The following is a 57,671-nucleotide window of genomic DNA, read 5'->3' as shown; positions in this document are numbered from 1 at the left end:
AGATCGACTGCCGCGTTCCGCTCGCTCTCACGGCTCAGCAGGACTGCCACGGTGACGGCGTCGACGCCCGGGGCGCCGGCAGGCGCGTTCTCCAGAACCGGCGTCCCGAAGCGGTGCCAGCCCGTCGCCGACCAGTGGGCGACCGGGACGGTCAGAGCGGTGGCACTCGCGGGGAGCGGGATACGCAGCGTGTTTCCCTGCGGGCGGGTCAGATCGTTCTCCCTGGCCCAGCAGCGCAGCAGATTTTCGGTACCGGCCGAGTCGGCCGCCCGGAGCGGGTCCGGATGGTCCAGCGGATCCCACTCCGCAGGTCCGGGGCTTTCCGCGGGAAGGGAGCCCGTGCGGGGGTCCGCCCCGGCACGCGGGGTTCCGTGCGGGCCGGCCTTCTGACGCGGCACGGTCGTCGACTCGACGGCGAGGGGGCCCTCCGGCACCTCTTGTCCTCGCTGCTGGCTGGTGAGAGGGCCGTCGGCCTCGGGCGCAGGGGTGGGGTTCACGGCGGTCCTTCTTGTGAGGGGTCCGGGATCAACGGGTGGTCGGCCCGGCAGCGGCCCGGCGGTACGGAGAGCGCTCGGCCGCTCTCAGCGCGTCGGCGAGACGGTCGACGACCGCCGTCGCCTGTTCGTCGGTGAGAGTGAGTGGGGGCAGCAGTCGGACCACGGCGCTGTGGCGGCCGCCGAGTTCGACGATGAGGCCACGGCGCAGGCACTCCTGCTGCACCGCGGCGGCGAGGGTGGGATCGGGCGGTGGGGCCGAGCCGTTCTCGACGGTGACGGTGAGCGGTTGGGCCTCGGGGTCGACCAACTCGATGCCGATCATCAGACCGCGGCCCCGGACGTCGCCGATGCTCGGATGCTCCGCGCTCAGCGCCTGGAGCCTGGCGAGCATGCGCGCACCCAGCGTCCCCGCACGTTCGGCGAGCCGGTTCTCCCGTACGTACGCGAGAGTCGCGGCTCCGGCCGCCATGGCGAGCTGGTTGCCCCGGAAGGTGCCCGCGTGGGCACCCGGCTGCCAGAGGTCGAGCTCGGAGCGGTAGACGATCACCGCGAGCGGCAGCGAGCCGCCGATGGCTTTCGAGAGCACCATCACGTCGGGCACGACACCGCTGTGCTCGACCGCCCAGAACGTGCCGGTCCTGCCGACTCCCGTCTGTACCTCGTCCGCGATGAGGGCGACGGAACGCTGCTGGGTGATCTCCCGCATCCGGCGCATCCAGCCGTCCGGGGCTGGATTCACGCCGCCCTCGCCCTGGACCGGTTCCAGGATCATGGCCGCCGGGGCGGGTACCCCGCCCTTGGGGTCGTCCAGGAGGTGCTCCGTCCAGCGCGCGGCGATGTCCGCGCCCCGCTCGCCACCGATCCCGAAGGGGCAGCGGTAGTTGTGCGGGAAGGGCAGCCGTGTCACCCGTACGTCCGTGGCGCCGCCCGAAGCGGCCAGGGAACCGGCGGTCATCCCGTGGTACGCGCCGGTGAAGGCGAGGATTTCACTGCGCCCGCTCGCCGCCCTGGCCAGCTTGAACGCCGCCTCGACGGCGTCCGTGCCCGCCGGACCGCAGAACTGGATCCTGGCGTCGTCGGCAAGCTCCCGGGGCAGGGTGGCGAACAACTCCGTCGTGAAGGCGTCCTTGACGGGGGTGGCGAGGTCGAGCACGTGCAACGGTGCTCCGGAGTCGATGACCTTTCGGATGGCCTCGAGCACCACAGGGTGGTTGTGGCCGAGTGCCAGCGTGCCCGCCCCTGACAGGCAGTCCAGATAACGCCGGCCGTCCGCACCCTCGATGGTCATGCCCCGTGCGCGGACCGGCACGATCGGCAGGGACCGCGCATAGGTGCGGGCCGCCGACTCACGTAGTGCCTGCCGCCGCAGGATCCCTTCGTGCGCAGGGGAGGGTGCCACCGGAGCGGGTTCGGTCACGGCCACGGCTGTTCGGTCCTCCTGCGGTAACAGTTGCGTTGCGCCTCGGTACGGTCCCTGGGGGCGGACTGCGCCGATGAACGCTGTCAGGGTGCCCCCCGTACGTACCAACGACGCCGAACGCGGGAGATCACGGGTAAATCGGAAGATCCTTGTGCGCGCGGAACCGTGGCCCGCCGCGGGCCGTCCCCATCGGCACCGGCATAGTAGGGGCCGCACTCGGGACGGAGCCGTCGGCCCGGGGCGTGTGGCGTGGTCCACAGGCCCGTGCCACGCGCCCCAAGTCCGCAGTGCAGTACCGAAGTCAGTGACGAAGTCCCAGGGGGATCACCAGATGCGACCCATACGCCCGCTCGATACCGCACACCGCGGGGGGAGTGTCCGTCGCACCCCTCGGGTGTTCGCCGCAGCCGCCCTCGCCACTGTCCTGACGCTCACCGCCGCCGCCTGCGGTCCCGAGGAGGACGGGGCGATCAGCGAGCCGAGCAGTTCCACCGGCCAGTCCTCCGACGGGAAGGTCGTGATCCCGGACGATCTCAAGGACCGGCTCAAGGAGCACGGGATCGACCTCGACAAGTGGAGGAACGGCGAGTGGAAGAACTGGGACAAGGACAAGTGGCTGCGTGAGGCCAAGGACTACGTCAACCCCATCATCGAGGACCTCTGGGACCCTGACCGGATGCGGGAGGCCGACAAGCCCCCGGAGAACCCGGTCGACAACGACATCTCCGGCGACGAGGGCGTGACGGACCCGACCCCCGCGCCGGTCGAGGCGGCGAACCTGCAGACGCCCTACCACGACGGCGCACCGGAGTCCGGCAAGCTCCTGTTCGACGGCCCCGAGGGTTCGATGGTCTGCTCGGCGACCGTGGTCCAGGACCCGGCCCACCCGGGCAAGTCCAACATGGTCTGGACGGCCGGGCATTGTGTGCACGCGGGCAGGAGCGGCGGCTGGTACCGCAACATCGCCTTCGTCCCCTCGTACAACGACAGCGGTATGTCGGCCGCCGAGCTGGAGAACGCGTCCAAGGAGGAGATCGCTCCGTACGGCGTGTGGTGGGGCCAGTGGGCACAGACTTCCGAGCAGTGGATCAGCCAGGGCGCCGCGACCGGCGGGCAGGGTGCTCCGTACGACTTCGCGGTGCTGCAGGTCGCTCCGGAGAAGGGATCGACCGGCAAGTCCCTCGAGGAGACCGTCGGGTCGGCACTTCCGGTCGAATTCGACGCCCCGGCCGTCCCGGAGATCGACAGCATGACGGCGACCGGCTATCCCGCGGCCCCGCCCTTCGACGGCCAGAAGGCGCTGCAGTGTTCCGACAGGCCCGGCCGCCTCGCCGTCTTCGAGCAGCAGCCGACGATGTATCGCATCGGCTGCACGATGACCGGTGGTTCGTCCGGCGGCGGCTGGGTCGCCGAGGGCCAGGACGGTAAGCCGGCCCTGGTCTCCAACACCTCCATCGGCCCGGTGACGGCCGGCTGGCTGGCCGGCCCCCGCCTGGGCCAGGAGGCCAAGGGCATCTACGAGGCCGTCAGCAAGAAGTACGCGGGTCAGTAGGACCGCACGCTCCGGACGCGGTACGGCGCCCGGAGCGACAAGGAGGCCGGGCTCCCCCTCCATGAAGGGGGAGCCCGGCCTCCTGCGTGTCCACCGCGTCAGTGACTCACCGGGACGAAGACCGCGAGTTCCGCTCCGAGCTCCTCGTGGACCCGCGCCTTGAGCAGGGTGCCCTCCGGCGTGTGCTCCTCGGAGATCACCTCGCCCTCGGCATGCACCCGGGAGACGAGTCCGCCCTGGATGTAGGGCACGAGTGCCTCGATCTCCACCGAGGGCCGCGGCAGCTCGGAGTCGATGAGCGCGAGCAGCTCGTCGATACCGGCGCCGGTCCGCGCCGACACCGCGATCGCGTGCTTCTCGGTGCGCAGCAGGCGCTGCAGCACGAGCGGATCCGCCGCGTCCGCCTTGTTGATCACGACGATCTCCGGGACGTCGACCGCGCCGACCTCCCGGATCACCTGACGCACTGCGGCGAGCTGCTCCTCCGGCACCGGGTGGGAGCCGTCCACCACATGCAGGATCAGGTCGGATTCGCCGACCTCCTCCATGGTGGAGCGGAACGCCTCGACCAGGTGGTGGGGAAGGTGACGCACGAACCCGACGGTGTCGGCCAGCGTGTAGATCCGCCCGCTCGGCGTCTCGGCCCGGCGCACGGTCGGGTCGAGGGTCGCGAACAGGGCGTTCTCCACGAGGACACCCGCGCCGGTGAGCCGGTTGAGCAGCGAGGACTTACCGGCGTTGGTGTATCCGGCGATCGCCACCGAGGGCACCTTGTTGCGCTTGCGTTCCTGGCGCTTGATCTCACGGCCGGTCTTCATCTCCGCGATCTCCCGGCGCATCTTCGCCATCTTCTCGCGGATCCGTCGCCGGTCCGTCTCGATCTTCGTCTCACCGGGGCCACGGGTGGCCATACCGCCACCACCGCTGGAACCGCCACCGCCCATCTGCCGGGACAGCGACTGACCCCAGCCACGCAGGCGCGGGAGCATGTACTGCATCTGTGCCAGCGACACCTGTGCCTTGCCCTCACGGGACTTGGCGTGCTGGGCGAAGATGTCGAGGATCAGGGCCGTCCTGTCGACCACCTTGACCTTGACGACGTCTTCCAGGTGGATCAGCTGGCCGGGGCTGAGCTCACCGTCACACACGACGGTGTCGGCCCCGGATTCAAGAACGATGTCGCGCAGTTCCAGCGCCTTGCCCGAGCCGATGTAGGTGGCCGGGTCCGGCTTGTCGCGCCGCTGGAACACGGCGTCGAGCACCTGGGCACCCGCCGTCTCTGCCAGGGCCGCGAGCTCCGCGAGGGAGATCTCCGCGTCGTGGACGGTCCCCGATGTCCAGACACCGACGAGCACCACGCGCTCCAGGCGCAGCTGCCGGTACTCGACCTCGGTGACGTCCTCGAGCTCGGTGGAGAGACCTGCCACACGACGGAGTGCCGCACGCTCGGAGCGGTCCAGCTGGTCGCCGTCACGCTCTCCGTCGATCTCGTGGCTCCAGGCGACGTCCTCTTCCATCAGGGCGTCGGCCCGAAGGCTCTCGTTGAGGCTCTCGGAGTTGGCTTCCGTGGCGCTCTGCGCGTCCTGCGCGTCCTGGGGAAGGGAAGAAGAGGAGGTCATTGGATCCTTACGTCGAAAGAAGTCCGTTACGTCAGTCACAACGCGTGACCCAGCCGGAAGATTCCCGGGAAGGGGACCCGCCGACCGGCCGCTGTGCCGACGCGTCGATAGTGGCATGCGCCCGCCCGGCTCGTCACTCGGGTTTCGGCGCCCGCGCGGGGCCGTGACCGGCTACGGCGCCACGGGGTGCCTCGCTGCGCCAGTCCGGGTGTCCCGGCATCGGCGGAGTCTTCTTCGCGTACAGCCACCCGTCGAAGAACTCCGTCAGGTCCCTGCCCGCGATCCTCGACGCCAGGGCCGTGAACTGCCGGGTGGTCGCCGACCCGTCCCGGTGGGCGTGTACCCAGGTCCGCTCCAGGCGGTCGAAGGCGGCCTCGCCGATCTCCTCGCGCAGCGCGTACAGGATCAGCGCGCTCCCGTCGTACACGACCGGCCTGAACAAGCTGATCTTGTGGTCGGGGGTGGGGACGTCCGGGCGGGCGGGCGGGCCGCCCGCGGCACGCCAGGTGTCGGAGCGGGCGTAGGCCTCACGCATCCGCCGCTCCATCGGCTTCTGCGCGTGTTCCTCTGCGTAACGGGCCTCGTACCAGGTGGCGTGCCCCTCGTTGAGCCAGAGATCTGACCAGGTCCGCGGGGAGACGCTGTTGCCGAACCACTGATGGGCGAGCTCGTGCACCATGACCGATTCGACGTACCACTCGGGATGTCCCCTTCCGGTGAACAGGGACCGTTCGAAGAGGGAGAGCGTCTGTGTCTCCAGCTCGAAGCCCATCTCGGTGTCCGCGACCAGCAGCCCGTACGTCTCGAAGGGGTACGAACCGACCTGCTTCTCCATCCAGGCGACGTGCGCCGGGGTCTTGTCGAGCCAGGGTTCCAGCTTCTCGCGGTCGGCCTCCGGCACCACGTCGCGCACCGGCAGTCCACCCGGTCCGGTACGGCGCAGGACGGCGGAGCGGCCGATGGACACCTGGGCCAGTTCCGTCGCCATCGGGTGCTCGGTGCGGTAGGTCCAGGTGGTCGTGCCCGCGTTGTCCCGCTTACCGGCGGGTAGGCCACCCGCCACGACGGTGAGGTCCTTCGGCGCGGTCACCCGGAAGGTGAAGTACGCCTTGTCGGCGGGGTGGTCGTTGCTCGGGAAGACCCGGTGTGCGGCGTCGGCCTGGTTGGCCATCGCCAGACCGTCGGCGGTCGGGACCCAGCCTCCGTTGGCCGGGTCACCCTTGGGATCGCTCGTGTGCCGGACGGTGACCCGCACGGGAACACCGGCCGGGAGCCGGGCCGGAGCGTCGACGATCAGGTCTTCACCGGCGGTGGCGAACTCCGAGTCCGTCCCGTTCACCTCGACGGAACGGACGTCGCCCCGGGTGAAATCGAGGTTGATCCGCTCCAGCGGCGCGGTGGTCCGCGCGTCGATCGTGGTGACGGCGTCGAGCGGCTTCGTGTTGCTGCCTCGGTAGGTGAGCGAGATGTCGTACGAGAGGACGTCGTACCCCGGGTTGCCGAGGTGCGGGAACAGACGGTCGCCGATGCCGAGCGGTGCGGGTGCGGGCAGGGTGGCGGCGACGAGGGTGACCGAGGCGGTGGCCAGCAGTGCGGCACGCAGTCGGCGGGAGGTGAGCGGCATGGACTACCGCTACCAGCGCGCGCCGCCCGCGCGGGAGTGGCGCGCGCCGCACCACCCGAACGGGGTCGCCGGGAAGCGGCAAGGAGCGGCGGCCGGTGGTCAGCCGGCGGCGGCCGGCTGCTGGGCGCGGCTCACGTCGTACACACCGGGTACGTCGCGCATCGCCCGCATGAGGCCCGGCAACCCCGCCGCGTCCGGCAGCTGCAGGGTGTAGGTGTGCCGCACCCGCTGTTCGCTGGGCGGCTCGACGGTCGCCGAGACGATGGCCGCGTCCGCCGTCGCGATGGCCTCGGTGAGGTCGGCGAGGAGCCTGGGGCGTCCGAAGGACTCGGCGACGAGGGTGACCCGGTAGTCGGCGGTGCCGCTCCAGTCGCCCGGGTCGTTCCAGCGGGCCTCGACGGCCGCCCGGCCGACCTCCCGCATACGGGCCACCGCAGGGCACTCCTCACGGTGCACGGCGACGGCCCCGCCCCGCACGGTGAACCCGATGATGCCGTCGGGCGGGACGGGGGTGCAGCAGCCCGCGAGGCGGACCTGCGCGCCCGGCGCGCCGACGGCCACGCTCGGAGCCCCGCCACCGGCCCTGCCCCGGCCGGCCGGCGGGTCGTCTGCGGGCCGGTCCTGCGGCCTCGGCGCCTCGGGCCTGCTTCTGTGCGGCCCAGGCATGCCGTCCGGATGCGCGTCGAGCCACGTCGTGATCGCGATGCGGGCGCCAGGGGTGCGCGCGTGGTCGAGCCACTCCGGGGAGGGACCGGACGAGGCGTCGTGGATGAGCAGCAGCTGCACGGTGTCGCCGTCGTTCAGTACGGTGCTGAGCGTGGCGAGCCTGCCGTTGACGCGAGCTCCTATGCAGCCGTGCGCCTCGTCGCCGTACTGCGCGTAGGCGGCGTCGACGCAGCTGGCGCCCGCGGGTAGCCCGAGCGTCCCGCCGTCGGTGCGGAAGACCGTGATCTCCCGGTCCTGGGCGAGGTCGGCGCGCAGCGTGGCCCAGAACGTGTCGGAGTCGGTCGCCGCTTCCTGCCAGTCCAGGAGGCGGGAGAGCCAGCCGGGCCTGGTCGGGTCGGCGCGCTCGCCGTCGGCGGGCTCGGGCTGGTGCGCGGTGGTGGTGCCGTCCTGGGTGTACGGGTTGCCGAGCGCGACGACTCCTGCCTCGGCGACCTTGTGCATCCGGTGGGTGCGGATGAGCACTTCGGCGACCGCGCCGTCGGGGCCGACGACCGCCGTGTGCAGCGACTGGTACAGGTTGAACTTGGGAGCCGCGATGAAGTCCTTGAACTCGGAGATCACCGGGGTGAAACAGGTGTGCAGCTCACCCAGGACCGCGTAACAGTCGGCGTCCTCCCCGACGAGCACCAGCAGCCGTCCGAAGTCGGTGCCCCGCATCTCGCCGCGTTTGCTCCTCACCCGGTGCACCGAGACGACATGGCGCGGTCTGATGCGCACCGTGGCGTTGATGCCGGCCTCCCGCAGGGTCGAGGTGACGCTGTCCGCGATCTCGGTGAGCGGATCCTGCGCGCCGCTCCAGGCGGCGAGCAGGGCCTGGGTGCGCTCGTACTCCTCCGGATGCAGGATGGCGAAGACGAGGTCCTCGAGCTCCGTCTTGAGCGCCTGCACACCCAGGCGTTCGGCGAGCGGGATGAGTACGTCCCGGGTGACCTTGGCGATCCTGGCCTGCTTCTCGGGACGCATGACGCCGAGGGTCCGCATGTTGTGGAGCCGGTCGGCCAGTTTGATCGACATGACCCGGACGTCGTTGCCGGTGGCGACGAGCATCTTGCGGAAGGTCTCGGGCTCGGCAGCGGCTCCGTAGTCGACCTTCTCGAGTTTGGTGACGCCGTCGACCAGGTAACAGACCTCGTCGCCGAACTCCTCCCGCACCTGATCGAGGGTCACCTCTGTGTCCTCGACCGTGTCGTGGAGGAGGGACGCCGTCAACGTCGTGGTCTCCGCGCCGAGTTCGGCGAGGATCAGGGTCACGGCCAGCGGATGGGTGATGTACGGCTCGCCGCTCTTGCGCATCTGACCGCGGTGGGAGGACTCCGCGAGGACGTAGGCCTCGCGGAGAATGGCGAGGTCGGCGTCCGGATAGTGCGCCCGATGGGCCTCCGCGACATGCCCGATGGCGTCGGGCAGCCGGTCACGGGGCACCGGCCCGAGCAGGGCGACACGGCCCAGCCTGCGCAGATCGATCCGTGAACGACCGCGCTTGCGAAGGGGAGCACCTGGATCGGTGGCCTCTGCGCTCATGGGGCACGCACCTCCGGCAACGTCGACCGGCGGTGGAAAGGTGCGGATACACCTCCGGGCCGGTGCTTGATGCTATCGACCCCACCACGTGGCGCAGTCCAGCTCTCGCCCAGCGTGAAACGGATCACCCATTCGAGCGAGGTTCTAACCGATCATCGTTTCGAGCCAGGTGGGGTCGATCACGCCTTCCGCGACGATCACGGCGGGTCCCGTCATGTCGATCCCGCCGTCGGGGTACTCGGTGATCACCAGCGTGCCCCCGGGCAGGTCCACGGTGTACGTGGCCGGGGATCCGGTCCGCGCCGGGTCCACGCCGTCCCTGCGGGCGGCGGCGACGGCCACCGCGCAGGCGCCGGTCCCGCAGGACCGGGTCTCGCCGGAGCCCCGCTCGTGAACGCGCATCGCGACGTGCCGGGGCCCGCGGTCCGCGACGAACTCGATGTTGACCCCGTCCGGGTACACCGACTGCGGGCTGAACGGCGGAACGGCGTGGAGCTCTCCGGCGTGGGCCAGGTCCTCGACGAACGCGACGGCGTGCGGATTGCCCATGTTGACGTTGCGGGCGTCCCAGCTGCGGCCGCCCACGGTGACCGTGACACCGTCCTCGGGCAGCACCGCCCGGCCCATGGACACCGTGATGTCGTCGTCCTTGGCGATGTGCACCCGCTTGACCCCGCCCCGGGTCGCGACGGCCAGATCACCCTTCTCGACGAGTCCGGCACGCTGCAGGTAGCGGGCGAACACGCGCACCCCGTTGCCGCACATCTCGGCCACCGAACCGTCGGCGTTGCGGTAGTCCATGAACCACTCGGCCTGCGCGGCCATGCCTCGCGCCTCGGGGTGCGCCGCGGACCGCACGACATGCAGGAGTCCGTCGCCGCCGACGCCCGCCCGGCGGTCGCACAGTCGGGCGACGAGGGTGACCGGCAGGTCGAGGGCGTTGTCCGGATCGGGAACGATGACGAAGTCGTTCTCGGTGCCGTGGCCCTTGAGGAAGGTGATCTGCGAAGTGCTCACGGTCCAACTGTACGAGGCCGCACCGACAGCCCGCGATCCCCGCCGCCCCCGGCTCCGGCCTCAGGAACGGAGGCGGGCCACACGCCAGACGGCCAGGGCCACCAGCGCGGCGCACACGGCGACGTACAGGGCGATCACGCGCCAGTCGGGGCGTGCGTCCGATCCCCTGGCGGGCAGGCCGGGCCAGGTGTGGCCCACGCGTCGCGCGGCCATCATGCCCCAGCCCGCGGCGCAGCCACTGATCAGCAGCCCGAGCATCGCCACGACGGCACCACCGCCGCCGAACTCGAAGGCGAGCGGGAAGGCGAACATCAGGGAGCCCACGGCCGCCAGCCCCACGATCGGGGCGAGCTGCCAGATCCGCAGCCGGCGGGCGGGGCGGAGTTCGACCTCGACCTCGGGGGTCACCTCGGTCTCGTCCGGCCCGTCAGGGCTCAGGCGTCCTGCCTCGTGCTGCGGATCCGCTGCTTCTCGGTCTGTGTCGCGAGGGCCGGCCTCCATCGCCACGCGCCCTCCCCACTCGGACTCCACTGGTCGATCGATGCTCGATGATGGCACGGCCCCGGCCGCCGAAATGACGGGCGGAGCTTCCCGATGCCATCACGTGATCAGGCTGTGACCGCTCGTTCGACCAACGCCAGCGCGCGGTGCGGAAGCTCTTCGCGCTGTTCCTCGGCGCCACTCAACCACCGGACGCGCGGATCGCGCCGGAACCATGAGTCCTGACGCCGCGCGAAGCGTTTGGTGGCGCGTACGGTCTCGGTGCGCGCTTCGCTCTCGGTGCACTCCCCCGCGAGCGCCGCGAGCACTTGCTGGTAGCCGAGCGCACGCGAGGCCGTGCGCCCCTCGCGCAGCCCACGGGCCTCCAGGTCGCGCACCTCGTCCACGAGGCCGGCCTCCCACATCCGGTCCACCCGGGTACGGATCCGTTCGTCGAGTTCGGGGCGTGCGACGTCCACACCGATCTGCAGGGCGTCGTACACCGCTTCCTCGCCCGGGAGGTTGGCGGTGAAGGGTTTGCCCGTGATCTCGATGACCTCCAGTGCGCGGACGATACGGCGCCCGTTGCCCGCCAGGATGGCGCGGGCGGCAGCGGGGTCCGCGGCCGCGAGCCGGGCGTGCAGGGCGCCGGAGCCGTGCTCCGTGAGCTCCTGTTCGAGCCTGGCGCGTACGCCGGGGTCCGTTCCGGGGAATTCGAGGGCGTCGATCGCGCCCTTCACATAGAGACCTGAACCGCCCACCAGGACGGGAGTCCGCCCTTCGGCCAGCAGCCGGTCGATCTCGGCGCGGGCGAGCCGCTGGTATTCGGCGACGCTCGCGGCCTCGGTCACGTCCCAGATGTCCAGCAGGTGGTGCGGGACGCCGGCCCGCTCGGGAACAGTCAGCTTCGCGGTGCCGATGTCCATGCCCCGGTAGAGCTGCATGGAGTCCGCGTTGACCACTTCCCCGCCGAGCTGCTGGGCGAGAAACACTCCCAGATCGGACTTTCCGGCCGCCGTGGGACCGACGACGGTGATGACGCGGGGGGTGGGAGCTGGTCTTCTCACCGGGACAGTCTCCCAAACTTCGAGACGCGTCCCGACCGCCTGCTGTGCCCCGCCCGGTCGGGCTCAGGCGCACCGGCCCACCGGTGCGGACGCCGCGCTCCACGGGTACGGGTGGACACGGCGAGTCACGCGCGTTCGCCCACGGACGGGTAAAATGTGACCACAGTCCCCCAGCACGGAAGGTGACCCATGGGTTTCCTGGACAACCTGAAGGCCAAGCTGGCCCCGGCCAAGGAAAAGGTCGGCGACCTCGCGCAGCAGCACGGGGGCAAGATCGACCAAGGCCTCGACAAGGCCGCCCGCACGGTCGACCAAAGGACCAAGGGCAAGTACAGCGACAAGATCGTGACCGGCACGCAGAAGGCGAAGGAGGCGGTCGACCGCCTCGGCCACAAGAACGAGGGCGGTACACCGCCGCCGCCGCCCGCACCCTGACCCGGGTGCCGACGGAGTCGAGGGCCGCGGAGCGATGTCGTTCCGCGGCCCTCATCCGTGCCGGTGCGGGCCGGGGTCGGGGGTCACGACCAGGCGGCGACGAAGTACCCCACGCCGTACGGGGCGTCCTCGTACAGCAGCTGTCCGCCGAGTCCCGCGTCCCGGGCCGCGCCCGCGAGCACCTGCCAGGGTGCCCGGCCCGCCGCCTTCAGTTCGTACGCGAGGGACTCGTCCAGAGCGCTCAGCGCGTCCAGGTCGGCACCGGCCAGCGCACGGGTCACCGCGGCGTCGAAGACCGCCGCCCTCTCGTCCAGGTAGCCGGGCGCCTTGACCGTACGGCAGGCGCTGCCGTCGCCCATGACCAGCAGGGCCACCCGCTCGGCCCTGGCCGCCAGGTCCGCACCGGCCCGCAGGCAGTGGTCGGCTGCGAGTGACTCCGCCACACCGAACCCCTCGACCGGGGCGCCGTCCCACCGGGCGTGACCCAGTAGCCAGGCACCGACGGCGAGGGATCCCGGGAGCGGGCGTCGCGGAGCAGGGGCTCCGGAGGGCGCCTCACCCAGCCGCACGGTCCGATCGACGCCGAATCCTGCGAAGGAACCGGCCGAACCGGCAGGGAACGACCCGCACCCGTCCGGTCCGGCGGGCCCGGCCACGACCAGAAGATCGGGGCGCGCGGCGGCGAGGAGGCCCAGCGCGTCGAGGCTCGCGTCCCTCGCGGCGTCGAGCTCGGGCCCGGCCCCCGCAGCCACCTCGGGCACCAGGAGCGGTGGGCTGGGACAGACTGCGGCGGCGACAAGCATGCCGGTCAGCGTACTCAGTCGCAGCCGCACCCCGGGGTGGCGGCCGCGGCCAGCGGGGCGGGCGCGCCGATGCCGGGCAGGCCCAGCATGACCCCGGCGGGCCGGTCGGCAGGGGTCGCGGTGCGCTTCTCCCAGGCGTCTCCCGACCGGGTGCGCCGGACGCCCAGGGGCGCCCCTTCGGCGAGCAGGTGGTGCGGGGCGGCGTAGGTGACCTCGACGGTCACCACGTCGCCGGGCCGTACGTCCTGGGAAGGCTTGGTGAAGTGGACCAGGCGGTTGTCGGGCGCGCGCCCGGACAGCCGGTGCGTGGCGCCGTCCTTGCGGCCCTCGCCCTCCGCGACCATGACCTCCAGGATGCGGCCCACCTGCTTCTTGTTCTCCTCCCAGGAGATCTCCTCCTGGAGGGCGGACAGGCGCATGTAGCGCTCCTGGACGACCTCCTTGGGGATCTGCCCCTCCATGTCGGCGGCCGGGGTCCCAGGGCGTTTGGAGTACTGGAAGGTGAAGGCGTTCGTGAAGCGGGCCTCGCGTACGGCGTGCATGGTCTGTTCGAAGTCCTCCTCGGTCTCCCCGGGGAAGCCGACGATGATGTCGGTGGAGATGGCGGCGTCCGGCATGGCGGCGCGCACCTTCTCGATGATTCCGAGGAAGCGCTCCTGGCGGTACGAGCGGCGCATGGCCTTGAGGATCGTGTCCGAGCCCGACTGCATCGGCATGTGCAGCTGGGGCATCACGTTCGGGGTCTCGGCCATCGCCGCGATCACGTCGTCGGTGAAGTCACGCGGGTGCGGAGAGGTGAAGCGGACGCGCTCCAGGCCCTCGATCGTGCCGCAGGCCCGCAGCAGCTTGGAGAAGGCCTCACGGTCACCGATGTCGGAGCCGTAGGCGTTCACGTTCTGGCCGAGCAGCGTGATCTCGCTGACGCCTTCGGCGACGAGGGCCTCGATCTCGGCCAGGATGTCACCGGTGCGACGGTCCTTCTCCTTGCCCCTCAGCGCGGGGACGATGCAGAAGGTGCAGGTGTTGTTGCAGCCCACGGAGATCGACACCCACGCGGCGTACGCGGATTCGCGGCGGGTGGGCAGCGTCGACGGGAAGGCCTCCAGGGACTCGGCGATCTCTACCTGCGCCTCCTCCTGCACCCGGGCGCGCTCGAGCAGCACCGGCAGCTTGCCGATGTTGTGCGTGCCGAAGACGACGTCCACCCAGGGAGCCCGCCGGACGATGGTGTCGCGGTCCTTCTGCGCCAGACAGCCGCCCACGGCGATCTGCATCCCAGGGCGCTTCGTCTTCATCGGGGCGAGGCGGCCCAGATTGCCGTAGAGCTTGTTGTCGGCGTTCTCACGCACCGCGCAGGTGTTGAAGACGACGACGTCGGCGTCGCCGTCGGACCCCTCGGGGGCGCGGACATACCCGGCGCCCTCCAGCAGACCCGACAAGCGTTCGGAGTCATGGACGTTCATCTGGCACCCGTAAGTGCGTACCTCGTAGCTCTTCTGGACGCCCACTGCTTCGCTCCGGTTGCCGCTGGTCATGGGACAAGGGTAGGCGGTGACCGGGGCGTGGCCGCACGCCGGAGCAGAAGCAGGTGGCAGGCGGGAGCCCTCCGGGGTGGACGGAGGACCCAGGGGCCGTTGAACGACTCGCTCCGGTTGGTTCCTATGCTGGTCCTTCCCTACCCGAAAGGTGCATGACATGGCCCTCTCTCTCCTCCGCGGCAGGCGATCCAGGACGGCCTCCGGCGGTGGTGCGAGATTCACCTACCCCGTGCCCGCGGGAGCCGGGACCGTCACCTGTGAGGTCGTCGACCCCATGGGACAGCCGCTCGGCGGCGCTGAGATCACCGTCACCTCCCAGGCGTCGGCCCGGACCGCCGCCAAGGGGACCACCGACCTGTTCGGCATGTTCGTCGCGGCTCTGGCCCCGGGTGACTACCGCCTGCTCATGACGGCCGAAGGCATGCAGCCGGCCAGCTGGACCTTCGAGATCACCGCGGGCGAGACCCTGTCGATGGGCCGCGTACAACTGGACGTCGCCCGGCAGCTCGAGCCTCCGGCCCCCGGCACCTGGCTCTTCGATCCGCCGCACACCGCGATCCGCTTCATCGCCAAGCACGTCGGCATGGCCAATGTGCACGGCCGCTTCACCACCTTCGAGGGCGGAGTCCGGATCGCACCCTCCATGGAGGACTCCCAGGTCGAGATACGCATCGACGCTGCGAGCATCACCACGGGCAACAAGACCAGGGACAACCATCTGCGGTCGGCCGACTTCCTCGACGTGGAGAACTACCCGTACCTCCATTTCGCCAGCACTCGGTTCGTCTACCGAGGCGGGAACCACTGGACCGTCCAAGGAGGGCTGACGATGCACGGGGTCAGCCGCTCCGTTTCGCTGGACACGCAGTACCTCGGAGCCGTCAACGGCGGTTACGGCGAGGAACTGCGCTGTGCGGCTCGCGCCACCGCCGAGCTGCACCGCGAGGACTACACCCTGAACTGGCGCAACATGCTCGCCCGCGGCATCGCCATCGTCGGACCCACGATTCAACTGGAGCTGGACATCCAGACCATGTTCCAGGGCCCCGACACCCCGACGCCGCCGGAGTGACGATCCGGGACAGGAGCGTGCGGCCCTCGCCGCCCTGGCCGTCACGGGCAGGGAAATGGCAGGATCGCGCCATGCTGCACGCACTGTCCCGTTTCGGCCGGCGACGCACCCTGCAAGGCGGTGCCGCCGCGGTGGTCGCGCTCGGCCTGCTGCTGTGGTGGATCCTCCCGCTCGGGGAGGAGGAGCCGAGCGGTTCGCTCACCTTCTCCACCGGCGTACGGAGCGGGGTCTACCAGCGCTACGGGCAGCGGCTGGAGGGTGCGCTTGCCAAGGACATGCCCAAGGTGTCGATACAGCTGCAGACCAGCGAGGGCTCGCAGCAGAACATCGAACGGGTCGCGACGGGGAAGGCCGACTTCACGATCGCCACCGCCGACGCCGTCGCCACCTACCTCCAGAGCGGTAAACCGGGCGGTGAGCGGCTGCGCGGCTGCGTCCGTCTCTACGACGACTACATCCAGCTGATCGTGCCCCGGGATTCGGACATCCGTGAGGTTGCCGATCTACGGGGCAAGAGAGTCGGGGTGGGGCAGAAGGGGTCGGGCGTGCTGCTCGTCGCGGACCGGCTGATGAACGCGGCGGGCGTCGATCCGGCCGATGACATCGCCCCGGTCCACGCCGGGATCGACACGATGCCCGCGAGGCTGGCGGACAACCGGCTGGACGCCTTCTTCTGGTCCGGCGGGCTGCCGACCGGCGCGGTGCAGGACCTCTCCGAGGAGTTCGCGATCCGGCTGATCCCGCTGGACGACGCGCTGGTCACCGAGCTCCAGTCGACCGGCGGATCCACGCGCTACTACCGCTCGGCCGTGATGCCGGCCGACGCCTATCTGCACGCGCAACAGGGTCAGGCCGTGCGGACGGTGGCGGTCTCCAACCTGCTGATCACCACGGACCGAATGGATCCGCTGACGACCGAGGCGTTCACCCGGACCGTGATCGACAGCCGGGACCGGATCGGCCGCGAGGTGCACTCGGCGCAGCTGGTGGATCTGCGGACCGCGATCTACACCGATCCGCTGCCGCTGCACGAAGGAGCGAAGCGCTATTACCGCTCCGCCAAACCCTGACGGTCCGGTGCGTGGCTCACGCGTGCGGAAGGTCGCGCGGCACCGCGACCGTGACCCGCAGGCCGTTCGGCTCGTGCTTCTCGTAGCGGATCGATCCGCCGCCCGCCGCGAGCAGAGCGCGCGCGATGGAGAGGCCGAGGCCGGATCCCTTGATGTTCGTGTGCCGCCCGCTGCGCCAGAAGCGGTCGCCGACACGCTCCAGCTCCTGCTCGGTCAGGCCCGGCCCCTGGTCCGCGACGACGACCGTGGCGTCCCCACCGTCGGATCCCGCCGTGACCCGGACCTCCTGGCCCTCCGGGGTGAATTTCAGCGCGTTGTCGATGACGGCGTCCAGGGCGCTGGAAAGGGCGATCGGATCCGCCCAACCGGTCACCGCGGGCACCCCGTCGAGCGTCAGCCGCACGCCCTTCCCGTCGGCCAGCGGGCGCCACGAAGCGACCCGTTCACCGGCGAGCGCGGCGATGTCGGTCAACTGGAGGTCCGCCGTCGTGTGCTCGGCCAGCGCCAGGTCGAGCAGGTCGTCGAGCACCTGGGCGAGACGCTTGCCCTCCGTACGGACCGAGGCGATCTCCTCGTTGTCCTCGGGGAGTTCGAGCGCGAGGAGTTCGATGCGGAGCAGCAGCGCTGCCAGCGGGTTGCGCAACTGGTGCGAGGCGTCGGCGACGAAGGCGCGCTGCTGCTCCAGCACGTCCTCGACGTTGTCGGCCATCTCGTTGAACGAGCGGGCCAGGCGCCGGAGCTCAGGTGGCCCGCCCGAGGCGGCGACACGAGACCTCATCCGTCCGCTCGCGATGTCGTGGGCGGCCGCGTCCAGGACCCGTACGGGCAGGAGCACCCAGCCGGTGAGGCGGAACGCGGCGCCGAGTGCCACCAGCATGGCCGCGGCCTCGCCGAGGGCGATCAGCAGCCAGCCGTGCAGGGTGCGGGACCGCATGTCGCCGGTGGGCGAGTCGGTCACGACGACGGCGACCACGTCTCCGTCGCGTACGACCGGGGAGGCGACGACGATCCGGCCGTCCTGCCAGGGCCAGACCTGGGGCGGGTCATGGGAGCGGCGGCCGAGGAGGGCCTCCGCGAAGGCCTCTCGCCCCTCTCCCTCGGTGGGAAGGATCCAGGAAGCGGGAGCCTTGGCCAGGGCTCTGTCGTCGCGGTAGAAGACCCCGACCCGGATTCCGTACACCGATGCGTAGGCCTCGAGTTCGGTCTGCAGGATCCGTTGCCGTTCCTCGGCGCCTCGGACGGGCTCGTCGACGAACTGTGCCAGCGCGCCGAAACGCGCGGTGTCGTCGATACGGTCGATGACGACACGCTGCTGCTCGGCGGCGGCCACGCGCACGGCCAGCGGAAAGCCGAGGGCGAGCAGCACGGCGGCCATCAGGACGATGAGCAGGGGGAGCAGACGGGTGCGCACGGGGAGCGTCAGTTCCTCAGGCCGGCGGGGGGACGAGCCGGTAGCCGACGCCCCGTACGGTCTCGATCAGTGCGGGAAGCCGAAGCTTGGAGCGGAGCGACGCGACGTGCACCTCCAGGGTGCGTCCCGTTCCCTCCCAGCTCGTCCGCCACACCTCGCTGATGATCTGCTCCCGGCGGAAAACCACGCCGGGACGCTGGGCGAGCAGCGCGAGCAGGTCGAACTCCTTGCGGGTGAGCTGGACTTCCTGACCTTCGACACTGACCCTGCGGGTGGGCAGCTCGATCCGGACCGGCCCGACCCGCAGGACCGCGAGCGGGGTCGGCCCGGTGTCCTCACCGGCCGATCTCCGCCGGGCGACGGCGTGGATCCGGGCCAGGAGCTCACCGGTGTCGTAGGGCTTCACCACGTAGTCGTCGGCTCCGAGATTGAGACCGTGGATCCGCGAGCGGACGTCGGAGCGCGCGGTCACCATGATCACGGGGATCGCCGAGCGCTTGCGGATCTTGCCGCACACCTCGTAACCGTCCTGGTCGGGCAGGCCGAGATCGAGGAGTACGACCCCGAAGGGCTCCTTGCCGGCCGGCAGCAGCGCCTGCAGGGCCTCCTCGCCGCTGCGCGCGTGCACGACCTGGAAGCCGTGCCGTGCCAGCACGGCGGACAGGGCAGCCGCGACGTGGTCGTCGTCCTCGACGAGCAGCAGCCTCATGGCCCCCCTCTCCGCTTCGTCTCTTGTCTCATTGTCCTTCGCGACGGCCGCGAACCCTGGGTGAAGGCCCACCGGTGTTCCGGCCGGCGAACCTTTCCGTACGGCAGCGATTCACGTCATCTTCGTATCAGGGCATCCACGCCGATGACGGGTGTGCCAGTCAAGTCCCTGCCCGTTACCACCAGGTTTCCGTTACCCACCCGGTACGCCACCGAGCGCCCTGTGTCGCCCCGTGCACACGGTGTGTCCGGTCGAGGCCGGATCGTTATGCTCAATTTCCGCTCAGATGTAATGACGCTGGTAGCACTGCGTCACTAGGGTCCTTCCCTAACCGAGGAGGACGGAGCAAGAAGCCGATGAGCGGAGTTTCAGTGAACAAGGCCGCCGAGGATGCCGCACCTGCGGGAGACGACCTTGTCGTACTGAGCAACGTCAACAAGCACTTCGGCGCGCTGCATGTGCTCCAGGACATCGATCTGACCATCGCCAGTGGCGAGGTCGTCGTAGTCATCGGGCCCTCCGGGTCCGGGAAGTCCACGCTGTGCCGCACGATCAACCGCTTGGAGACGATCGACTCGGGCGCGATCTCGATCGACGGCAAGCCCCTGCCCCAGGAGGGCAAGGAGCTCGCCAGGCTGCGTGCCGATGTCGGCATGGTGTTCCAGTCGTTCAATCTTTTCGCGCACAAGACGGTGCTCGAGAACGTGATGCTGGGCCAGGTCAAGGTTCGCGGGACGGACAAGAAGGTCGCCGAGACGAAGGCCAGGAGCCTGCTCGACCGGGTGGGGGTCGGCGTACAGGCGGACAAGTACCCGGCGCAGCTCTCCGGAGGTCAGCAGCAGCGCGTGGCGATCGCACGGGCGCTGGCGATGGACCCCAAGGTCATGCTCTTCGACGAGCCCACTTCGGCGCTCGACCCGGAGATGATCAACGAGGTGCTCGAGGTCATGCAGCAGCTGGCGCGGGAGGGGATGACCATGGTCGTCGTCACCCACGAGATGGGCTTCGCCCGCTCGGCCGCGAACCGGGTGGTCTTCATGGCGGACGGAAAGATCGTCGAAGAGGCGACTCCCGACCAGTTCTTCAGCAACCCGCGCAGCGACCGGGCCAAGGACTTCCTGTCGAAGATCCTTCACCACTGACCCGCACGGCTGGTCCAGGGCCGGCTGAACATTCACATCGCGTCAACCCAGGGAATCCCATCATGCAGCTTCGCAAGGTCACCGCCGCCTCGGCCGCCGTGCTCGCGCTCGCCCTCACCGCCACGGCCTGTGGCTCCGGCGACAAGGACGACGCCGCGGGGTCCGGCGGCGAGAAGATCAGGATCGGCATCAAGATCGACCAGCCCGGTCTCGGTCTGAAGACGCCCGACGGCAAGTTCGCGGGCTTCGACGTCGACATCGCCACGTACGTCGCCAAGGAGCTCGGCTACGACGCCGGGAACATCGAGTTCATCGAGACGAAGAGCGCCGACCGCGAGACCGCCATCGAGCGCGGCGACGTGAAGTTCATCGCCGCGACGTACTCCATCAACGACGAGCGCCTGCAGAAGGTCGACTTCGCCGGCCCCTACCTCCTGGCGCACCAGGACGTCCTCGTCCGGGCCGACGACAACTCGATCAAGTCGCCCGAGGACCTCAACAACAAGAACCTCTGCTCCGTCACCGGTTCGACCTCCGCGAAGAACGTCAAGGAGAAGCTCGCCCCGAAGGCCGAGCTGCAGAACTACGGCGGCTACTCCGAGTGCCTCACCGGCCTGGAGAACGAGGCTGTCGACGCTCTGACCACGGACGACTCCATCCTCGCGGGATTCGCGGCGCAGGACGCCCACAAGGGCAAGTTCAAGCTGGCCGGCTTCAAGATGACCAACGAGAACTACGGCATCGGCCTGAAGAAGGGCGACGCCGACCTCAAGAAGAAGATCGACGCCGCGCTGACCAAGATGGTCTCGGACGGCTCCTGGGACAAGGCGGTCGAGGCCAACTTCGGTCCGGCCAACTACAAGAACGAGCCCGCGCCGAAGATCGGCAACGTCGTCAAGTAGCCCTCCCGTCGCCAGGCGGTCCGAAGCCGGGCTGACGAGGTGCGCCGCCGAGGCGGCGCACCGAGCCCTCCCCACACGTGGAAGCACGGGAGATCGTGTTCGACTTTCTTGAAGGTTACGACCTATTGGGGGCCTTCTGGGTAACGGTGAAACTTGCCGTCTACTCCGCCCTCGGTTCCCTCATATGGGGAACGCTACTGGCCGGCATGCGGGTCGGCCCGGTCCCCCTGATGCGCGGTTTCGGTACCGCCTATGTGAACATCGTCCGCAACATCCCCCTGACCGTCATCATCGTCTTCGCGTCGCTGGGTCTCTACCAGACCCTGCGGGTCACCCTCGGGGGCGGAAATCACGTCGAGGTCATCAACTTCAGGCTCTCGGTGCTGGCACTGGCCCTCTACACCTCCGCCTTCGTGTGCGAGGCGCTGCGGTCGGGCATCAACACGGTGCCGGCAGGCCAGGCCGAGGCAGCACGGGCACTGGGGCTGAGCTTCACCCAGGTGCTACGTCTGATCATCCTCCCGCAAGCCTTCCGGGCGGTCGTGAATCCGCTGACCAACGTGCTGATCGCGCTGACCAAGAACACCACCGTCGCCGCGGCGATCGGCGTGGTCGAAGCGGCATACCTCATGAAGGACATGATCGAAGCAGAGGCTCAACTGATCCTGATCTCCGCTGTCTTCGCGTTCGGATTCATCTGCCTCACCCTCCCGACCGGGCTCCTTCTCGGCTGGGTGAGCAAGAAGGTGGCGGTGAAGCGATGACGACGTCCGTCCTCTTCGACGCACAGGGGCCCCGCGCCAAGCAGCGCAATGTCCTGTACACGGTCGTCTTCGTGGCGGCTCTCGCCGCCGCGGCATGGTGGGTGTACAGCGGCCTCAACGAAAAGCACCAGCTCGACTGGGTCAAGTGGGAGCCGTTCTTCACGAGCCCCCTGCCGTGGCAGACCTATATCTGGCCCGGGCTCCAGAACACGCTCAAGGCCGCGTTCTTCGCCCTGCTGATAGCCCTGCCGCTCGGTGCCCTGTTCGGGATCGGTCGGCTCTCCGACCACCGGTGGATGCGGATGCCGTCCGGCGCCGTCGTGGAGTTCTTCCGCGCCATCCCTGTCCTGATCCTGATGATCACGGCGAACGCCGTGTACTCGGAATTCACCGACATCGCCAGTGACGTGCGTCCGCTGTACGCCGTCGTCACGGGACTGGTGCTCTACAACGCCTCGGTACTCGCCGAGATCGTGCGGGCCGGAATCCTCTCCCTCCCGCACGGTCAGACCGACGCCGCGAAGGCGATCGGCATGCGTAAGGGCCAGATGATGCGGTACGTGCTGCTGCCGCAGTCGGTCACCGCGATGCTGCCCGCGATCGTCAGCCAGATCGTGGTCATCGTGAAGGACACCGCGCTCGGCGGCGCGGTGCTCACCTTCCCCGAGCTGCTGGCCTCGGTCCGTCCGATGAGCGCGAACTACGGCGCGAACACCATCGCGTGCTTCACGATCATCGCGCTGATCTACATCGCGCTGAACTTCGCGCTGACGTCGTTCGCGAGCTGGCTCGAGGGCCGGCTGCGGCGCGGCAAGAAGAGCACGGGCGCCGTGGTCGGCGCCGCCCCGGCCGGTGGCCTGGAAGTCATCGACGCGCCCCCGGCCAAAACCGGTGGTACGGAGAAGATCTGACAGGCAGTCGACACTGCCTTCGTGGGGGGCGCGGCACATACGCCGCGCCCCCCGCCACGTTCTCGGGTCACTTGACGCACGCATCCACAGTAGGTTGCATACGTTCTGTGATCCCGCCCCGAACCACCACCGTCGCCACCCCTTCCTCCTCCGAGACCACACAGATCGGCGCCGGAGGGTTCACACCGTGGACCCGGTGATCGTCGTCGGCGCCGGGCCGGTCGGGCTGGCGCTGTCGCTCGCCCTCGCGGCTCAGGGCGTTCCCTCCGTCCTGCTGGACGAAGGGCCGGGCAAGGACGAACCTCGTCCCGCCCGCACCGTCGTGCTGCGCGAGGACACCGCGGACCTGGTGGAACGGCTCGGCTGCTCGGCACCCCACGACGAGGGGCAGCGGTGGGCCGGCTGGCGGTCGGTACGCCGTAAGCAACTGGTCCGGGCGGTGCCCCTCGGCGAGGAGGAGGGCAGCGTTCCGCTGCCCTCGCCCGTCCATCTGCCGCAGCACGCGCTCACCCGTGGGCTGCGGGCCGCGGTCATCGCGCAGGACCTGGTCACCCTGGTGCCGTTCAGCAGGATCGACACCCTGGAACAGGACCCGCACGGCGTCACCGTGCACACCCGGGAGCCCGGCTCGACCTGGTGGCGCGGGAGTTACCTGGTGGGCTGCGACGGCGCACGGTCCACCGTACGCAAGCTCCTGGACATCAGGTTCCCCGGCCGTACGGCGGTCGAACGGCACGCCGTCGCGGCGCTCCGTGCCCCACTCCCCTGGCCGGGCGAAGCCGTGCTGCACCGGTCTCCGCCCTGGCGTACGGGTGGCACCGAAGTCACCGCGCGGCCGCTGCCCGACGGGGTCTGGCGGCTGGACTGGCTCCTCCCGCCGCGCGGCGAACTCGTCACCCCCGACGCCCTCATCACCCGGATCCGCGACACCCTCGAGGGCTGGTGCGGTGAGACACCGGCCTACGAACTGCTGGACACGGGTGTGTACACGCTCCACCACCGCCTCGCCAGGAGCTGGCGGTCCGAGCGCGCCTTCCTCGCCGGGGACGCCGCCCACCTGCTGGGGGCCCTCGGCACGCAGGGCCTGGACGAGGGGTTGCGGGACGCGGAGAACCTCGCCTGGAAGCTGGCGCACGCCTGGCACCAGAGCGCCTCCGACCTCCTACTCGACAGCTACCAGGCGGAGCGCAGGGCCGCCGTCGCCGCCCGGCTGCGGGCCGCCGACCAGTCACTGCCCATACTGCGGGGCGGAGCGGGCCTCCGGACCCTCCTGCCGGGCTCCGCACGCGGGCACGACACCTTGCTGGCCGACGGCCATCTGGGGTGCGGGCCCCTGGGCGCACCCCCCTCGTACACGCACTCCCCCCTTGCGCCTCGACACGCCGTGGCCCACGCAACGGTCGGGACGGCTCCTGGTGCGCCGGTCACCGACGTCCGGGTGACCGCGCCCGACGGGAAGACGGTGCGGCTGCGCGAACGGCTGGGTCTGGGGAACCTGCTGGTGATCCTGGTCGCGCCGGGTACCGGGGTGTGGGACCGGCGGCACTGGCTGACCGCGGGTGTCATGCCCCGGCTCGTCGACGCGGTGGACGCCCTCCCGGTGAAGGCCGAGCTGCTGGTGACCGAGAGCTACCCGGGGGCGACGGCCCACACGGTGTTGCTGGTCAGGCCGGACGGCCATCTCGTCGCCGCCTTCAACGGGGTGCGGTCCGCCGAACTCCTCGCGGCGGCCGACGTGGCGCGCGGGGGCGGCGCGGACACGGCGCACGACGACGACCATCCGCAGACCACCGCGGGGGCCGACCGGACCGCGGACGTCAATTGACCGTCGCAGGCGCACATGGTCTACTCCGGATCATGACCGACACCGATGTGCGCCTGTGGCGGCGGGTCCATATGGACCTCGTCCGCTATGCGGGCTGCGTGTGTCGCCCGTCCTGCTGAATCGCATCTCCCGGCACGCCGCGCTGTTTCCCGCCCGGCCGTGCTTCCACGCGAACTCTCAGGACGGTCCCTGTGTCTTCTTCCCCTTCGTCCCTGTCCACGCCCGCGCCCGCCGCCGGCACCGCCCCGTCGGCACCGACCGCAGCGGAACTGCTCGACTTCGTCCGCCGGACCGCGGAGGACACCGCGCTCGTCTCCTCGCTCCCGCTCGATCCTGAGGGGCGAACCTGGCTCCGGCTCGCGGGCCCCGGAGGCAGCGAGGCGTGGCTGATCGGCTGGCCGCCCGGTACGGGCACCGGCTGGCACGACCACGCCGAGTCGACAGGTGCTTTCACCGTGGCCGCGGGCGCCCTCAGGGAGCACTCGCTGGCTGCCCGGCTGCCCACCGACGGCTGGACGGCCCTTGAACTGAGCGAGGGCATCGACCGGACCCGGCTCCTGGCGACCGGCCGGGGCAGGGCCTTCGGCCGGCACCACCTCCACGAGGTGCTCAACGAGTCCGGCCACGAGCACGCCGTGTCGGTACACGCGTACTACCCGCCCCTGCCGCAGATCCGCCGCTACAGCCGTACGGGGGCGGTACTGCGTCTGGAGCAGACCGAGCGCCCTGAGGACTGGCAGTGAGCGCCGGGGGCGACCCTCGGCCTCGGGTGCCCGTGGGCATCGACGCACTACTCGCCCGGGTGCGGGCCGGCTACGAGCGGATCGGCCCTCAGGAAGCCGCAGCCGCAGCCGCGGAAGGCGCACTGCTGGTCGACATCCGCTACGCGGCGCTACGCGAGAAGGACGGGCTGATCCCCGGGGCTCTGGTCGTCGAACGCAACGAGTTGGAGTGGCGGCTCGACCCTCAGGGCAGCCACCGTGCCCCGCGGGCAGTGAGCCACGACCTGCGGATCGTGGTGATCTGTGACGAGGGCTACGCCTCGAGTCTCGCGGTCGCCTCCCTGCGTCAGCTGGGACTGCACCGGGCCACAGATCTGACCGGCGGTTTCCAGGCATGGCGCGCGGCCGGGCTCCCGGTCGTTCCCTGACCGGAAACACATGACCGAGATGGCCGGTGGCACTGCCACCGGCCGTTCGGCTGTTCCCGGGACCCGAATGACCACCGGACACACCCGAACGCTGCTCCCCGGTGGAGCGATCCCCGCGCGCGACGGACATTCGCCTCATCACCGAGGAACGGAATGTACGGAGATGTCGCGCCGATGGAAACCGCTCAGCTCAGCCCGGACCAGCTCGACGCACAGGCCTCCCGGCTCCACGACACGGAGGCCTGGCAGCACATCGTCACCGGCTGGGAACGCACCGCCCAAGAGCCCGCGTCCCACGAACCCCCCGCATCCGCGCCGGACGACGAGGCCCGCCCCGCAGGCCCGGCCGACTGGCGGGAACTGCTGTCCGTGCCGGTCGACCGGCTCATCGAGGACTCCCTGCGGACCCTCCCCCCGCGGCAGCCTCAGGAGCGCCCTCTTCCAGGGCGCCTCGGCGCCGTGCTGCCCGAGCGTCTGCACACGTGGCGGCGCATCGGACAACCCGATGTCCGCCCCTCCACCCATCTCGGCTACGCACGGCGGGTCCTGACCGAGTGGGGCTGGCAGAACACCCCTTACCGGCTACGAAACGCCCGTGGTGCGCGCTGCCTCTGCGGGGCCATGCTGACCGCCCACCGGCTCGGCTACGGATCGCTCGACACCGTCGACCGCGCCGGCGCATGGATCGTCACCGAACTGCGCTCGGTCGGCTGGACCGGTCTGATCGGCCCTTGGAACCGTCAGCCGGGCCGCACCGCCGCAGACGCACTGGCCCTGATCGACGCCACGATCCGCCGGGCGTCCCTGGCAGGACACTGAGCCGGGCCGGCATGCCACCCCGGCCGGCACCAAGCGCAGCCCTCTTGGGGTCGGCGGTGGTGGCGGTGGCCCCCTCCGCCACCGCCACAGGCGCGTTCATGTGACCAGCGAGCCCGCTCCCTGCCCCGTTCACTCCGCGCCGAGCCCGCTCCTGCGCTGAGCGCCACTCCCCGCGCCTGCCGGCCGGTCACCCCGTTCCTCCCAGCGTCCGGTACGTTCCCCTGCTCCCCCCGTGCGCCGGTCAGAAGGCGCACCGGTCAGAAGGGCTCGTCCAGCCCTTCCAGGTCCTCCCCCTCCGCCTCGATCGCCTGACGCACCACGCGCAGGGCCATCCCCTCGGCGTACCCCTTGCGCGCCAGCATGCCCGCGAGCCTGCGCAGACGTTTGTCCCGGTCCAGCCCCCGGGTGGAGCGGAGCTTGCGCGCGACGAGCTCCCTGGCGGTCTCCTCCTCCTGCTCGGGGTCGAGCTGCCCGACGGCTTCGTCGATCACCGACGGGTCCACACCCTTGGTGCGCAACTCGCGCACGAGGGCTCGCCGGGCCAATCCCCTGCCGTGGTGCCGGGACTCGACCCAGGCATCCGCGAAGGCCGCGTCATCGATCAGCCCCACGTCCTCGAAGCGCGAGAGCACTTCCTCCGCCGCCTCGTCGGGGATCTCACGCTTGCGCAGCGCGTCCGCCAGCTGCTGTCGGGTGCGCGGGGTCCCGGTCAGCAGCCGGAGGCAGATGTTGCGCGCCTGTTCGACCGGGTCTCGCGGCTCCCCCTTCTCGGCCCTCGACGAGGAAGGGGAACCGCTGCTTCTGGAACGGGAGCGGGAACGACGGCCCGCTCCCTCGCCGAACCCGGCCCCCCGGCCGGGCTCCGGGGGGCCACCGGACGGCTCTGCGGCGTACTCGGGGCCGGGTCCCGCACCGGTGTCGGCGCCCGGCCACTCCGTGCGACGCGTCACGGCCTAGCTCTTGGCGGCTGCGGTCTTGGCGGGCTTGGCCTTGGTCGCGGGAGCCGGTACCGACTTGGCCGCACTGTCGGCCGGGGCGCCTGCGGCGGCTGCGGCATCGGGCTCCGCCGTCGCTTCCTCCGGGCGGACACCGACGCCGAGCTTGTCGAGGATCTTCTTCTCGATCTCGTTGGCGAGGTCGGGGTTGTCCTTGAGGAAGTTGCGGGAGTTCTCCTTGCCCTGGCCGAGCTGGTCGCCCTCGTACGTGTACCAGGCGCCGGCCTTGCGCACGAAGCCGTGCTCCACGCCCATGTCGATCAGACCACCCTCACGGCTGATGCCCTGGCCGTAGAGGATGTCGAATTCGGCCTGCTTGAACGGCGGCGCCACCTTGTTCTTGACCACCTTGACGCGGGTGCGGTTACCCACGGCGTCGGTGCCGTCCTTCAGTGTCTCGATGCGGCGGATGTCCAGACGCACCGAGGCGTAGAACTTCAGCGCCCGGCCACCGGTCGTGGTCTCCGGGGAGCCGAACATCACTCCGATCTTCTCGCGGAGCTGGTTGATGAAGATGGCGGTGGTCTTGGACTGGTTGAGCGCGCTGGTGATCTTACGGAGCGCCTGGCTCATCAGACGGGCCTGCAGACCCACGTGCGAGTCGCCCATCTCACCCTCGATCTCCGCACGGGGCACCAGGGCCGCGACGGAGTCGATGACGATCAGGTCCAGCGCGCCGGAGCGGACCAGCATGTCCACGATCTCCAGCGCCTGCTCGCCGTTGTCCGGCTGCGACAGGATGAGGCTGTCGATGTCGACGCCGAGCTTCTTCGCATACTCGGGGTCCAGAGCGTGCTCGGCGTCGATGAACGCCACCGAACCGCCGAGCTTCTGTGCGTTCGCCACGGCGTGCAGCGTCAGCGTCGTCTTACCGGAGGACTCCGGTCCGTACACCTCCACCACGCGGCCGCGTGGCAGACCACCGACGCCGAGCGCGACGTCGAGCGCCGTGGATCCGGTGGGGATCACCTCGATGGGCTCGTTCGGCCGCTCACCGAGGCGCATCACAGCGCCCTTGCCGAATTGCCGTTCAATCTGTGCGAGTGCGGCGTCCAGCGCCTTCTCGCGGTCGGTTCCTGCCATGGGTTCCACCCGATTTGCTTGAGTCGATCGCTTCACGTCAAAGACGCTAACCCCTGCCACTGACAATGGGCCTCGACGTCCTCCCGGCCTGTGGACAACTCCACGGTCGGGCCCGGCAAACCCGGCCGGAATCCCATGAGAATGGATGTTCGATTTCAGTGTCAAGCGGGCCACACCGCGCCGACAGGACCGAGGGTAGCCGCTTATAGCAATTGACAGCAAAGAAGTCAATTGAACCGACGTCACCGACTACCGCTCGGCCGGTCGCCGCCATCCCTGTCGCCGCCCCCCACCGCGCGGCGCATCCTCGACAGCACCGGCGCACCACTGCGCCAACGATGGCCGCCCTGCACCCTCGGATCGTCCATCACGTCGTAGCGCTTCACGTACGCGCCCAGGAACGCCTGAAGAGTCGCCACGGCAGGAATCGCGATCAGCGCTCCCACCGCGCCCATCAACGCGGTGCCCGCGACCACCGAGCCGAAGGCGACCGCGGGGTGGATGTCGACCGTCTTGGACGTGAGCTTCGGCTGCAGCACGTAGTTCTCGAACTGCTGGTAGACCACGACGAAGCCGAGGACCCACAACGCGTACCAGGGGTCGACGGTGAAGGCGATCAGCATGGGCAGCGCCCCGGCCAGATACGTACCGATCGTGGGGATGAACTGCGACACGAGGCCGACCCAGACCGCCAGAGCGGGCGCGTAGGGCACACCGAGGACCACCAGCAGGATGTAGTGGGCCGTGCCCGAGATGAGCGCCATCAGTCCACGCGAGTAGATGTAGCCACCGGTCTTGTCGACCGCGATCTCCCAGGCGCGCAGCACCTCGGTCTGCCGGGAGGGCGGCAGCACGGAGCACAGCGCGCGCCGCAGCCGCGGGCCGTCGGCCGCGAAGTAGAACGAGAACAGGAAGATCATCAACAGCCGGAACAGCCCACCGAGCACAGTCGTGGAGACGTCGAGCACACCGGTCGCACTGTTCTGCACGTACCTCTGCAACCAGTCGGAGTGCAGCAGGCTGTCCTGCACCTCGACCCGGGAAAGCTCCGTCCGGAAGGTCTGGTTGACCCAGGCGATCACCGAGTCGAGGTACTTGGGGAATTCGTCGACCATGTCGACGATCTGGCCGGCGAGCATCGAACCGAGCAGGACGACGAAGCCCACCCCGGCGACCAGCACCGCGAGGAAGACCAGAAAGGTGGCGAGTCCCCGGCGCATCCCGTGCCCGGCCATGCGGCTGACGGCCGGCTCGATGGCCAGCGCCAGGAAGAAGGCGATGAGGACGTTGGTCAGCAGCCCGATGAGCTGGTAGAAAGCCCAGCTGCCCAGTTGGAAGCACCCGTAGAGCGCGAGTGCCATGACCATCGCGCGCGGCAGCCAGCCGGGCATGCGGACGGGACCGGTGCCGGGCGGCGGGTTCGGTGGTGCGGCCGGCGGGACGGGCGGCGAGGCGGGCGGCTGGGTCTGGGCGGTCTCGTCTGTCGGTGCCACGGGACAAGTCTCGCTCACCGCGATGACAACCGGACGCCCGCCCGTCTGCGCCCGGCTCGGACGACCCAGGTGACGCGGTGGTTCCAGCGGGCGGTGTCGCGTCGCTCAGCGCTTGTCCGGAGGCACGCCGACCGCTGAGCAGACCCCGCGCCAGACGTCCTTGGCCTCCCAGCCCGCGGCCAGGGCCTCGTGGACCGTACGGCCGCCGAGCTCCGCCATGACGTGATCGCGTGCGAAGGAGTCGGCGTACGTCTCGCCGAAGTGGTCCGCCATCCGTTCCCAGAAAATCGTCAACCGCATGACCTCAGTATCCCGCTCCTGAGAGTGCAGCCTGGCCAGGAGGGTCCGGCCGAAGGCCCTTCCCCTCTACGGTCTGTTCATGGCTGGAACCGGAGCAACCCCTCTCGCCCGCGCCGAGCAGTTCATCTGGCTCACCGCACGCGTCCTCGAACAGCGGCGGTTCGCCCATCTCTTCCTGGGGGGAGGCGCGGACACCGTCGAAACCGCGCTCGCCGCCTATCGCAACGAGGACGGCGGCTACGGCCACGCACTCGAACCCGATCTCCGCGGCCCGGTGAGTCAGCCGCTGCACACCGCTCATGCGCTGAGCGTCCTCGACTCGATCGGAGGCTGCGGTGGTCCGCGCGTCGAGCGGATCTGCCGCTATCTGACGGACGTGTCGACCAAGGAAGGTGCGCTGCCCGCGCTCCACCCGTCCCAGCGCGGCTACCCCGCAGCACCGTTCATCCCCGTCGTCGACGACCCGCCCGCCGAACTGCTGGCGACGGGCCCGGTGGTCGGGCTGCTGCACCGTAACCAGGTGTGGCATGCCTGGCTGTTCCGCGCCACCGACTTCTGCTGGGCCGCTGTCGACGCCCTGGAACAGTCCCACCCGTACGAGGTCGAGGCCGCCGTCGCCTTCCTGGACGGCGTTCCCGACCGGACGCGTGCCGAAGCGGCAGCCGACCGACTCGGCCAACTGGTACGTGAGCAGCGGCTGGTGGTGCTCGACCCGCAGCGCCGCGCGGAATACCCCCTGGCCCCCGGTTACGCCCCGGGGGAACACCACTTCCCTTACGACTACGCCCGCACGCCCGGGTCGCTGGCCCGCCGCTGGTTCAGCGACGCCGAAATGGACAGTTCCCTGGATCACCTGGCGGCCGGACAGCAGGAGGACGGCGGCTGGCCGGTCACCTGGCGTCTGTGGGCACCCGGTACAGCCCTGGAGGGCCGCCCGATCGTGACGCTCAAGGCACTGCGGACCCTCCAGGCCCACGGCCGGAGCCTGCGCTGATCCGTCCCGTTTCAGAACACGGCGCGGGTGAGCGCGGTGACCACGACGGCGGCGCCGACGACGACCAGGAAGGGAGCCCGCAGGACCAGGGCGACTGCCGCTGCGGCGAGTCCTGCCGCTCTGGCGTCCAGCATCAGTTGCTGCCCGTCGCCGAAGGTCTGCTGGGCGGTGAGCGCGGCGAGCAGCGCCACCGGAAGAAGCGCCGCCAGCCGCTGCACGAGGGGGCGCTCCAGGACTCCGGCGGGGACCAGGAGCCCCAGGAGCTTCGCGAGGTAGCAGCCGACAGCGGTGAGCCCGATGGCGATCCAGATGTTCATCGGTCCTCCCCGGGCATCGTGCCTTCGGTGACGGTTTCGTCCTTTGTGCTCTTGTCGCGCCCCTTCAGGAAGAGGACGATCGGAGCTGCCAGCGCGGCCACCAGTACGGGTGCACCCGCCGGCAGCACCGGCAGGAGGCCGAGCACCAGCAGGACCGCGAGCCCTCCGGTGACGCGCTCGGTGGCATTTCTCAGCATCGGCGCGAGAAGGGCTAGGAACACGGCCGGGCTGGCTGCGTCCAGCCCCCAGGCGTCGGTGTCGCCGAGCGCTTCGGCCCCGAGCGCGCCGATCAGCGTGGTCAGGTTCCACAGGGTGTAGAGGGTGAGGCCGGTGACGGTGAATCCGATGCGTGCCGCCCGCCGATCGGGCTGGGGCAGGGTGACGGCGGTCGTCTCGTCGATGACCCACTGGGCGGCGAGGGGGCGCAGTACCCGCGGCAGGGCGAGGAGCTGTGACAGCCGTAGCCCGTAGAAGGCGTTGCGGATGCCCAGGAAGAACGCTCCGGCGGCGGCGGTGTAGGGGTTGCCGCCGGCCGCGAGGGCGCCCACGAGGGCGAACTGTGAGGCGCCGGTGAAGACGAGGAGACTCAACGCGCACGTCTGGAGAAGGGTCAGTCCGGAGCCTGCCGAGGTCACGCCGAAGGCGAATCCGGAGAGGCCCACGGCTATGCCCACGCCGAGTGCGTCCCGGACGACGGCTGAGTCCGGCTTCTCCGTGCCGACACCCTGCGCCTCGTCGGCGACGGTGCTCTGAGTGGGTGCTGTCTGTTCTGCCACGCCCGGAAGGCTACGGGGGAGGGTCCCCGCCGGTCTTGTACGTTCTTGCACGCTCGCGCCGGTAGGCACCAGGGGGGACACCGACGATGCGGGTGAAGTGGCGGTTGAGATGGGGCTGGTCGGTGAAGCCGACGGCGGCCGCGGCCTCGGCGGGTGCGGTCCCCGCGTCGAGCATGCGCCGCGCACGGCGTACCCGCGCGTCGGTGAGCCAGGTGTGCGGGGGCATGCCGTACTGCTTCTTGAAGGCCCGCAGCAGTGCGAACGGGCTGGTGCCCAGCTCGGTCGCGAGCGCCTCCAAGGTCGGCGGCCGTTCCATCCGCTCCTCCAGTACGGCCCGCGCGCGGGCCGCGTCACGGCCGCCGGCGAAGTGCGACGCCCTGGCCTGCAGCACGCTGCCGTGACGGTCGAGCAGCCGGGCGACCAGGACGCGCAGCACACTGTCGGCGGCCAGGGCGTTGCCTTCTTCGGCGGCCCGGTGGACTTCGGTGATCAGCCTGGCCGGATACGGGTCCAGCACGCTGCTCTCGGTGAAGCCGACCGTGCCTCGCAGACCCGTCAGGTCGGCCGCGATGTCGTTGATCACCTGGGCGGAGGGGTAGAGCGTGGCGTACACCCATCCTTCGGGCACCCCGGCACGAGCGGTGTGCGGAACTTCCGGGTTGATCATGACGACGGTGCCCGGCCCGGCGTGCAGAGTGCTGCCGGGGAGACCGACGTGCTCGACACCGCTCGTGATCGTGGCGAGGACATGCCCCTCGTGGCTGTGGCGCGGAAAGGCGTGACGGACGTACCGGGCCCGCAGCAGATCGAGGTCGGGCAGCTCCGCGTACTGCCAGTGCCGCGCCCATTCCTGCGTCGTGTCGACCTCCGCCATACCTCGTATCCTCCCAGGTCCGGACAGATGACCGATGTCCGGGAAGACGAGCGACGGGCACGTCCACCGGCTGTTGTCAGTGGCGGGGTGCACGATGGGGGGCATGGCAGGTTCCGCACTCGACTCGTTCTCGCCCGCGACCCGCAGTTGGTTCACGGCTGCCTTCGCCGCGCCCACCGCGGCGCAGGAGGGCGCCTGGCGGGCCATCGGTGAGGGCTCGGACGTGCTGGTCGTCGCACCGACCGGATCGGGCAAGACGCTCGCTGCCTTTCTCGCCTCCCTGGACCGGCTCGCGGCTGTCCCGCCGCCTGCCGAGGCGAAGAAGCGCTGCCGGGTGCTGTACGTGTCACCGATGAAGGCGCTCGCCGTCGATGTGGAGCGGAACCTGCGTTCACCGCTGACCGGGATCCGTCAGGAGTCCGTGCGCCTGGGCCTGCCAGAGCCGGAGGTACGGGTCGGGATCCGTTCCGGCGACACCCCTCCGGCCGAGCGCCGGTCGATGGCGACGAAGCCTCCGGACATCCTGATCACGACCCCCGAATCGCTGTTCCTGATGCTCACCTCCTCGGCCCGGGAAGCGCTGGCCGGGGTCGAGACGGTGATCGTGGACGAGGTGCATGCCGTCGCGGGCACCAAACGCGGTGCCCATCTCGCCGTGTCCCTGGAGCGTCTGGACGAGCTGTTGCCACGGCCCGCGCGGCGCATCGGCCTGTCGGCGACCGTCCGCCCGGTCGACGAGGTCGCCAGGTTCCTGTCGCCGCAGCGGCGGGTGGAGATCGTCCAGCCTCCGTCAACCAAGGAGTTCGACCTCTCCGTCGTGGTCCCGGTGGAGGATCTCGGCGAACTGGGCGGTTCCCCCGCCACGGGTGACGAGGGTGGCCAGGCGGAGAAGCCGTCGATCTGGCCGCACGTCGAGGAGCGGATCGCCGATCTCGTGCAGTCGCACCGCTCCACGATCGTCTTCGCCAATTCCCGGCGTCTGGCGGAGCGCCTGTGCAACCGGCTGAACGAGATCGCCTACGAGCGGGCGACCGGCGCCGCGTTCGAGGAGGCTCCCCAGGCCGGCGAACCCCTCCCCGAGGCTCACTCCCCCGCCGAGATCATGGCCCAGTCGGGGGCCGCGAAAGGGGCGCCGCCCGTTCTCGCCCGCGCGCACCACGGCTCGGTGTCCAAGGAGCAGCGCTCCCAGGTCGAGGAGGACCTCAAGGCGGGTCGGCTGCCCGCCGTGGTGGCCACCTCCAGCCTGGAGTTGGGCATCGACATGGGCGCGGTCGACCTGGTGATCCAGGTCGAGTCGCCGCCGTCCGTGGCGTCGGGGCTGCAGCGGGTGGGGCGCGCCGGGCACCAGGTGGGCGCCGTGTCCACCGGTGTGGTCTTCCCCAAGTACCGCGGCGACCTGGTGCAGGCGGCCGTCGTCACCGAGCGGATGCGTGAGGGCTCCATCGAGGCTCTGCGGATCCCGTCCAACCCCTTGGACGTGCTCGCCCAGCAGATCGTCGCCACGGTCGCGCTCGACAGCTGGCAGGCCGACGACCTGCTCGCCCTCGCCCGCCGGGCAGCCCCCTTCGCCTCGCTTCCGGAATCGGCGTTCACCGCCGTGCTCGACATGCTCGCCGGACGCTATCCGTCCGACGCTTTCGCGGAGCTGCGGCCCCGTGTGGTGTGGGACCGCGTGACCGGTACGGTCACGGGCCGCCCCGGTGCCCAGCGGCTCGCCGTCACCTCGGGCGGCACCATTCCCGACCGCGGGCTCTTCGGTGTCTTCCTGGCCGGCGCGGACCCGAAGAAGGGTGGCGGACGCGTCGGTGAGCTGGACGAGGAGATGGTCTACGAGTCCCGGGTCGGCGATGTCTTCACGCTGGGCACCACGTCCTGGCGGATCGAGGACATCACCAGGGACAGGGTCCTGGTCTCGCCCGCTCCCGGAGTTCCGGGCCGACTGCCGTTCTGGAAGGGCGACCAGTTGGGCCGCCCGCTGGAGCTGGGCCGGGCGCTGGGCGCGTTCCTCCGGGAGCTCGGCGGGCTGTCGGCCGAGGACGCCCGGCTGCGGCTGCTCACCGCCGGGCTCGATGCCTGGGCGGCGGACAACATCCTGTCCTACCTCGACGAGCAGCGCCGGGCCTGCGGCCATGTCCCCGACGACCGCACGGTCCTGGTCGAAAGGTTCCGTGACGAGCTGGGCGACTGGCGCATCGTGGTGCATTCGCCGTTCGGCGCCCAGGTGCACGCCCCCTGGGCACTCGCCCTGTCCGCCCGGCTGGGTGAGCGGTACGGCATGGACGCACAGGTCATGCACGCGGACGACGGCATCGTGCTGCGGTTGCCCGACGCCGATCTGATGGGCCTCGACCTCCTCGACTTCGATCCGGTGCGGGCGGACGGACCCGGTGGGGCCGACGGCGACCACGGAAGCGCCGCTGCCGCCCCCGGTTTCCCCACCGCCGGATACGACAGCGAGCAGCCCCCCGTCGGGGCCACCGATGTGGTGTTCGACAAGGGTGAGATCAGCCAGGTCGTCACCGAACAGGTCGGTGGGTCGGCCCTGTTCGCATCCCGGTTCCGCGAATGCGCCGCACGGGCCCTGCTGTTGCCCCGGCGCAGCCCTGGAAAGCGCACCCCGCTGTGGCAACAGCGCCAGCGCGCGTCCCAGCTGCTGCAGGTGGCCTCCGAGTTCGGCTCGTTCCCGATCGTCCTCGAAGCCGTCCGTGAATGTCTGCAGGACGTCTTCGATGTTCCCGGCCTCACCGAGCTCATGGGCGACTTGGAGGCGCGCCGCGTCCGTCTGGTCGAGGTGACCACGACCGAGCCTTCGCCGTTCGCCCGCTCGCTCCTCTTCGGTTACGTCGCGCAGTTCCTGTACGAGGGCGATTCGCCCCTCGCCGAGCGGCGGGCGGCAGCCCTTTCGCTCGACTCCCATCTTCTGGCCGAGCTCCTCGGCCAGGCGGAGCTGCGCGAGCTGCTCGACGCCGACGTCCTGGGTGAGCTGGAGCGGGAGCTTCAGTGGCTGACCGACGACAGGAAGATCAAGGACGTCGAGGGAGTAGCCGATCTCCTGCGCGTCCTCGGCCCCCTCACCGAAGCCGAACTGGCGGAGCGTGGCGCGGAGCCGGCATGGGCACCGGAGCTGGCGACGGCCCGGCGCGCCATCCAGGTCCGCGTCGGCGGAGTCGCGCACTGGGCGGCCGTGGAGGACGCGGGCCGGCTGCGCGACGCACTCGGCACCGCGCTTCCTGTCGGTGTCCCCGAGGCGTTCACCGAGCCGGTCAAGGACCCGCTCGGCGACCTCCTCGCCCGGTACGCCCGTACGCACGGCCCGTTCACCACCACACAGGCGGCGAGCCGATTCGGTCTCGGTCCCGCCGTCACGGACGGGGCGCTGCAGCGGCTGGCCGCGTCCGGCCGCGTCGTCCAGGGCGAGTTCCACCCCGCGGGCATCGGCCAGGAGTGGTGCGATGCCACGGTCCTGCGACGGCTGCGCCGCCGTTCGCTCGCCTCGCTCCGCCAGGAGCTGGAGCCCGTTCCGCCCGCCGCGCTGGCCGGTTTCCTCCCCCAGTGGCAGCACCTCGGCGACAACAGTCTGCGCGGGATCGACGGGCTGGCCCGCGCCATCGAGCAGTTGCAGGGCGCCCCGGTCCCCGCGTCCGCCCTGGAGAAGCTGATCCTGCCGAGCCGGGTCGCGGGGTACACCCCCGCGATGCTCGACGAGCTCACCACCACCGGCGAGGTCGTCTGGGCGGGCGCGGGCGCCCTCCCGGGAAAGGACGGCTGGCTCTCCGTCTATCCGGCCGACAGTGCGCCTCTGCTCCTCCCACCGCCCCACCCGCTGGAGGAGACCGCGTTGCACGAGTCGGTTCTCACCGTCCTTTCCGGCGGGTACGGGCTCTTCTTCCGGCAGATCGCCGATCAGGTCCGGGCCACCACCCACCCGGACTGCGCCGATCCGCGGCTGGCCGACGCCCTCTGGGACCTGGTCTGGTCCGGTCGGCTCACCAACGACACGCTCGCCCCCTTGCGTGCGCTCCTGGGCTCAGGGCGCACGGCCGGCTCCACCGCACACCGCGCGAGACGCAATGTGCCGCGCGGCCGTTACGGGTCGCTGACCGCTGCCGCCCGTCCCGCGTCGCGCACCGGTCCGCCGACCGTGTCGGGCCGCTGGTCGCTGTTGCCCCCGGTCGAGCCCGAGCCGACCCATCGCGCGCATGCTCTGGCCCGGACGCTCCTCGACCGACATGGTGTGGTGACCCGCGGTGCGGTGCAGGCCGAAGGCGTGGAGGGCGGGTTCTCGGCGGTCTATCGCATCCTCGCCGCCTTCGAGGACAGCGGGCAGGCCCGCCGTGGCTATGTCGTCGAGGGACTGGGAGCGGCCCAGTTCGCCATGGACGGTGCTGTGGACCGGCTCAGGGCGGCCTCCACCGCACGCGACCGCTCGGACCCCGGCGCCACTCCGCACGCGCTGGTCCTCGCGGCGGCGGACCCAGCCAACGCGTACGGTGCCGCCCTGCCCTGGCCCGAGTCCCCGGACGGGGCGGGACACAAGCCGGGGCGCAAGGCAGGCGCACTGGTGGTCCTGGTGGACGGCGAGCTGACGCTGTACATGGAGCGCGGCGGCAAGTCCCTTCTCGCCTGGCCCACCGAGCCTGCCGATCCGGCTCTGCACGCCGCAGCGGCGGCGCTCGCGTCGGCGGCCCGCGCGGGGACGCTCGGCACGGTCACGGTGGAGCGCACCAACGGCGTCTCCGCGCTCACCTCGCCGCTGGGCCGCACTCTGGAGGGAGCCGGCTTCCTCGCCACGCCGCGAGGTCTACGGCTGCGCGCCTGAGGACGGCAGCGGTCCCAGGACGGCTGCGCGGCTGGAGGACACCGGCGGAACGGCCGCGCCACCACGCGCAGCCAGGTACGCGCATCATGGATGCATGCCCGAAGGTGACACCGTCCTGCAGACCGCCCGTCGTCTCGACACGGTACTCGCCGGTCGGGTACTGACGGCTTTCGACCTGCGCGTCCCGCGGTTCGCCACAGCCGACCTGACCGGGCGAACCGTGCTGGGCGTCACGTCGCGCGGCAAGCACCTGCTCACCAGGTTCCAGGGCGGCCTCAGCCTCCACAGCCATCTGCGCATGGACGGCGCCTGGCGCGTCTTCCATCACGGCGAGCGCTGGCGAGGCGGCCCCGCGCACCAGATCCGCGCCGTCCTCGCCACGGCGGAGCACACCGCCGTCGGCTACCGCCTGCCCGTCCTCGAGTTGCTCCGTACCGAGGACGAGGATCAGGTCGTCGGCCATCTCGGCCCGGACCTGCTGGGGCCCGACTGGGATCCGGACACCGCTCTGACCAATCTGCTCGCCGATCCTGGACGGCGCCTCGGTGACGCACTCCTGGACCAGCGCAACCTGGCCGGGGTCGGCAATGTCTACATGTGCGAGCTGTGTTTCATGGCCCGAGCGACGCCCTGGCTTCCCGTGGGCGAGCTGCCCCTGCCCGTCGCCACCCGCCTGGTCGGCACCGCCAAGCAGCTCCTGGAGGCCAACCGCGACCGGCCGGTACGAACCACGACCGCTGCGACCCAGGCCATGTCCCGCAGCCGCACACCGGAGCGTTTCTTCGTCTACGGACGGGCCGGCCGCCCCTGCCTACGCTGCCGCACACCCATCCGTCTGGCGGACCGCGACGACCGCCCCGCCTACTGGTGCCCGCACTGCCAGTCCGGACCCACCGGCTGAGAGCTGGTCCTGCCCACCGAGCCGGAGCGGCCCGCATGCCGGACCGTGATCCGCTGCGGGCGCACGACAACAGCTACGACACCTGGCCGCGCCGCCGGGCGCCCGCAGCCGGTATGCGGACGTCCTTCCGCCGTGCGACGCCCCTCACCCGACTCCGGGCGCTGATCCACCAGGAATCACCGAACAGCCCTCAGGTGGATATGTCCGACCGGGTGGCCTCGCTCCTCTCGGCACCTCGCTCCGGCCGCACCGCGGAGGACACGTGTACGGGCAGGAGGCTCAGCCCCCATCCGCCGGCCGCCACCGCGCCCTCGATCAGCCCGGCGTGCTCCGGCCGCACCAGCAGCCGGAGCACGGCCCACCACCACAGGCCACCGATGACGAGCGCCAAGACCCATCGCCACACCATGGCTGCCTCCTCCGCCGACGCTAGGGCGTGTTTCGAAAGTCCCGCCTGCCTGGCGACGCCTGGCACGCACGCTCGCCGCGTTGTCGGGATCACCCCGATACATCCAGTATCGGGGCGACCCTCCGCCTTGCGATCGCACGCACCAGACGCCGCCAGGCCCGCCCTTCGGGCGGACGGCGCTACTTTCGAAACACGCCCTAGTACGGCACGATCTCCTGGCGGCAGGGCGCATCGGCGCACTACCGGCGTGCGACCTGCCGACGGGGACGCCACTGCGTGCCCTCCCTTCGGACCAACCGTCGGGAGTCGGGGGGTCCACAACCGTCCCCCGCAGTTTCCCCCGGCTCCGCTTCGGCTGCATCCCACGTACCGGAACGCCGAGCGCTGACGCGCCACGGCCCCGGACATGCCGGTGCCCCCGGGATTCATCGAATCCGCCGGGGGTACCGGGTGGGCGCTCTCCCTACCTGTCGTCGTCGGTGAGGGAGTCCTTCATGCCCTTGGCGCGGTCGCCGGTCGCACCCAAGGTTTCCTCCGTCTTGGCCTTGGCCTGGTCGGACTTGCCTTCGGCTTCCTTGCGGCGGTCGCCGGTCACCTTGCCGGTCGCTTCCTTGGCCTTGCCCTTGAGCTTGTCCATGGCCTTCTTGTCCGTCACGGTGACTCCTTCCTCGCGTTCGCTCTCGAGTTCCTCGCGTGTGCACCCAGACACGCACAGCCTGGAACGCTCTCAGGCACGCACGGCCCGGAGCTTTCAGGCACTCTCCGCCTGGAACATCCACGCGTGCTTCTCAAGATCCGCAGTAAGGGTGATCAGGATGTCCTGGCTGATGGGGTCCGGCTCGTCGGTCGCCTCGATCCGCTCCCGCATACGGTCGATGACCACGCGGAGGGCGTCGACGAGAACCCGTACCGCGTCCACGTCCTTGATCCAGCCGTCAGGCACGGAATCGATGGCAGTGGTCTTGGCGAGCGTCCGGGACCGGCCGTCCGGGTTGACGCCGACCGCGGAAGCCCTCTCCGCCACCGTGTCCGAGTGCTGCCGCGCCGTGTCCACGACCTCGTCGAGCTGAAGGTGCACGGAGCGGAAGCGCGGGCCGACCACGTTCCAGTGGACCTGCTTGGCCACCAGGGAGAGGTCGACCAGGTCGACCAGGGCGCCTTGCAGCGCGTCTCCCACGACCTTGCGGTCGCCATCGGACAAGGCGCTCTTCACGACAGACATGCACTTCTCCGTTCAGATAGCTGTTCGGCCTACCATCTGTCCACCATGTCACATATGGAGCAAAACGGTCATACGGGTGACTGTCCCGAAGGATCATCTCCGTGAACCGTCGCCCGGCCTCACCCCGCGCCTGCCCCGCGAAAGGCGTCGCACACACCGCGGCACTCGAAAGCCCCGGCCGGCCCAGGAGGGCCGACCGGGGCTTCGTTCAGCACGGAACCACGCGGTCAGGCGGCGACGACGTCCACCGCTTCTGCGGGCGCCTTGATGGTCACCCGTCCCGTCGGTACGCCGGCGACCGACGCGACAGAGACGGAATTGAGCATCGGGCGCACCGGCGCAGGCACCGCATCACTGGCTGCTGCCGACTCGGCCAGCTCGGCCAGCGAGAGTTCATCGCTCACTTCTCGCATGAGCTCGGACATCCGTACGTCCAGCGCGTCGCAAATGGCGGAGAGCAGTTCGGAGGATGCCTCCTTCTGCCCCCGCTCCACCTCGGAGAGATAGCCGAGCGAGACTCGGGCGGACGAGGAGACTTCGCGCAGAGTACGGCCTTGGCGCTGGCGCTGCCGACGCAGCACGTCACCAAGCAGGCGACGGAGCAGAATCATCGGTGGCTCCCTCCTCGGACCGCGTAGCCGCATCCTTCACGCCCCACCGTACCGCCTTGCGCCGCGGCCGTGCGGGGAGTGATGTCGTGTTCTCTCAGGGCTGCAAACATCAATTCCCCACGTTCTGTTCCGTATTCTGTGCCCTCACATTTTCGCCGAGTTCGCCGGAGAGCAGCTCGAGCAGGCTCCGCACAGTCTCCTTACGGATGTCCGCCCGCCCGCCGTTCAACCGCAGCTCGGCCTCTTTCCGTACACCGCCCGGCCCGGAAACGGCTATGAAAACCGTCCCGACGGGCTTGCCGTCCTGCGGCTCCGGGCCCGCGACCCCGGTGGTCGAGACGCCCCAGTCCGCACCGAGGACCCGGCGCACACCGGCGGCCATCGCCTGGGCGACCTCCGGGTCCACCGCTCCGCGCGCGGCCAGCAGCTCACCGTCGACACCCAGCACGTCCCGCTTCAAGGGTGTGGCGTAGGCCGTGACAGACCCGCGGAAGCCCTGCGAGGCTCCCGGCACGGAAGTCAGCTCGGCCGCCACCAGGCCACCGGTGAGGGATTCGGCGACACCGAGCGTCTCACCGCGCTCCCGAAGCCGCCGCAGCACTTGGGCCGCCGCGGACATCACCGCTCCGCCTCCGCAGCGCCCCTGCTGCCCGCCACACGGTCCCCGACCGGTTCCCCGGCGGACTCCACGGCCGCGCCTTCGGCCGCCGCGCCCACTTCGTCCGTGGCGCGCCGCTCGGCGGCGTCCTCCACGTCCACTGCCGCCGCGACCGCCGCGACGGCCGCGGCTCGTCCGGCCGCGAGCCCGCGGCGGCGCAGCACGACGGCCTGGCGCACGTAGTCGAGACCGGTGACGACCGTCAGCACGACGGCGGCCATCATCACCCAGAAGCGCAGGGTGGCCAGGGGGCCCGTCAGTGCCAGAACGTACATGCCCACAGCGATGCCCTGGGCCAGGGTCTTCATCTTCCCGCCGCGGCTGGCCGGGATCACCGAGTGCCGGATGACCCAGAAACGCATGAGCGTGATGCCGAGCTCGCGGAACAGGATCACGCCGGTGATCCACCACGGGAGGTCACCGAGCGAGGACAGACAGATCAGTGCCGCTCCCATGATCGCCTTGTCGGCGATCGGGTCGGCGATCTTCCCGAAATCGGTGACCAGGTTGTACGTGCGCGCCAGATGGCCGTCGAAGACATCGGTGATCATCGCGACGGCGAAGGCCGCCCAGGCGAACGCCCGCCAGACCGGGTCGTAGCCGCCGTCGTGCAGCAGGAGCATGACGAAGCCCGGGACGAGCAGCAGCCGGACCATCGTGAGGATGTTCGCGATGTTCCACAGGCCGGCCTGGTTGACGGCCGCCGCACCCAGCTTGCCGCTGCGGGGCGCCGGCGTCGCGCCGGAGCCGCCTGCCGCGGTCGCCGGGGCTCCCGTCATCTGGCCGCCTCCGCAAGCTCGTGGTGTTCGGCCACGAGGTCCACTCCCTCGGTGCCCACTGCCTTGGCTTCGACCATACGGCCCGGCACGAGGCCTTCGCGTGCGGTGAAGACGACCTGGCCGTCCGTTTCCGGCGCCTGGTGTGCGGCTCGGCCCACCGCCACGGGTCCGTCCTCGTCGGACTCCACGGACTCGACGAGCACCTGAAGCGTCTCGCCGACCCGCTCCTCGGCCCGCTGAGAGGTCAGCTCCTCCGCGAGTTGCGAGATGTGCGCGAGGCGCTCCGCGATGACGTCGGCGTCCAGCTTGTTCTCGTAACCGACCGCCTCGGTGCCCTCCTCGTCGGAGTAGCCGAAGACCCCGATGGCGTCCAGACGCGCGCCGGTGAGGAAGCGTTCCAGCTCGGCGAGATCGGCCTCGGTCTCCCCGGGGAATCCCACGATGAAGTTCGACCGCGCACCGGCCTGCGGCGCCTTCGTCCGAATGGTGTCGAGGAGTTCGAGGAAACGGTCCGTGTCACCGAATCGACGCATCGCGCGCAGGACCCCGGGGGCGGAGTGCTGGAACGACAGGTCGAAGTAGGGAGCGACCTTGGGCGTCGAGGTGAGTACGTCGATCAGCCCCGGCCGCATCTCGGCAGGCTGCAGGTAGCTGACGCGGATCCGCTCGATGCCGTCGACTTCGGCGAGCTCGGGCAGCAGGGTCTCCAGCAGCCTGATGTCCCCGAGGTCCTTGCCGTACGAGGTGTTGTTCTCGGAGACGAGCATGACCTCCTTGACGCCCTGCTCGGCGAGCCAGCGGGTTTCGCCGAGTACGTCGGAGGGGCGCCGCGAGATGAACGAGCCGCGGAAGGACGGGATGGCGCAGAAGGAGCAGCGCCGGTCGCAGCCCGAGGCGAGCTTCACCGAGGCGACCGGACTGGTCCCCAGCCTGCGGCGCAGAGGGGCTCGCGGCCCGGAGACCGGCGCGACGCCTTCCGGCAGGTCTGCGGGGGCCGGCGCGATCTCCTGGGAGTGTCCCGGCAGCGCGACGGCGGCGTCCTGCCGCTCGGCCGGGCTGATCGGCAGCAGCTTGCGCCGGTCGCGCGGGGTGTGGGAAGCGTGGATGCCACCGTTGAGGATGGTCTGCAGACGGTCGGAGATGTCGGCGTAGTCGTCGAATCCGAGGACTCCGTCCGCTTCGGGCAGTGCCTCGGCCAGGTCCTTGCCGTAGCGCTCGGCCATACAGCCGACGGCCACAACGGCCTGGGTTCTGCCATGATCCTTGAGATCGTTGGCTTCGAGCAGGGCGTCGACGGAGTCCTTCTTGGCGGCCTCGACGAACCCACAGGTGTTGACGACGGCGACATCCGCGTCCGTGGCGTTCTCGACGAGCTCCCAGCCGTCCGCTGCCAAGCGGCCTGCAAGCTCCTCCGAGTCCACCTCGTTACGGGCGCAGCCGAGAGTGACAAGGGCGACGGTACGGCGTTCGGGCATGGGCTCAAGACTACTTTGTCCCGGCACTCGCCCTGCCGTGCAGGGTTCACCGCTACGGGGAGTGACCGGGCGGCCGGTGAAGCCGGGGAACACGCGCAACGCCGACGGTGAGTGTCCAGCAGGATCGCCAGGCACTCACCGTCGGGAAATCACGGGCGAAAAGGTCAGCCGACCTCGGGGTCACCCTTGGTGTACGAAAGCCTTTCCACCTGCCCCGATTCGAACTGATCGTCGATCTTCTTGCCGTTCACGAAGAGATCGATCGCTCCGGCGTCACCGAGGACGAGGTCGACCCGCTCCTTGTCCTGAAAGGTCTTGGAGTCTCCCTGGGCCAGCAGACCGTCGAAGAGCAGTCGTCCGTTGTGGTCCTTGGCGGAGATCCAGCTCTTGCCTTCGGTGGCGCTGAGCCTGACCGTCACCTTGTCCCGCGGAGCTGCGGCGATGGCGCTCTCGGAGGGGACGGGCTTGGGGTCGGCGGGCTTGGTCGTGGTGGGCTCGGGAGTGGTCCGGTCGGATGTCGAACCGTCGGCGACCTGCGCCGAGCCCGAACCCTCGTCCTCGCCGCTGAAGAGCGTGAAGCCGACGAATCCGACCACGGCGACGATCGCCGCGACCATGGCCGCGGTCCAGTTGGGCCGGCGGGGGTCGGAGCGGATCCGCTCCGCCTCGAACAGCGGCGCCGCGGGCGTGGGTGCGGGACGGCCGCCGTGCTCGGCGTCGAACTCCGCGATCAGCGGATCGGGGTCGAGCCGGACGGCGCGGGCGAGCATACGGATGTGGCCGCGGGCATACACGTCGCCGCCGCAGCGGGAGAAGTCGTCCTCCTCGATCGCGTGCACGATGGGGATGCGCACCCGGGTGGAGCTGCTGACTTCCTCGACCGTCAGACCTGCGGCGATACGGGCCTGCTGAAGCACGCGACCGATGGAAGGCCGGTCGTCTTCTGGGGAGTTGCCGATGGACACGGGGGCGCCTTTCGAGCGTGAGCCACCTGCTGGATGTTCAGTCTAGGGGTGGTACGAAAGGGTGGGGCAACCGGGAGCGACGACTTTGTACGCCATCGGGTTCGCCGGACAGCCCCTCGGGCAGGAAAGCTGACGGAGCGCAAGACGGATCATCCCGCTGCTCCTCCTCTCAACTTGACGTACGGCCGGGCGAAACGGTTGCCCGGAAAACTCTTACGGAGCCGTTTCCCCCCGGATGACGGCCAGCACACCGTCGAGTTCGTCCGGTTTCACCATGACATCACGCGCCTTGGAACCCTCGCTGGGACCCACGATGTTGCGTGACTCCATCAGGTCCATCAGCCGACCGGCCTTCGCGAAGCCGACCCGCAGCTTGCGCTGGAGCATCGATGTGGAGCCGAACTGGGTGGACACGACCAGTTCGGCCGCCTGGCAGAGCAGATCGAGGTCGTCGCCGATGTCCTCGTCGATCTCCTTCTTCTGCTTCGTGCCCACCACCACGTCCTCGCGGAAGACCGGCGCCATCTGATCCTTGCAGTGCTGGACGACAGCCGCCACCTCGGCCTCGGTGACGAAGGCCCCCTGCATACGGGTCGGCTTGTTGGCTCCCATCGGCAGGAACAGGCCGTCGCCCTTCCCGATGAGCTTCTCGGCGCCCGGCTGGTCGAGGATGACCCGGCTGTCCGCGAGCGACGAGGTCGCGAAGGCCAGCCGGGAGGGCACGTTCGCCTTGATCAGACCGGTCACGACGTCGACCGAGGGTCGCTGGGTGGCGAGCACCAGATGGATGCCGGCTGCGCGCGCCAGCTGGGTGATCCGGACGATGGAGTCCTCGACGTCACGCGGGGCCACCATCATGAGGTCGGCCAGCTCGTCCACGATGACCAGCAGATAAGGGTAGGGCGAAAGCTCCCGCTCGCTCCCCTCGGGTGCCTTGGCCTTCCCGGTGCGCACCGCGTGGTTGAAGTCGTCGATGTGCCGGAAGCCGTAGGCCGCGAGGTCGTCGTAGCGGAGGTCCATCTCCCGTACGACCCACTGGAGCGCCTCGGCCGCCTTCTTCGGATTGGTGATGATGGGCGTGATGAGATGCGGAATGCCCTCGTAGGCGGTGAGCTCGACCCGCTTCGGGTCGACGAGCACCATCCGCACGTCCTCCGGCGTCGCCCGCACCATGACCGAGGTGATCAGACAGTTGATACAGGAGGACTTGCCGGAACCGGTCGCACCGGCGACAAGGACGTGCGGCATGTTCGCCAGATTGGCCATCTCGTAGCCGCCCTCGACGTTCTTGCCGAGTGCGACCAGCATGGGATGGTCGTCCTCCGCCGCGTCCGCGAGGCGCAGGACGTCACCGAGATTGACCATCTCCCGGTCGGAGTTGGGGATCTCGATACCGACCGCGGACTTGCCGGGGATCGGGGAAATGATCCGGACGTCCGGACTGGCGACGGCATAGGCGATGTTCTTGGTGAGGGCGGTGATCCGCTCGACCTTGACGGCGGGACCGAGTTCCACCTCGTAGCGGGTGACGGTCGGACCGCGTGTGAAGCCGGTGACGGAGGCATCGACCTTGAACTCCGTGAAGACGGTGGTCAGTGAGGCGACGACCGCGTCATTGGCGGCGCTGCGTGTCTTTCCGGGACCACCCCGCTCCAACAGGTCCAGCGAGGGCAGCGAGTAGGTGATGTCGCCGGAGAGCTGGAGCTGTTCGGCGCGGGCGGGGAGCGACTCGGACCGCTCGGGGACGGGTTTCGTCAGATCGGGAACTCCGCCGGAGGACGACGAGTCCTTCGCCGAACCCTTCTCGTAGCCCTTGTCCCCGGACGAAGGCTTCACGGGTGACCGCGCACCGGGGACCGGTGTCCCCGTGCGGTCCCGGTCCCGCTCAGTGGAGACGCCCTGGGTCAGATCGGCGACGACCGGCGACGGGGGCATACCGTTGAGCACCGCCCCGTCGAGCGCCGCGGCCGCGGCCGCGGCGACGTCGACGGCGTCCATGGTGCGGTTCATCGCGGGCTGGGCGGACGGCTTGCGCCTACGCCGCCTGGCCGGCGCCTCACCCCCGGCGTGCTCCGGGTCGTACACGCCGTCCGGATCCGATCCCCCGGCCGAGGAGCGCCGGGAGCGCCCGGGCAGCGCCTCACGCCACTGTTCGTCGTACCGCTCGTCGTCGTTCCCGTCCTCCACGCCCGGTACGTACACCGGTTCGGCGATGCCGAGTCTGACGCCGAGCTGCCGCAGCCGCCGGGGGATGGCGTTGACCGGCGTGGCGGTGACGACGAGGAGCCCGAAGACCGTCAGCAGCAGAAGCAGCGGGACCGCGAGAACCTCGCCCATCATGAAGACGAGGGGCTGGGAAGCACCCCACCCGATGAGTCCGCCCGCGTCCTGCATGGCCCCGGTCCCGTCCTCACGGCCGGGCGATCCGCAGGCGATGTGGACCTGCCCGAGGACACCGATGACGAGAGCGGAGAGCCCGATGACGATACGGCCGTTGGCCTCGGGCTTCTCCGGGTAGAGGATCAGCCGCACGGCGACGGCGCCCAGCAGTATCGGCACCAGCAGATCGAGCCGGCCGAACGCCCCGGTCACCAGCATCTCGACGAGATCGCCGACGGGTCCCCGCAGATGCGACCAGGTGCCCGCCGCCACGACCAGGGCGAGCCCCAGGAGCAGCAGGGCGACTCCGTCCTTGCGGTGTGCCGGGTCCAGCCCCTTGGCGCCGCGCCCTATGGAGCGGAACACCGCCCCGACGCCGTGCGCGGTACCCAGCCACAGCGCCCGGACGAGCCTGTACACACCCCCCGTGGGGGACGGCGCCGGCTTGGGCGCGGCCTTCTTGACCGCGACCTTCTTGGCGGGTGCCCTTTTCGCGGACGCGGTCTTCTTCGCCGCCGCCTTCTTGGCGGGCGCGACTTTCTTCGCCGGTCCCTGGGTGCGACCGGCACGCTTCGCGGTGCCCGCCGTGCCCAGGGAACCCTTGCCGGACGTACGTGAGGCCATGTGACTGAGGTTACCGGTGCCGACGCCTGTAGACACGTGTGCCTACGGCTTCACCCGTCCGTGTCGCCCGCGCACAGGCGCGGAACTGACGCACCCTCAGTCGCCGCAGGTCAGCTCTGCGAGGGCAGGGTGGCCGCGGAACCGCCCGTCCCGGGCTCCAGCGCGTCGAGCGCCCGGCGCAGTCCGGTGAGCTTGCGCTCGAGATGCGCGGCGGTGGCCACCGCGGCCGCGTCCGCCGATTCGTCGTCCAGCTGCTTCGACAGAGCCTCAGCCTGCTCCTCGACGGCTGCGAGCCGTGCCGAGAGCTCCGCGAGCAGACCGGCGGGCTCCTTCTCGTCAGCGCCCTGATGGGCGCCGCCCTCGAGCTGGAGCCGCAGCAACGCCGCCTGCTCGCGCAGCTGGCAGTTCTTCATGTACAGCTCGACGAAGACCGAGACCTTGGCGCGCAGCACCCAGGGGTCGAAGGGCTTCGAGATGTAGTCCACCGCACCCGCCGCATAACCCCGGAAGGTGTGATGCGGGCCGTGGTTGATCGCGGTCAGGAAGATGATCGGGATGTCCCGGGTCCGCTCCCGCCGCTTGATGTGCGCGGCCGTCTCGAATCCGTCCATGCCGGGCATCTGTACGTCCAGCAGAATGACCGCGAAATCGTCCGTGAGCAGCGCCTTGAGCGCTTCCTCCCCTGACGATGCCCGAACCAGTGTCTGATCGAGCGCAGAGAGGATGGCCTCCAGCGCCAGCAGATTCTCCGGCCGGTCATCGACCAGGAGGATCTTGGCCTTCTGCACCATGGCCCGTCCTCCTCGCCCCGGAATCGCACCGGGTGCCGCCCCAGGGGACGACTCCCTTACGCCGTCCGTCCTTGTGCCGGTCATGGTAGCCGCACCCCGCCCGTCGCCACACCCTGTCACCGCGATGTCACTGTGCACATAGCGAAAACGCGGTTGAAGACCAGAAGGTTCCCCGGAAACCGCTCACTCACACCCTTCCGGGCGCAGCAGGCAGGCGGATTCCGGTGAGCCACTCCCCGCCCGGTCACTCTCCGCGCATCCAGTTCTCCATCACCGACAGCAAATGATCGGAATCGACCGGCTTGGTCACGTAGTCGGAGGCTCCGCAGTCGATCGCCTTCTCACGGTCGCCCTTCATGGCCTTCGCGGTCAGCGCGACGATCGGCAGCCCTGCGAACTGCGGCATCCGGCGGATCGCCGTCGTCGTCGCGTAGCCATCCATCTCGGGCATCATGATGTCCATCAGAACGATCGTCACATCATCGTGCTGTTCGAGGACTTCGATGCCCTCCCGCCCGTTCTCCGCGTACAGCACCGACAGGCCGTGCTGCTCCAGCACACTGGTGAGGGCGAAGACGTTGCGGATGTCGTCGTCGACGATCAGCACCTTCTCCCCGTGGAAACGGAACGTCCGGCGGGGCTCCTGTTCCTCCTGCGCGCTCTGCACCCACTCCTCCGGCGCCGCGCTCTCCGCCGCCGGCCTGCTGTTCGCCAGGGCGGGGCGCTGAGCCGCTCCCCCCAGGGCCTTGCGCCGGCGCCGGAACACCCCGGCGGAATTCGCGGGGTCGCCCAGGGGCTGCTCGGCCCCGCTGCCCTGCGACGCCTCCCGGTGCAGGGTGCCCTCGGCAGAGCTCGCGTGGACCTCGATGGGGCCCGGCCCCATCTGCGGATAGCCCTGCGGCGGCAGCTCGCTCGGGTTCAGGGGGAGGTACAACGTGAAGGTCGACCCCCGCCCCGGTTCGCTCGCCGCGTGGATCTCGCCGCCCAGCAGACGGGCGATCTCCCGGCTGATGGAAAGGCCGAGGCCGGTCCCCCCGTACTTGCGGCTGGTCGTACCGTCCGCCTGCTTGAACGCCTCGAAGATCACCAGCATCTTGCTGGACGCGATGCCGATCCCGGTGTCCGTGACCGAGAACGCGATCAGGTCCCCGTCGGCGTCACGCAGCGAACCGGCCTCCAGCAGATGCTCCCTGATGGCGTTCGGCACATCGGCGCCGGCCGGCCGGATGACCAGCTCCACCGCGCCGCTGTCGGTGAACTTCACCGCGTTGGACAAGAGGTTGCGCAAGACCTGCAGCAGCCGTTGTTCGTCCGTGTGCAGCGTGGCGGGGAGCTCCGGGGACACCCGTACGGAGAAGTCGAGCCCCTTCTCCGCGGTGAGCGGCCGGAACGTCGCCTCCACGTAGTCGACCAGCTGCACCAGGGCGATCCGGGTCGGACTGACGTCCATCTTGCCCGCCTCGACCTTGGACAGGTCGAGGATGTCGTTGATCAGCTGGAGCAGGTCGGAACCCGCCCCGTGGATCGTCTCGGCGAACTCCACCTGCTTCGGCGAGAGATTGCCCTCGGCGTTGTCCGCGAGCAGCTTGGCCAGGATGAGCAACGAGTTGAGCGGTGTACGCAGCTCGTGCGACATGTTGGCCAGGAACTCGGACTTGTAGCGCATCGAGACGGCGAGCTGCTCGGCGCGCTCCTCCAGGACCTGCCGCGCCTCCTCGATCTCGGTGTTCTTCACCTCGATGTCGCGGTTCTGCTGAGCCAGCAGTTCCGCCTTCTCCTCCAGTTCGGCGTTGGAGGCCTGCAGGGCCTTCTGGCGGTTCTCGAGCTCCTGCGAACGGTCGCGCAACTGCTCGGTGAGCTCCTGGGACTGTTCGAGGAGCTTCTCCGTCTTCGTGTTGACGCTGATGGTGTTGACGCTCGTGGCGATCATCTCGGCGAGCTGGTTGAGGAAGTCCCGCTGGATGTGTGTGAACGGCTGGAACGACGCCAGCTCGATGACGCCCAGTACCTTGCCCTCGAAGAGCACCGGAAGCACGATCACGTGCGCCGGAGGGGCCTCGCCGAGCCCTGAGGAGATCTTCAGATAGCCCGGCGGCACGTTGTCCACCTGGATCGTCCGCTTCTCCTCGGCCGCCGTGCCGATGAGCGTCTCACCGGGCCGGAAGGAGGTGGGCATGGAACCCGCCGAATAGCCGTAACTGCCGCGCATGCGCAACTCGTACGAGCTCTCGTCACCGGCGTCCGACCCGACCTCGTCCCCGTCGCCGGTCGTCATGGCCAGGAAGAACGCGCCGTGCTGGGCGGAGACCACCGGCGTCAGCTCGCTCATGATCAGCGAGGCGACGTCGTCCAGGTCCCGGCGGCCCTGCATCAACCCGGAGATCCGGGCGAGGTTGCCCTTGAGCCAGTCCTGCTCCTTGTTGGCCAGCGTGGTGTCACGCAGATTGGCGATCATCGTATTGATGTTGTCCTGCAGGACCTGGATCTCTCCGGCCGCGTCGACATCGATCTTGAGGTTGAGATCGCCGCGGGTCACCGCGGTGGCGACGGCGGCGATGGCGCGCACCTGACGGGTCAGGTTCCCGGCCATCTCGTTCACCGACTCGGTGAGGTCGCGCCAGGTTCCGTCGACGTCGCGGACCCGCGCCTGCCCGCCCAGCTGCCCCTCGGTGCCCACCTCGCGGGCCACCCTGGTCACCTGCTCGGCGAACGAGGAGAGCTGGTCGACCATCGTGTTGATGGTGTTCTTCAGCTCCTGGATCTCACCCCGCGCATCGATGTCGATCTTCTTGGTGAGATCGCCCTTGGCGATGGCCGTGGTGACCGTGGCGATCTGGCGCACCTGCCCGGTCAGGTTCGACGCCATCGAGTTCACCGACTCGGTGAGGTCCTTCCACGTACCAGAGACTCCCGGGACACGTGCCTGGCCACCCAGCTCCCCCTCGGTGCCCACCTCACGGGCCACCCGGGTCACCTCGTCGGCGAACGAGGACAGCGTCGTCACCATCGTGTTGACGGTGTCGGCGAGTTCGGCGACCTCGCCACGTGCCTCGACCGTCACCTTCTTCGTCAGGTCACCGTTGGCGACCGCGGAGGAGACCCGGGAGATGTTGCGTACCTGACTGGTCAGGTTGTTGGCCATCAGGTTGACGTTGTCGCTGAGGTCCTTCCAGATGCCCGTCGCGCCGCGCACCCGGGCCTGACCGCCGAGGATGCCCTCGGTACCCACCTCACGGGCGACCCTCGTCACCTCGTCGGCGAAGTTGAGCAGCTGGTCGACCATCGTGTTGACCGTCGTCACCAGTTCGAGGATCTCGCCCTTGGCGTCCACGGTGATCTTCTTGGAGAGATCACCCTTCGCGACCGCTGTGGTCACCTCGGCGATGTTGCGCACCTGAAGGGTGAGGTTGTTCGCCATCCCGTTGACGGACTGGGTGAGGTCCTTCCACGTACCGGAGACGCCCTGCACCTCCGCCTGTCCGCCGAGGATCCCCTCCGTGCCCACCTCACGGGCCACCCGGGTCACCTGCTCCGCGAAGTTGGAGAGCTGGTCGACCATGGTGTTGAGGGTGTTCTTGAGCTCGAGGATCTCTCCCCGGGCGTCCACATCGATCTTCTGCGACAGGTCACCCCGCGCCACCGCCGTGGCGACCTGTGCGATGTTACGGACCTGGGCGGTGAGGTTCCCGGCCATACCGTTCACCGAGTCGGTCAGGTCGCGCCACACCCCTGCCACGCCGGGCACCTGGGCCTGGCCGCCGAGACGGCCGTCCGTGCCCACCTCACGGGCCACCCGCGTGACCTGGTCGGCGAAGGCGGAGAGCTGGTCGACCATCGTGTTGATGGTGTTCTTCAGTTCCAGGATCTCGCCCCGGGCGTCCACATCGATCTTCTGCGACAGGTCACCCCGCGCCACCGCCGTGGTCACCTGGGCGATCTGGCGCACCTGGGAGGTGAGGTTCCCGGCCATGAAGTTGACGGAGTCGGTGAGTTCCTTCCACGTCCCGGAGACACCGTCGACACGCGCCTGACCGCCCAGGCGGCCCTCCGTGCCCACGTCCCGGGCCATCCGCGTGACCTGGTCGGCGAAGTTGGACAGCTGCGCCACCATCGTGTTGACGGTGTTCTTGAGCTCCAGCATCTCGCCGGCCACGTCGACGGTGACCTTCTGCGACAGATCACCGTTGGCGACGGCCGTGGTCACCTGCGCGATGTCTCGCACCTGGCCCGTGAGGTTACGGAAGGCGGTGTTCACCGAGTCGGTCAGGTCCTTCCACGTCCCCGCCGCGCCCGGTACCTCGGCCTGACCGCCGAGGCGGCCCTCCACGCCGACCTCACGGGCGACGCGCGTCACCTCCGAACCGAATGCCTGGAGCTGGTCCACCATGGTGTTGACGGTGTTCTTGAGCTCCAGCATCTCGCCGGCCACGTCGACGGTGACCTTCTGCGTCATGTCACCGCTGGCCACCGCGGTGGTCACCTGCGCGATGTCTCGCACCTGCGTCGTCAGGTTCCGGAAGACCGTGTTCACCGAATCGGTGAGGTCCTTCCAGGTTCCCGCCGCACCCGGTACCTGGGCCTGGCCGCCGAGCAGACCCTCGCCACCGACCTCGCTCGCCACGCGCGTCACCTCGTCGGCGAAGGTACGCAGCGTCTCGGTCATCTGGTTGATGGTCTCGGCGAGCTGGGCGACCTCACCGCGGGCGCTCACCGTGACCTTCTGCGAAAGATCGCCGTTGGCGACGGCCGTCGTCACCTCGGCGATACCGCGTACCTGGGACGTGAGGTTCCCGGCCATCGTGTTGACGGAGTCGGTGAGGTCCTTCCAGACCCCCGCCACCCCTGGCACGGTCGCCTGCCCGCCCAGTTCACCCTCGGTGCCCACCTCACGCGCGACTCGCGTCACCTCGGAGGAGAACGACGACAGCTGGTCCACCATCGTGTTGACGGTGTTCTTGAGCTGCAGCATCTCACCGGCCACATGGACGGTGACCTTCCGCGACAGGTCCCCCTTGGCCACGGCCGTCGTCACCAGGGCGATGTCGCGCACCTGCGCGGTGAGCCGGTAGGCCATGGTGTTCACGGAGTCCGTGAGGTCCTTCCACGACCCGGACATGCCGCGGACCTGGGCCTGACCGCCCAGCTTGCCCTCGGTACCCACCTCGACCGCGACCCGCGTCACCTGCTCGGTGAACGCGGAGAGCTGGTCGACCAGGTTGTTGACCGTCCGGGCGACCTTCAGGAACTCCCCGCGCAACGGGCGCACGGTCTCGTCCGGCGCGTGGGTACGCAGTTCCATCCGTTGCTCGAGGTCACCGTCGGCGACGGCGGAAAGGACGCGTCCCACTTCGGACACGGGCCGCGCCAGGTCGTCGACGAGCTCGTTGGAGGCGTCGATCGCGGCCGCCCAGGAGCCCTCGCAGGCACCGGTTTCCAGGCGCTCGGTGAGCTTCCCTTCACGCCCGACCACACGCCGTACACGGGCCAGCTCGCCCGTCAGGTGCAGATTGCGGTCGGCCACCTCGTTGAAGACCGCGGCGATCTCCGTGAGCACGCCGTCACCGGAGACGGTGAGCCGCCTGCGGAAGTTGCCGTCACGCATCGCCACGAGGGCCGCGAGCAGTCTGTTGAGAGCTGCCGCATCCACATCGATGGTCCCATTGCGCTGTTTCTTCACGGACTGCCCGCCTTTTGTGCGCGTTCCTGAACCCCGCGCCGCCACGCCAGACTCCACCGTGTCCCTCCCGCAGGGGTTGACCGTATCGCTCGGGCCGTTGTCGGAAGCTTGCTCACTTCCACTTTGGCGCACCGCCACAGCACACCGTCAACGGGTAACTATGCGGTCGTCAAATCGTTGAAACGTACCAGGCCGGAGCGGGAGGGCGAGGAAAGTCTCCTGGTCGTCCCATTTCCCTCACCGGGGCCGCCAGGTTGTGCGCCCGGCGCACAACCGCCGACCGTCCTGCGTACCCAAGTCCGCCCTCGTGTACCCGGGACACCTGACGAGCGTCTAGCCTGGCAGACGAATCGAAGCGGCGAGATACGGGCACAGGACTCGGGGAAGCGACGAGACACCATATGGGGAGTGCTGTGATCACCGCGCGCGCGGCTGCCACCTTCGATCCGGTCGGACGCTCGGTCGCGACCGCCCGCGCATTCGTCCGCGACACCCTCCAGGGGTGGGGTTACACGGACGTCGTTGACGACGCCGTCGTTCTTACCAGTGAACTCGTGACCAATGCGGTCGTGCACGCCGGCACGGCCGCCGACGTGCTGTGTCTGCGCACCGAGGACGGCGTACGCGTCGAGGTCTCCGACCACTACCCGGAGCGGGAGGTCCCGCTGCAGAGTTCCGGTCTCGATTTCGGCAGCCCGGACCGTGAGGGCGGCCGTGGCCTGCTCCTCTGTGCGGCTCTCGCTTCCCGCTGGGGCGTCGAGTACACCCCGACGCACAAGCACGTCTGGTTCCAGCTCGATCTTCCCGAACGACCCGTGGGTGTGCGCTCGGCGAGCCCGGTGCTGCCCACCGCGCTCCTGCCGGTGGCGGAACAGCGTGTGCGGGTGGCCGTCGTCCAGATCGACGGATCCGGCTCCATCGCCTCGTGGAACGACGACGCCTCCTTCCTCTTCGGGTACGCCGCGGAACAGGTCGAGGGCAAGCAACTCACCGACTTCGTGGCGTGGCCCCACACCCCGGGCACCAGTACCGGTATCGCCGACGCGCTGCGACTCTCCCGGTGGGAAGGCAGCTACGGCATCCGTGGCGCCGACGGTCGTGTCATCCCCGTCTACGCCTCCCACCTCAGAGTCCGTGACGCCGGCGGCGAGCCCTCCACCGTCTGTCTGCTCGTGCGTGACTACGAACGCGCCGTTCTCCAGACGCCGGTGCGCGCCCCCGTGTCCGACTCCTCGGCCGAGAACCGTAGTACGGACCCCTTCGAGATCTTCATCGGCTCACCGGCCCCCGACGACCTCGACGGGCTGTTGCAGCGCACGGTCGAGCGGGCGCGCGACATGCTGGACGCCGACGCCGCCTTCCTGCTGTTGGCGACCGATGACGAGACGGAGCTGGAGGTCCGCGCGACCACCGGTCTGCCGTCGGCCCGCCAGCGCTTCGCACGCGTTCCTGTGGAGGCGGGCACGGGTCGCTACGGATCCGCTCGCATGCCCGCCGTCCACGAGGACCTCACCGTCGTACCGGGCGCCGTACCGCTGCTCAGCGACACCGGTATGCGGTCCGTCGTCACGGTCCCCCTCAAGGTCGAGGGCCGTCTCACCGGCTCCCTCGGGGTCGCGGCCGAAGCCGCCGGGCGATACTCCAACGAGGAGGCCCTGCGGCTGCAGTTCGCCGCCGACCGCATCGCGCTGGCCGTCGAGTCGGCGAGGCTGGGTGAGCTGGAACGCCTGCGCCGCGGCTCGCTGTCCTTCCTCGTCGAGGCATCCGATCTGCTGGCCGGCACGTTGGACAGGGATCAGACACTGGCGCTCATGGCGCAGATGACCGTGCCCACCCTGGCGACCTGGTGCGCCGTCTACACCATCGCGGACCAGTCCTCCGAGCCGTACCTCTCCTATGTCCTCCATGAGGACGAGGAGCGCATCGACGGCTTGAAGGCCCTGCTCTCCTCCATCGACCCCCCGGACCCCGTCCCGGCCCCTGGCGCCCGCATCTGGCCCGCGCCGACGGAAGCCGGTCAGCAGGCCGCTATGCGCACGTCCAAGCGCACCCTGGGCAGGGACGCGCCCCTGAGCATGGGTGCGGCCGCCCGTACCGTCCTGGCGACCGCGGTTGCCGTGGGGGGCGAGACCGTCGTCCTGCCGCTCGTGGCGCGGAACCGTGTGATCGGCATGCTCACGCTCGGCAAGCCGTCCGACGAACACTTCCGCCAGGAGATCCTGGAGCTGGCCGAGGACCTGTCCCGACGGGCGGCCCTGGCCCTCGACAACGCTCGTCTGTACTCGGAGCGCATGGCCATCAGCCAGTCGCTCCAGAGGAGCCTGCTGCCGCCCGGCCTGCCCGATGTGCCGAACGTCGAGATCGAGGTCATCTACCGTGCGGCCGGTGAGGGCAACGAGGTCGGCGGCGACTTCTACGACGTCTTCCCCATCCGCGACGGGGCTTACGGCTTCGCCATCGGCGACGTCTGCGGTACGGGCCCGGAGGCGGCAGCCGTCACGGGCCTGGCCCGCCACGCCCTTCGCCTGCTCGCCCGCGAGGGCTTCGGGGGCCCTGCTGTGCTGGAGCGGCTCAACGCCGCCATCCTGGACGAGGGCGCGCGCAGCCGCTTCCTCACGCTGCTCTACGGGGAGTTGTGGCCCCAGGAGGACGGAAGCGCTCTTCTGAAGGTGGTCTGCGCCGGCCACCCGCTCCCCCTGCGTCTGCGCCAGGACGGCTCCGTGGAGGCTGCGGCCGAACCGCAGCCGCTGCTGGGAGTCATCGAGGACCTCGAGCTGTACGAGCAGGAAGTCACCCTGGAGCACGGCGACGTACTCCTGTGTGTGACCGACGGAGTCACCGAACGCCGCGAGGGGGCCCGCATGCTGGGTGACGACGGTCTGGCCGATGTCCTCGCCATGTGTACCGGTCTGACGGCCGGCGCGGTGGCGGGCCGGATCCTTCGGGCCGTCGAACGCTTCGCCGCGGAGCCCGCATCCGACGACATGGCCATCCTGGCCATGCGCGTCCCGGAGCCTCACACCCTCTAGCGCTTCCTCCGCACACGAGAAAGGCCCCCGCCACAGGCGGGGGCCTTTCTTGGTGTTGAGCCCCAATGCGGAATCGAACCGCAGACCTTCTCCTTACCATGGAGACGCTCTACCGACTGAGCTATTGGGGCCTGCTGCCTTGCGGCAACGAGCTAAAGCATACCCTGAACGAGCGGGTGCTCAAAACCAGCGGTTCTTAGCTCCCGCACCAGCGGTTCGCGGCTTTCGCCGACGCCTGACCGCGGTCCACTTCCGCCTCGTCAGCCTCGTCAGCCTCGTCCGAGCACCGACGCACCACTCACCGGCCGGCCAGGCCAGCATACGTTTCGGCCTGTGAACGCAGAAAAGCCCCGTGCCACAAGGGCACGGGGCTTTCCCGGAATAATTGTTCGGCGGCGTCCTACTCTCCCACAGGGTCCCCCCTGC

At 69.9% G+C, this 57,671-nt stretch carries 47 protein-coding genes and 1 tRNA gene (1 of these 48 running past the window's edge); 17 read left to right on the top strand and 31 right to left on the bottom strand.

Translation table 11 applies throughout. The features are described from left to right. Both ACFYSH_RS17355 and ACFYSH_RS17350 read right to left on the bottom strand, forming a co-directional pair. A protein-coding gene (locus ACFYSH_RS17355; RefSeq protein ID WP_388753364.1) for an IucA/IucC family protein crosses the window boundary here: on the bottom strand, positions 1-497 show its 5' end (the start). 1,426 nt of this gene lie to the left of the window's left edge; the window shows 497 of its 1,923 coding nt (coding positions 1-497); its start codon is at positions 495-497; the stop codon falls past the left edge of the window. 28 nt (positions 498-525) lie between these two features. Continuing rightward, positions 526-1,920, bottom strand: a complete 1,395-nt coding sequence (locus tag ACFYSH_RS17350; RefSeq protein WP_359466125.1) for a diaminobutyrate--2-oxoglutarate transaminase family protein — start codon at positions 1,918-1,920, stop codon at positions 526-528. 328 nt (positions 1,921-2,248) lie between these two features. Here ACFYSH_RS17350 and ACFYSH_RS17345 point away from each other — a divergent pair, with 328 nt between their 5' ends. After that, on the top strand, positions 2,249-3,469 hold the full coding sequence (locus ACFYSH_RS17345) for a hypothetical protein (protein ID WP_359466127.1): 1,221 nt from the start codon (positions 2,249-2,251) through the stop codon (positions 3,467-3,469). A 98-nt stretch (positions 3,470-3,567) separates the two neighbouring features. Here the strand turns inward: ACFYSH_RS17345 and hflX are convergent, their stop codons facing one another. The 6 genes from hflX to miaA all read right to left on the bottom strand — a co-directional run bounded on the left by hflX (position 3,568) and on the right by miaA (position 11,523). Beyond that, complete coding sequence (hflX, locus tag ACFYSH_RS17340) at positions 3,568-5,088, bottom strand: GTPase HflX (RefSeq protein ID WP_359466129.1); 1,521 nt, start codon at positions 5,086-5,088, stop codon at positions 3,568-3,570. A 133-nt stretch (positions 5,089-5,221) separates the two neighbouring features. Continuing rightward, positions 5,222-6,712: a M1 family metallopeptidase gene (locus ACFYSH_RS17335; protein ID WP_388753360.1), complete on the bottom strand. Its 1,491-nt coding sequence runs from the start codon at positions 6,710-6,712 to the stop codon at positions 5,222-5,224. Positions 6,713-6,811: 99 nt separating this feature from the next. Then, entirely contained in the window at positions 6,812-8,959 is a 2,148-nt protein-coding gene (locus ACFYSH_RS17330; RefSeq protein ID WP_388753357.1) for a RelA/SpoT family protein, read from the bottom strand. A gap of 144 nt (positions 8,960-9,103) precedes the next feature. Continuing rightward, entirely contained in the window at positions 9,104-9,976 is an 873-nt protein-coding gene (gene dapF / locus ACFYSH_RS17325) for a diaminopimelate epimerase (RefSeq protein ID WP_359466135.1), read from the bottom strand. Between the two features lie 60 nt (positions 9,977-10,036). Continuing rightward, positions 10,037-10,477, bottom strand: coding sequence for a hypothetical protein (locus ACFYSH_RS17320; protein WP_359466180.1), 441 nt, complete (start codon positions 10,475-10,477; stop codon positions 10,037-10,039). 107 nt (positions 10,478-10,584) lie between these two features. Beyond that, positions 10,585-11,523 carry a tRNA (adenosine(37)-N6)-dimethylallyltransferase MiaA gene (gene miaA / locus ACFYSH_RS17315; protein WP_359466136.1) on the bottom strand — a complete coding sequence of 313 codons (939 nt, stop codon included), beginning with the start codon at positions 11,521-11,523 and terminating at the stop codon, positions 10,585-10,587. Positions 11,524-11,712: 189 nt separating this feature from the next. Here miaA and ACFYSH_RS17310 point away from each other — a divergent pair, with 189 nt between their 5' ends. Then, the gene (locus ACFYSH_RS17310; protein ID WP_359466137.1) at positions 11,713-11,958 is read left to right on the top strand and encodes an antitoxin; all 246 of its coding nucleotides are present in this window, start codon (positions 11,713-11,715) and stop codon (positions 11,956-11,958) included. 83 nt (positions 11,959-12,041) lie between these two features. On the opposite strand, the gene ACFYSH_RS17305 is transcribed toward ACFYSH_RS17310, so the two are convergent. Together ACFYSH_RS17305 and miaB are read right to left on the bottom strand one after the other, a co-directional pair. Continuing rightward, positions 12,042-12,761 (bottom strand): class III extradiol dioxygenase subunit B-like domain-containing protein, encoded by a 720-nt coding sequence (locus ACFYSH_RS17305; protein WP_359466138.1) that lies wholly within the window; start codon positions 12,759-12,761, stop codon positions 12,042-12,044. A gap of 14 nt (positions 12,762-12,775) precedes the next feature. Continuing rightward, positions 12,776-14,296 carry a tRNA (N6-isopentenyl adenosine(37)-C2)-methylthiotransferase MiaB gene (gene miaB, locus ACFYSH_RS17300; protein ID WP_359466139.1) on the bottom strand — a complete coding sequence of 507 codons (1,521 nt, stop codon included), beginning with the start codon at positions 14,294-14,296 and terminating at the stop codon, positions 12,776-12,778. A gap of 160 nt (positions 14,297-14,456) precedes the next feature. Here miaB and ACFYSH_RS17295 point away from each other — a divergent pair, with 160 nt between their 5' ends. Beyond that, positions 14,457-15,371, top strand: coding sequence for a YceI family protein (locus ACFYSH_RS17295; protein ID WP_359466141.1), 915 nt, complete (start codon positions 14,457-14,459; stop codon positions 15,369-15,371). A 71-nt stretch (positions 15,372-15,442) separates the two neighbouring features. Continuing rightward, positions 15,443-16,441, top strand: a complete 999-nt coding sequence (locus ACFYSH_RS17290) for a TAXI family TRAP transporter solute-binding subunit (protein WP_359466143.1) — start codon at positions 15,443-15,445, stop codon at positions 16,439-16,441. 16 nt (positions 16,442-16,457) lie between these two features. Here ACFYSH_RS17290 and ACFYSH_RS17285 read toward each other — a convergent pair whose 3' ends face one another. Both ACFYSH_RS17285 and ACFYSH_RS17280 read right to left on the bottom strand, forming a co-directional pair. Further along, on the bottom strand, positions 16,458-17,852 hold the full coding sequence (locus ACFYSH_RS17285; protein WP_388753352.1) for an ATP-binding protein: 1,395 nt from the start codon (positions 17,850-17,852) through the stop codon (positions 16,458-16,460). A gap of 16 nt (positions 17,853-17,868) precedes the next feature. Continuing rightward, a complete protein-coding gene (locus ACFYSH_RS17280) occupies positions 17,869-18,561 on the bottom strand; it encodes a response regulator transcription factor (RefSeq protein ID WP_359466145.1) in 693 nt (230 codons plus the stop codon). Between the two features lie 356 nt (positions 18,562-18,917). Here ACFYSH_RS17280 and ACFYSH_RS17275 point away from each other — a divergent pair, with 356 nt between their 5' ends. From ACFYSH_RS17275 to ACFYSH_RS17235, 9 genes are all read left to right on the top strand, one after another. Next, the gene (locus ACFYSH_RS17275) at positions 18,918-19,703 is read left to right on the top strand and encodes an amino acid ABC transporter ATP-binding protein (protein WP_359466147.1); all 786 of its coding nucleotides are present in this window, start codon (positions 18,918-18,920) and stop codon (positions 19,701-19,703) included. Between the two features lie 62 nt (positions 19,704-19,765). Beyond that, positions 19,766-20,605 carry a glutamate ABC transporter substrate-binding protein gene (locus tag ACFYSH_RS17270; protein WP_359466149.1) on the top strand — a complete coding sequence of 280 codons (840 nt, stop codon included), beginning with the start codon at positions 19,766-19,768 and terminating at the stop codon, positions 20,603-20,605. A gap of 95 nt (positions 20,606-20,700) precedes the next feature. Further along, entirely contained in the window at positions 20,701-21,369 is a 669-nt protein-coding gene (locus tag ACFYSH_RS17265; RefSeq protein ID WP_359466181.1) for an amino acid ABC transporter permease, read from the top strand. Further along, positions 21,366-22,280, top strand: coding sequence for an amino acid ABC transporter permease (locus ACFYSH_RS17260; RefSeq protein WP_359466150.1), 915 nt, complete (start codon positions 21,366-21,368; stop codon positions 22,278-22,280). The genes ACFYSH_RS17265 and ACFYSH_RS17260 overlap by 4 nt, the downstream gene beginning before the upstream one ends. A gap of 187 nt (positions 22,281-22,467) precedes the next feature. Then, on the top strand, positions 22,468-24,105 hold the full coding sequence (locus tag ACFYSH_RS17255; protein WP_359466152.1) for an FAD-dependent monooxygenase: 1,638 nt from the start codon (positions 22,468-22,470) through the stop codon (positions 24,103-24,105). Between the two features lie 32 nt (positions 24,106-24,137). Then, entirely contained in the window at positions 24,138-24,224 is an 87-nt protein-coding gene (locus ACFYSH_RS17250; RefSeq protein ID WP_311605579.1) for a putative leader peptide, read from the top strand. A 72-nt stretch (positions 24,225-24,296) separates the two neighbouring features. Next, on the top strand, positions 24,297-24,848 hold the full coding sequence (locus ACFYSH_RS17245; protein WP_359466153.1) for a cysteine dioxygenase: 552 nt from the start codon (positions 24,297-24,299) through the stop codon (positions 24,846-24,848). Continuing rightward, positions 24,845-25,255 (top strand): rhodanese-like domain-containing protein, encoded by a 411-nt coding sequence (locus tag ACFYSH_RS17240; protein WP_359466155.1) that lies wholly within the window; start codon positions 24,845-24,847, stop codon positions 25,253-25,255. Before ACFYSH_RS17245 ends, ACFYSH_RS17240 begins: the two co-directional genes overlap by 4 nt. A gap of 174 nt (positions 25,256-25,429) precedes the next feature. After that, positions 25,430-26,074 carry a hypothetical protein gene (locus ACFYSH_RS17235; protein ID WP_359466157.1) on the top strand — a complete coding sequence of 215 codons (645 nt, stop codon included), beginning with the start codon at positions 25,430-25,432 and terminating at the stop codon, positions 26,072-26,074. A gap of 257 nt (positions 26,075-26,331) precedes the next feature. Here ACFYSH_RS17235 and recX read toward each other — a convergent pair whose 3' ends face one another. The 4 genes from recX to ACFYSH_RS17215 form a co-directional block, all read right to left on the bottom strand. After that, positions 26,332-27,024, bottom strand: a complete 693-nt coding sequence (recX, locus tag ACFYSH_RS17230) for a recombination regulator RecX (protein ID WP_359466158.1) — start codon at positions 27,022-27,024, stop codon at positions 26,332-26,334. Positions 27,025-27,027: 3 nt separating this feature from the next. Further along, the gene (recA, locus tag ACFYSH_RS17225) at positions 27,028-28,152 is read right to left on the bottom strand and encodes a recombinase RecA (RefSeq protein ID WP_359466160.1); all 1,125 of its coding nucleotides are present in this window, start codon (positions 28,150-28,152) and stop codon (positions 27,028-27,030) included. Between the two features lie 242 nt (positions 28,153-28,394). Continuing rightward, positions 28,395-29,543: an AI-2E family transporter gene (locus tag ACFYSH_RS17220; RefSeq protein ID WP_359466183.1), complete on the bottom strand. Its 1,149-nt coding sequence runs from the start codon at positions 29,541-29,543 to the stop codon at positions 28,395-28,397. Positions 29,544-29,750: 207 nt separating this feature from the next. Further along, the gene (locus ACFYSH_RS17215; protein ID WP_099176446.1) at positions 29,751-29,945 is read right to left on the bottom strand and encodes a DUF3046 domain-containing protein; all 195 of its coding nucleotides are present in this window, start codon (positions 29,943-29,945) and stop codon (positions 29,751-29,753) included. Between the two features lie 79 nt (positions 29,946-30,024). Here ACFYSH_RS17215 and ACFYSH_RS17210 point away from each other — a divergent pair, with 79 nt between their 5' ends. Next, a complete protein-coding gene (locus ACFYSH_RS17210) occupies positions 30,025-30,939 on the top strand; it encodes a hypothetical protein (protein ID WP_359466162.1) in 915 nt (304 codons plus the stop codon). 11 nt (positions 30,940-30,950) lie between these two features. Here ACFYSH_RS17210 and ACFYSH_RS17205 read toward each other — a convergent pair whose 3' ends face one another. The 3 genes from ACFYSH_RS17205 to ACFYSH_RS17195 are packed head-to-tail and all read right to left on the bottom strand — an operon-like array spanning position 30,951 to position 32,906. Further along, positions 30,951-31,256, bottom strand: a complete 306-nt coding sequence (locus ACFYSH_RS17205; RefSeq protein ID WP_359466163.1) for an AzlD domain-containing protein — start codon at positions 31,254-31,256, stop codon at positions 30,951-30,953. Further along, positions 31,253-32,032: an AzlC family ABC transporter permease gene (locus ACFYSH_RS17200; RefSeq protein WP_359466164.1), complete on the bottom strand. Its 780-nt coding sequence runs from the start codon at positions 32,030-32,032 to the stop codon at positions 31,253-31,255. Before ACFYSH_RS17200 ends, ACFYSH_RS17205 begins: the two co-directional genes overlap by 4 nt. A 10-nt stretch (positions 32,033-32,042) precedes the next feature. After that, the gene (locus tag ACFYSH_RS17195) at positions 32,043-32,906 is read right to left on the bottom strand and encodes an AraC family transcriptional regulator (RefSeq protein WP_359466165.1); all 864 of its coding nucleotides are present in this window, start codon (positions 32,904-32,906) and stop codon (positions 32,043-32,045) included. Between the two features lie 103 nt (positions 32,907-33,009). On the opposite strand from ACFYSH_RS17195, the gene ACFYSH_RS17190 reads away from it, so the two are divergent. After that, positions 33,010-37,725 (top strand): DEAD/DEAH box helicase, encoded by a 4,716-nt coding sequence (locus tag ACFYSH_RS17190; protein ID WP_359466167.1) that lies wholly within the window; start codon positions 33,010-33,012, stop codon positions 37,723-37,725. Positions 37,726-37,819: 94 nt separating this feature from the next. After that, the gene (locus ACFYSH_RS17185; RefSeq protein WP_359466168.1) at positions 37,820-38,626 is read left to right on the top strand and encodes a DNA-formamidopyrimidine glycosylase family protein; all 807 of its coding nucleotides are present in this window, start codon (positions 37,820-37,822) and stop codon (positions 38,624-38,626) included. 190 nt (positions 38,627-38,816) lie between these two features. Here the strand turns inward: ACFYSH_RS17185 and ACFYSH_RS17180 are convergent, their stop codons facing one another. The 11 genes from ACFYSH_RS17180 to ACFYSH_RS17130 all read right to left on the bottom strand — a co-directional run bounded on the left by ACFYSH_RS17180 (position 38,817) and on the right by ACFYSH_RS17130 (position 54,216). Further along, positions 38,817-39,035, bottom strand: coding sequence for a hypothetical protein (locus ACFYSH_RS17180; protein WP_359466170.1), 219 nt, complete (start codon positions 39,033-39,035; stop codon positions 38,817-38,819). 463 nt (positions 39,036-39,498) lie between these two features. Further along, positions 39,499-39,690 (bottom strand): CsbD family protein, encoded by a 192-nt coding sequence (locus ACFYSH_RS17175; RefSeq protein WP_388753342.1) that lies wholly within the window; start codon positions 39,688-39,690, stop codon positions 39,499-39,501. 96 nt (positions 39,691-39,786) lie between these two features. Then, positions 39,787-40,257 carry a DNA starvation/stationary phase protection protein gene (locus ACFYSH_RS17170; protein WP_359478948.1) on the bottom strand — a complete coding sequence of 157 codons (471 nt, stop codon included), beginning with the start codon at positions 40,255-40,257 and terminating at the stop codon, positions 39,787-39,789. Between the two features lie 227 nt (positions 40,258-40,484). Then, positions 40,485-40,868 (bottom strand): helix-turn-helix transcriptional regulator, encoded by a 384-nt coding sequence (locus ACFYSH_RS17165; RefSeq protein WP_359478951.1) that lies wholly within the window; start codon positions 40,866-40,868, stop codon positions 40,485-40,487. 109 nt (positions 40,869-40,977) lie between these two features. Beyond that, positions 40,978-41,487, bottom strand: coding sequence for a nicotinamide-nucleotide amidohydrolase family protein (locus tag ACFYSH_RS17160; RefSeq protein WP_359478954.1), 510 nt, complete (start codon positions 41,485-41,487; stop codon positions 40,978-40,980). Next, a complete protein-coding gene (gene pgsA, locus ACFYSH_RS17155) occupies positions 41,487-42,305 on the bottom strand; it encodes a CDP-diacylglycerol--glycerol-3-phosphate 3-phosphatidyltransferase (protein WP_359478962.1) in 819 nt (272 codons plus the stop codon). The genes ACFYSH_RS17160 and pgsA overlap by 1 nt, the downstream gene beginning before the upstream one ends. Further along, positions 42,302-43,780, bottom strand: a complete 1,479-nt coding sequence (rimO, locus tag ACFYSH_RS17150; RefSeq protein ID WP_359478965.1) for a 30S ribosomal protein S12 methylthiotransferase RimO — start codon at positions 43,778-43,780, stop codon at positions 42,302-42,304. The genes pgsA and rimO overlap by 4 nt, the downstream gene beginning before the upstream one ends. Positions 43,781-43,944: 164 nt before the next feature. Then, the gene (locus tag ACFYSH_RS17145; protein ID WP_359478968.1) at positions 43,945-44,745 is read right to left on the bottom strand and encodes a RodZ domain-containing protein; all 801 of its coding nucleotides are present in this window, start codon (positions 44,743-44,745) and stop codon (positions 43,945-43,947) included. A 213-nt stretch (positions 44,746-44,958) separates the two neighbouring features. Then, entirely contained in the window at positions 44,959-47,748 is a 2,790-nt protein-coding gene (locus tag ACFYSH_RS17140; RefSeq protein WP_388753337.1) for a DNA translocase FtsK, read from the bottom strand. 110 nt (positions 47,749-47,858) lie between these two features. Next, a complete protein-coding gene (locus ACFYSH_RS17135; protein ID WP_359478974.1) occupies positions 47,859-48,539 on the bottom strand; it encodes a response regulator in 681 nt (226 codons plus the stop codon). A 244-nt stretch (positions 48,540-48,783) separates the two neighbouring features. After that, a complete protein-coding gene (locus ACFYSH_RS17130) occupies positions 48,784-54,216 on the bottom strand; it encodes a HAMP domain-containing protein (RefSeq protein WP_359478977.1) in 5,433 nt (1,810 codons plus the stop codon). A gap of 413 nt (positions 54,217-54,629) precedes the next feature. Here ACFYSH_RS17130 and ACFYSH_RS17125 point away from each other — a divergent pair, with 413 nt between their 5' ends. After that, on the top strand, positions 54,630-57,245 hold the full coding sequence (locus ACFYSH_RS17125; protein ID WP_359478980.1) for a SpoIIE family protein phosphatase: 2,616 nt from the start codon (positions 54,630-54,632) through the stop codon (positions 57,243-57,245). 58 nt (positions 57,246-57,303) lie between these two features. On the opposite strand, the gene ACFYSH_RS17120 is transcribed toward ACFYSH_RS17125, so the two are convergent. After that, a tRNA-Thr gene (locus ACFYSH_RS17120) sits at positions 57,304-57,376 on the bottom strand. Positions 57,377-57,671: the final 295 nt, after the last annotated feature.

Source organism: Streptomyces sp. NPDC005791 (genome assembly GCF_042871485.1).
Taxonomy (GTDB): Bacteria; Actinomycetota; Actinomycetes; order Streptomycetales; family Streptomycetaceae; genus Streptomyces.
This window is presented reverse-complemented; position numbering and strand designations above follow the sequence as displayed.

Bases quoted from the DNA above. Each gene is read 5' to 3' on its own strand.
- rimO (WP_359478965.1), bottom strand. From the start codon at position 43,780: ATGCCCGAACGCCGTACCGTCGCCCTTGTCACTCTCGGCTGCGCCCGT.
- ACFYSH_RS17310 (WP_359466137.1), top strand. From the start codon at position 11,713: ATGGGTTTCCTGGACAACCTGAAGGCCAAGCTGGCCCCGGCCAAGGAA.
- ACFYSH_RS17205 (WP_359466163.1), bottom strand. From the start codon at position 31,256: ATGAACATCTGGATCGCCATCGGGCTCACCGCTGTCGGCTGCTACCTC.
- ACFYSH_RS17170 (WP_359478948.1), bottom strand. From the start codon at position 40,257: ATGTCTGTCGTGAAGAGCGCCTTGTCCGATGGCGACCGCAAGGTCGTG.
- ACFYSH_RS17180 (WP_359466170.1), bottom strand. From the start codon at position 39,035: ATGGTGTGGCGATGGGTCTTGGCGCTCGTCATCGGTGGCCTGTGGTGG.
- ACFYSH_RS17260 (WP_359466150.1), top strand. From the start codon at position 21,366: ATGACGACGTCCGTCCTCTTCGACGCACAGGGGCCCCGCGCCAAGCAG.
- ACFYSH_RS17210 (WP_359466162.1), top strand. From the start codon at position 30,025: ATGGCTGGAACCGGAGCAACCCCTCTCGCCCGCGCCGAGCAGTTCATC.
- pgsA (WP_359478962.1), bottom strand. From the start codon at position 42,305: ATGACGGGAGCCCCGGCGACCGCGGCAGGCGGCTCCGGCGCGACGCCG.
- ACFYSH_RS17345 (WP_359466127.1), top strand. From the start codon at position 2,249: ATGCGACCCATACGCCCGCTCGATACCGCACACCGCGGGGGGAGTGTC.
- ACFYSH_RS17270 (WP_359466149.1), top strand. From the start codon at position 19,766: ATGCAGCTTCGCAAGGTCACCGCCGCCTCGGCCGCCGTGCTCGCGCTC.
- ACFYSH_RS17165 (WP_359478951.1), bottom strand. From the start codon at position 40,868: ATGATTCTGCTCCGTCGCCTGCTTGGTGACGTGCTGCGTCGGCAGCGC.
- ACFYSH_RS17250 (WP_311605579.1), top strand. From the start codon at position 24,138: ATGACCGACACCGATGTGCGCCTGTGGCGGCGGGTCCATATGGACCTC.
- ACFYSH_RS17275 (WP_359466147.1), top strand. From the start codon at position 18,918: ATGAGCGGAGTTTCAGTGAACAAGGCCGCCGAGGATGCCGCACCTGCG.
- ACFYSH_RS17135 (WP_359478974.1), bottom strand. From the start codon at position 48,539: ATGGTGCAGAAGGCCAAGATCCTCCTGGTCGATGACCGGCCGGAGAAT.
- ACFYSH_RS17190 (WP_359466167.1), top strand. From the start codon at position 33,010: ATGGCAGGTTCCGCACTCGACTCGTTCTCGCCCGCGACCCGCAGTTGG.
- ACFYSH_RS17290 (WP_359466143.1), top strand. From the start codon at position 15,443: ATGCTGCACGCACTGTCCCGTTTCGGCCGGCGACGCACCCTGCAAGGC.
- miaB (WP_359466139.1), bottom strand. From the start codon at position 14,296: ATGACCAGCGGCAACCGGAGCGAAGCAGTGGGCGTCCAGAAGAGCTAC.
- recA (WP_359466160.1), bottom strand. From the start codon at position 28,152: ATGGCAGGAACCGACCGCGAGAAGGCGCTGGACGCCGCACTCGCACAG.
- ACFYSH_RS17185 (WP_359466168.1), top strand. From the start codon at position 37,820: ATGCCCGAAGGTGACACCGTCCTGCAGACCGCCCGTCGTCTCGACACG.
- ACFYSH_RS17305 (WP_359466138.1), bottom strand. From the start codon at position 12,761: ATGCTTGTCGCCGCCGCAGTCTGTCCCAGCCCACCGCTCCTGGTGCCC.
- hflX (WP_359466129.1), bottom strand. From the start codon at position 5,088: ATGACCTCCTCTTCTTCCCTTCCCCAGGACGCGCAGGACGCGCAGAGC.
- ACFYSH_RS17160 (WP_359478954.1), bottom strand. From the start codon at position 41,487: ATGTCCGCGGCGGCCCAAGTGCTGCGGCGGCTTCGGGAGCGCGGTGAG.
- ACFYSH_RS17280 (WP_359466145.1), bottom strand. From the start codon at position 18,561: ATGAGGCTGCTGCTCGTCGAGGACGACGACCACGTCGCGGCTGCCCTG.
- ACFYSH_RS17195 (WP_359466165.1), bottom strand. From the start codon at position 32,906: ATGGCGGAGGTCGACACGACGCAGGAATGGGCGCGGCACTGGCAGTAC.
- ACFYSH_RS17335 (WP_388753360.1), bottom strand. From the start codon at position 6,712: ATGCCGCTCACCTCCCGCCGACTGCGTGCCGCACTGCTGGCCACCGCC.
- ACFYSH_RS17320 (WP_359466180.1), bottom strand. From the start codon at position 10,477: ATGGAGGCCGGCCCTCGCGACACAGACCGAGAAGCAGCGGATCCGCAG.
- ACFYSH_RS17215 (WP_099176446.1), bottom strand. From the start codon at position 29,945: ATGCGGTTGACGATTTTCTGGGAACGGATGGCGGACCACTTCGGCGAG.
- ACFYSH_RS17235 (WP_359466157.1), top strand. From the start codon at position 25,430: ATGGAAACCGCTCAGCTCAGCCCGGACCAGCTCGACGCACAGGCCTCC.
- ACFYSH_RS17330 (WP_388753357.1), bottom strand. From the start codon at position 8,959: ATGAGCGCAGAGGCCACCGATCCAGGTGCTCCCCTTCGCAAGCGCGGT.
- ACFYSH_RS17140 (WP_388753337.1), bottom strand. From the start codon at position 47,748: ATGGCCTCACGTACGTCCGGCAAGGGTTCCCTGGGCACGGCGGGCACC.
- ACFYSH_RS17220 (WP_359466183.1), bottom strand. From the start codon at position 29,543: ATGCCCGGCTGGCTGCCGCGCGCGATGGTCATGGCACTCGCGCTCTAC.
- ACFYSH_RS17295 (WP_359466141.1), top strand. From the start codon at position 14,457: ATGGCCCTCTCTCTCCTCCGCGGCAGGCGATCCAGGACGGCCTCCGGC.